The 50,864-nt window shown below is 31.9% G+C and carries 46 protein-coding genes and 2 other annotated features (1 of these 48 only partly in view); of the genes, 12 read left to right on the forward strand and 34 right to left on the reverse strand.

Going from position 1 to position 50,864, the window contains the following annotated elements:
- The 3 genes in view from B5X49_RS07030 to B5X49_RS07040 are tightly spaced (at most 47 nt apart) and all read right to left on the reverse strand, a layout consistent with a single transcriptional unit that may run on beyond the window.
- Nucleotides 1-330, reverse strand: the 5' portion of a protein-coding gene (locus B5X49_RS07030) for a ribonuclease M5 (protein WP_045749916.1). 213 nt of this gene lie to the left of the window's left edge; 330 of the gene's 543 nt are visible here — the first part of the coding sequence; its start codon is at nucleotides 328-330; its stop codon lies beyond the left edge, outside the window.
- Complete coding sequence (locus B5X49_RS07035; protein ID WP_045749917.1) at nucleotides 327-1,529, reverse strand: HD domain-containing protein; 1,203 nt, start codon at nucleotides 1,527-1,529, stop codon at nucleotides 327-329. The genes B5X49_RS07030 and B5X49_RS07035 overlap by 4 nt, the downstream gene beginning before the upstream one ends.
- Before the next feature lie 47 nt (nucleotides 1,530-1,576).
- Nucleotides 1,577-2,167 carry a phosphate propanoyltransferase gene (locus tag B5X49_RS07040; RefSeq protein ID WP_045749918.1) on the reverse strand — a complete coding sequence of 197 codons (591 nt, stop codon included), beginning with the start codon at nucleotides 2,165-2,167 and terminating at the stop codon, nucleotides 1,577-1,579.
- A gap of 173 nt (nucleotides 2,168-2,340) precedes the next feature.
- Here B5X49_RS07040 and B5X49_RS07045 point away from each other — a divergent pair, with 173 nt between their 5' ends.
- On the forward strand, nucleotides 2,341-2,757 hold the full coding sequence (locus B5X49_RS07045; RefSeq protein WP_045749919.1) for an HIT family protein: 417 nt from the start codon (nucleotides 2,341-2,343) through the stop codon (nucleotides 2,755-2,757).
- Here the strand turns inward: B5X49_RS07045 and B5X49_RS07050 are convergent.
- The 31 genes from B5X49_RS07050 to rpmH form a co-directional block, all read right to left on the reverse strand.
- Entirely contained in the window at nucleotides 2,738-4,054 is a 1,317-nt protein-coding gene (locus tag B5X49_RS07050; protein ID WP_045749920.1) for a sensor histidine kinase, read from the reverse strand. The genes B5X49_RS07045 and B5X49_RS07050 overlap by 20 nt on opposite strands.
- Complete coding sequence (locus tag B5X49_RS07055) at nucleotides 4,051-4,701, reverse strand: response regulator transcription factor (RefSeq protein ID WP_045749921.1); 651 nt, start codon at nucleotides 4,699-4,701, stop codon at nucleotides 4,051-4,053. The genes B5X49_RS07050 and B5X49_RS07055 overlap by 4 nt, the downstream gene beginning before the upstream one ends.
- A gap of 223 nt (nucleotides 4,702-4,924) precedes the next feature.
- The gene (gene serS / locus B5X49_RS07060; protein ID WP_045749922.1) at nucleotides 4,925-6,196 is read right to left on the reverse strand and encodes a serine--tRNA ligase; all 1,272 of its coding nucleotides are present in this window, start codon (nucleotides 6,194-6,196) and stop codon (nucleotides 4,925-4,927) included.
- Between the two features lie 47 nt (nucleotides 6,197-6,243).
- Nucleotides 6,244-6,444 (reverse strand) — a binding site (T-box leader).
- Nucleotides 6,445-6,491: 47 nt separating this feature from the next.
- Nucleotides 6,492-8,804 (reverse strand): ABC transporter ATP-binding protein/permease, encoded by a 2,313-nt coding sequence (locus tag B5X49_RS07065; RefSeq protein ID WP_045749923.1) that lies wholly within the window; start codon nucleotides 8,802-8,804, stop codon nucleotides 6,492-6,494.
- Between the two features lie 6 nt (nucleotides 8,805-8,810).
- The gene (locus tag B5X49_RS07070; protein ID WP_052670139.1) at nucleotides 8,811-9,437 is read right to left on the reverse strand and encodes a TetR/AcrR family transcriptional regulator; all 627 of its coding nucleotides are present in this window, start codon (nucleotides 9,435-9,437) and stop codon (nucleotides 8,811-8,813) included.
- A 167-nt stretch (nucleotides 9,438-9,604) separates the two neighbouring features.
- Nucleotides 9,605-10,156, reverse strand: a complete 552-nt coding sequence (locus B5X49_RS07075; RefSeq protein ID WP_045749924.1) for a hypothetical protein — start codon at nucleotides 10,154-10,156, stop codon at nucleotides 9,605-9,607.
- Between the two features lie 26 nt (nucleotides 10,157-10,182).
- Nucleotides 10,183-11,046 carry a class II fructose-1,6-bisphosphate aldolase gene (fba, locus tag B5X49_RS07080; protein WP_045749925.1) on the reverse strand — a complete coding sequence of 288 codons (864 nt, stop codon included), beginning with the start codon at nucleotides 11,044-11,046 and terminating at the stop codon, nucleotides 10,183-10,185.
- A gap of 67 nt (nucleotides 11,047-11,113) precedes the next feature.
- The gene (pyrG, locus tag B5X49_RS07085; protein WP_045749926.1) at nucleotides 11,114-12,730 is read right to left on the reverse strand and encodes a CTP synthase; all 1,617 of its coding nucleotides are present in this window, start codon (nucleotides 12,728-12,730) and stop codon (nucleotides 11,114-11,116) included.
- Between the two features lie 173 nt (nucleotides 12,731-12,903).
- Nucleotides 12,904-13,449 (reverse strand): DNA-directed RNA polymerase subunit delta, encoded by a 546-nt coding sequence (gene rpoE, locus B5X49_RS07090; RefSeq protein ID WP_045749927.1) that lies wholly within the window; start codon nucleotides 13,447-13,449, stop codon nucleotides 12,904-12,906.
- Nucleotides 13,450-13,530: 81 nt separating this feature from the next.
- The gene (gene recR / locus B5X49_RS07095) at nucleotides 13,531-14,118 is read right to left on the reverse strand and encodes a recombination mediator RecR (protein ID WP_045749928.1); all 588 of its coding nucleotides are present in this window, start codon (nucleotides 14,116-14,118) and stop codon (nucleotides 13,531-13,533) included.
- The gene (locus tag B5X49_RS07100; protein ID WP_045749929.1) at nucleotides 14,118-14,408 is read right to left on the reverse strand and encodes a YbaB/EbfC family nucleoid-associated protein; all 291 of its coding nucleotides are present in this window, start codon (nucleotides 14,406-14,408) and stop codon (nucleotides 14,118-14,120) included. Before B5X49_RS07100 ends, recR begins: the two co-directional genes overlap by 1 nt.
- A gap of 3 nt (nucleotides 14,409-14,411) precedes the next feature.
- Complete coding sequence (gene dnaX, locus B5X49_RS07105; protein WP_045749930.1) at nucleotides 14,412-16,097, reverse strand: DNA polymerase III subunit gamma/tau; 1,686 nt, start codon at nucleotides 16,095-16,097, stop codon at nucleotides 14,412-14,414.
- 61 nt (nucleotides 16,098-16,158) lie between these two features.
- Complete coding sequence (gene mnmE, locus B5X49_RS07110) at nucleotides 16,159-17,505, reverse strand: tRNA uridine-5-carboxymethylaminomethyl(34) synthesis GTPase MnmE (protein WP_045749931.1); 1,347 nt, start codon at nucleotides 17,503-17,505, stop codon at nucleotides 16,159-16,161.
- A gap of 14 nt (nucleotides 17,506-17,519) precedes the next feature.
- Nucleotides 17,520-18,065: an MgtC/SapB family protein gene (locus B5X49_RS07115; protein ID WP_052670140.1), complete on the reverse strand. Its 546-nt coding sequence runs from the start codon at nucleotides 18,063-18,065 to the stop codon at nucleotides 17,520-17,522.
- 21 nt (nucleotides 18,066-18,086) lie between these two features.
- Entirely contained in the window at nucleotides 18,087-19,028 is a 942-nt protein-coding gene (locus tag B5X49_RS07120; RefSeq protein WP_045749932.1) for a DHH family phosphoesterase, read from the reverse strand.
- Nucleotides 19,009-19,965, reverse strand: coding sequence for a DHH family phosphoesterase (locus B5X49_RS07125; protein ID WP_045749933.1), 957 nt, complete (start codon nucleotides 19,963-19,965; stop codon nucleotides 19,009-19,011). Before B5X49_RS07125 ends, B5X49_RS07120 begins: the two co-directional genes overlap by 20 nt.
- 160 nt (nucleotides 19,966-20,125) lie before the next feature.
- Nucleotides 20,126-21,349 (reverse strand): lamin tail domain-containing protein, encoded by a 1,224-nt coding sequence (locus B5X49_RS07130; RefSeq protein WP_045749934.1) that lies wholly within the window; start codon nucleotides 21,347-21,349, stop codon nucleotides 20,126-20,128.
- Nucleotides 21,346-22,299 (reverse strand): hypothetical protein, encoded by a 954-nt coding sequence (locus B5X49_RS07135; protein WP_045749935.1) that lies wholly within the window; start codon nucleotides 22,297-22,299, stop codon nucleotides 21,346-21,348. Before B5X49_RS07135 ends, B5X49_RS07130 begins: the two co-directional genes overlap by 4 nt.
- A 225-nt stretch (nucleotides 22,300-22,524) precedes the next feature.
- Nucleotides 22,525-25,287: an immunoglobulin-like domain-containing protein gene (locus tag B5X49_RS07140; RefSeq protein ID WP_045749936.1), complete on the reverse strand. Its 2,763-nt coding sequence runs from the start codon at nucleotides 25,285-25,287 to the stop codon at nucleotides 22,525-22,527.
- Nucleotides 25,288-25,332: 45 nt separating this feature from the next.
- Nucleotides 25,333-26,763: an extracellular solute-binding protein gene (locus B5X49_RS07145; protein WP_045749937.1), complete on the reverse strand. Its 1,431-nt coding sequence runs from the start codon at nucleotides 26,761-26,763 to the stop codon at nucleotides 25,333-25,335.
- Between the two features lie 38 nt (nucleotides 26,764-26,801).
- Entirely contained in the window at nucleotides 26,802-27,737 is a 936-nt protein-coding gene (locus B5X49_RS07150; RefSeq protein WP_045749938.1) for a carbohydrate ABC transporter permease, read from the reverse strand.
- Nucleotides 27,738-27,746: 9 nt separating this feature from the next.
- On the reverse strand, nucleotides 27,747-28,670 hold the full coding sequence (locus B5X49_RS07155) for a carbohydrate ABC transporter permease (protein ID WP_045749939.1): 924 nt from the start codon (nucleotides 28,668-28,670) through the stop codon (nucleotides 27,747-27,749).
- Nucleotides 28,670-30,283, reverse strand: coding sequence for an ABC transporter ATP-binding protein (locus tag B5X49_RS07160; protein ID WP_079560789.1), 1,614 nt, complete (start codon nucleotides 30,281-30,283; stop codon nucleotides 28,670-28,672). The genes B5X49_RS07155 and B5X49_RS07160 overlap by 1 nt, the downstream gene beginning before the upstream one ends.
- A 355-nt stretch (nucleotides 30,284-30,638) precedes the next feature.
- On the reverse strand, nucleotides 30,639-32,030 hold the full coding sequence (asnS, locus tag B5X49_RS07165) for an asparagine--tRNA ligase (protein ID WP_045749940.1): 1,392 nt from the start codon (nucleotides 32,028-32,030) through the stop codon (nucleotides 30,639-30,641).
- Between the two features lie 45 nt (nucleotides 32,031-32,075).
- Nucleotides 32,076-32,312 (reverse strand) — a binding site (T-box leader).
- A 51-nt stretch (nucleotides 32,313-32,363) separates the two neighbouring features.
- Nucleotides 32,364-33,506, reverse strand: a complete 1,143-nt coding sequence (locus B5X49_RS07170) for a DNA recombination protein RmuC (RefSeq protein ID WP_052670142.1) — start codon at nucleotides 33,504-33,506, stop codon at nucleotides 32,364-32,366.
- Nucleotides 33,507-33,521: 15 nt separating this feature from the next.
- Nucleotides 33,522-34,439, reverse strand: coding sequence for a hypothetical protein (locus tag B5X49_RS07175; RefSeq protein ID WP_045749941.1), 918 nt, complete (start codon nucleotides 34,437-34,439; stop codon nucleotides 33,522-33,524).
- Nucleotides 34,436-35,266 (reverse strand): hypothetical protein, encoded by an 831-nt coding sequence (locus B5X49_RS07180; protein WP_045749942.1) that lies wholly within the window; start codon nucleotides 35,264-35,266, stop codon nucleotides 34,436-34,438. The genes B5X49_RS07175 and B5X49_RS07180 overlap by 4 nt, the downstream gene beginning before the upstream one ends.
- A 79-nt stretch (nucleotides 35,267-35,345) precedes the next feature.
- The gene (gene jag / locus B5X49_RS07185) at nucleotides 35,346-35,966 is read right to left on the reverse strand and encodes an RNA-binding cell elongation regulator Jag/EloR (protein WP_052670143.1); all 621 of its coding nucleotides are present in this window, start codon (nucleotides 35,964-35,966) and stop codon (nucleotides 35,346-35,348) included.
- 14 nt (nucleotides 35,967-35,980) lie between these two features.
- Nucleotides 35,981-37,441: a YidC/Oxa1 family membrane protein insertase gene (locus tag B5X49_RS07190; RefSeq protein ID WP_052670144.1), complete on the reverse strand. Its 1,461-nt coding sequence runs from the start codon at nucleotides 37,439-37,441 to the stop codon at nucleotides 35,981-35,983.
- Nucleotides 37,434-37,787, reverse strand: a complete 354-nt coding sequence (gene rnpA / locus B5X49_RS07195; RefSeq protein WP_045749943.1) for a ribonuclease P protein component — start codon at nucleotides 37,785-37,787, stop codon at nucleotides 37,434-37,436. The genes B5X49_RS07190 and rnpA overlap by 8 nt, the downstream gene beginning before the upstream one ends.
- Nucleotides 37,788-37,890: 103 nt before the next feature.
- The gene (gene rpmH, locus B5X49_RS07200) at nucleotides 37,891-38,025 is read right to left on the reverse strand and encodes a 50S ribosomal protein L34 (protein WP_045749944.1); all 135 of its coding nucleotides are present in this window, start codon (nucleotides 38,023-38,025) and stop codon (nucleotides 37,891-37,893) included.
- A 362-nt stretch (nucleotides 38,026-38,387) separates the two neighbouring features.
- Between rpmH and dnaA the strand changes: the two genes are divergently transcribed.
- The 11 genes from dnaA to B5X49_RS07255 all read left to right on the forward strand — a co-directional run bounded on the left by dnaA (nucleotide 38,388) and on the right by B5X49_RS07255 (nucleotide 50,751).
- Nucleotides 38,388-39,752, forward strand: a complete 1,365-nt coding sequence (dnaA, locus tag B5X49_RS07205) for a chromosomal replication initiator protein DnaA (RefSeq protein ID WP_045748684.1) — start codon at nucleotides 38,388-38,390, stop codon at nucleotides 39,750-39,752.
- 126 nt (nucleotides 39,753-39,878) lie between these two features.
- Nucleotides 39,879-41,009, forward strand: a complete 1,131-nt coding sequence (gene dnaN, locus B5X49_RS07210) for a DNA polymerase III subunit beta (protein WP_045748685.1) — start codon at nucleotides 39,879-39,881, stop codon at nucleotides 41,007-41,009.
- Nucleotides 41,010-41,130: 121 nt separating this feature from the next.
- Nucleotides 41,131-41,475, forward strand: coding sequence for a hypothetical protein (locus B5X49_RS07215; protein ID WP_045748686.1), 345 nt, complete (start codon nucleotides 41,131-41,133; stop codon nucleotides 41,473-41,475).
- A gap of 243 nt (nucleotides 41,476-41,718) precedes the next feature.
- On the forward strand, nucleotides 41,719-41,925 hold the full coding sequence (locus B5X49_RS07220; RefSeq protein ID WP_045748687.1) for an RNA-binding S4 domain-containing protein: 207 nt from the start codon (nucleotides 41,719-41,721) through the stop codon (nucleotides 41,923-41,925).
- Nucleotides 41,922-42,968: a DNA replication/repair protein RecF gene (gene recF / locus B5X49_RS07225; RefSeq protein WP_052669839.1), complete on the forward strand. Its 1,047-nt coding sequence runs from the start codon at nucleotides 41,922-41,924 to the stop codon at nucleotides 42,966-42,968. The genes B5X49_RS07220 and recF overlap by 4 nt, the downstream gene beginning before the upstream one ends.
- Nucleotides 42,958-44,862, forward strand: coding sequence for a DNA topoisomerase (ATP-hydrolyzing) subunit B (gene gyrB / locus B5X49_RS07230; RefSeq protein ID WP_045748688.1), 1,905 nt, complete (start codon nucleotides 42,958-42,960; stop codon nucleotides 44,860-44,862). Before recF ends, gyrB begins: the two co-directional genes overlap by 11 nt.
- A gap of 14 nt (nucleotides 44,863-44,876) precedes the next feature.
- On the forward strand, nucleotides 44,877-47,480 hold the full coding sequence (gene gyrA, locus B5X49_RS07235) for a DNA gyrase subunit A (RefSeq protein WP_045748689.1): 2,604 nt from the start codon (nucleotides 44,877-44,879) through the stop codon (nucleotides 47,478-47,480).
- Nucleotides 47,481-47,566: 86 nt separating this feature from the next.
- A complete protein-coding gene (locus B5X49_RS07240) occupies nucleotides 47,567-48,622 on the forward strand; it encodes a Gfo/Idh/MocA family protein (RefSeq protein ID WP_045748690.1) in 1,056 nt (351 codons plus the stop codon).
- Nucleotides 48,615-49,061: a hypothetical protein gene (locus B5X49_RS07245; protein WP_045748691.1), complete on the forward strand. Its 447-nt coding sequence runs from the start codon at nucleotides 48,615-48,617 to the stop codon at nucleotides 49,059-49,061. The genes B5X49_RS07240 and B5X49_RS07245 overlap by 8 nt, the downstream gene beginning before the upstream one ends.
- Nucleotides 49,062-49,220: 159 nt before the next feature.
- Nucleotides 49,221-49,646: an IS200/IS605 family transposase gene (gene tnpA, locus B5X49_RS07250; protein ID WP_045748692.1), complete on the forward strand. Its 426-nt coding sequence runs from the start codon at nucleotides 49,221-49,223 to the stop codon at nucleotides 49,644-49,646.
- Nucleotides 49,630-50,751, forward strand: coding sequence for an RNA-guided endonuclease TnpB family protein (locus tag B5X49_RS07255; protein WP_045749946.1), 1,122 nt, complete (start codon nucleotides 49,630-49,632; stop codon nucleotides 50,749-50,751). Before tnpA ends, B5X49_RS07255 begins: the two co-directional genes overlap by 17 nt.
- The last annotated feature ends 113 nt before the right edge of the window (nucleotides 50,752-50,864 follow it).

Genomic DNA, 50,864 nt, shown 5'->3' on the forward strand with positions numbered 1-50,864 from the left:
GTCATTTAAAATCGCTTTTAACTCATCTAAAGACACATGTTCAACACCTATTTTTTTACCATTTTTCTGTCTTGCGCTTTGCCTTTCAACAAATAAATGAATAGGTTCTTTTAAAACAGCTGATACTTTTTTTCTAATACGTTCTCCAGCATAATCTGGGTCAAATATTAATATAAATTCAAACGTATCTTGGTAGTTTACTAGAAATTCAAGTACATCCTTCTTAATTTCAGAACCACCCACAGAAATGGTTTTAATGTTTGGCATCATGTGTCTTAGGTGTGCCTCATCATGTATACCTTCTACAACATAAAACTTTTCTTTATTCATTTTCTATAAAAAAACTTAGGATCAGACTTCATGCTAGATTTGACTAAAGCGTGTACAATGGATGAATAACTCGATAAAGTAACAACCTTACCAGATTCATTTAAGATATATATTTGATCACCTAAATTTGTTTCATTTTCTCTATAAGCACTTTGCTCAACGGATGTTTTTAATGTGAAATATTTTTGATCGATGGGTAGTTTGTTTTCTATTACTTGATGGATTTTTTCTTGATTTTCTAAATTGTCATCCATATATTCCCAAATATGACGATTTAAAAAATCATGTGCTAAGACACTTAAAATTTCATCTTCCGTTTTAAGGAAGTGAGCAATTAATCCATTCATATAATAATCATCAATCTCTAGATAAGCATACATATCATTTGGATTATCTAAAATGGTTTTTAAACTCGATACATCGTGTTTAAAATCATAGTCTAGATGAATCAGTTCTTTGATTCTTAAATATATCTTTTCAAGAATCACTTCATATGAACGTGCTTTTGGATGATAATATACTTGCCAGTACATATGATATCTTGCAACTAAATAGTTTTCAATCGCATGTATTCCGGATGCTTTAAATGCTAATTTTCCATTTTTAACTACTACTACACGCATCAAACGATCTAAATCAATATGACCATATGCTGCGCCTGTAAAATAAGCATCTCTTTCTAAGTAGTCTAGACGATCAATATCCAGTTGTGAGGAAATTAATTGTTCAATGAGTGGGTATTTTTTTTCTTTTAAAATAATACCTGCTACATCTTTTGCAAATTCACTATCCACTTTATCTAAGATACTTCTAATTTCTTGATGTGTGGTTATAATGGTTGCACCAATCGTTTCATGATTGACTTTAAATACATATTCAAATGCATGTGAATATGCACCATGTCCAATATCATGTAATAATGCACTTACTAAAAATAACAATTGTTCTCGTTCATTTAAATTGTTCTTAATTTCATCAATTGTTAAAAATCTATGTGCAAGTTCATAAACACCTAATGAATGAGAAAATCTAGAGTGCTCTGCAGTATGAAACACCATATGAACACCTGATAATTGTCTAATTCTTCTTAGACGCTGAAAAACAGAGGTATCAATAAGCTCTGTTATCAAATCATAATCAATATGGACATATCCATAGAGTGGATCTCTAAATACCTGTTGTCTAATTTTCTTTTCCATAAGTTCCTTTAATAAGTTGATAAAAGTGGCCTAAGCCACTTTTATTTTTACTCAACAATAACGTATTTTTTAACAAGTTCGACTAGGTCGCCGTTTTTAAGCATGAATGCTGCACCATCATCTGTATCTAAATGACAGTCTAATCTGAAGCTTGCATGCACTCTACATAATACATTGTCTAATATACCCGGTTTAGTTCCATTAATTTTAATAGATACCATTTCTCTATCAGAAACACCAAAAGCTGCTGCTTCTTCAAGTGAAAAATGGATATGACGATCTGCAATAATCACTCCATAAGGTAATGATACTTCACCCTTTGGTCCAACTAATTTACATGCACCACTTCCAGCTACATCACCACTAGAACGTACAGGAGCAACAAATTTATAACGAATTGCATCACTTTGAGAAATTTCTACTTGTGATTCTTTTCTGGTTGGTCCAAGAATTCTAACACCTTCTAAAACCTTACCTTCAGGAGATACTAAATCTACCTTTTCTTCAGCTGCATATTGGCCAGGTTGACTTAACATTTTGAATACTTTAAGTTCATGCCCTTCACCAAATAATATTTCTAAATGTTCTTTTGTTACGTGAACGTGACGTCCTGATATACCTACTGGTATTTGTTTCATTTGCTATTCCTACCCTTCTTGATAACTCATATAAATTATATCACTTAAAGTTATTACATACAAGTAAACTCTTGGCCTAAGCTCTGTGTTTCGTATCGAATATGTGAATATTTTAGTGCATTCCTTTGATATAATGAAGATATAATAAAAATCAGTCTTAGAAAGGATTTAAAATGAAAACTATATTTGAACAAATTATTGAAAGAACAATTCCTGCACATATTGTCTATGAAGATGAATTAGTGATTGCATTTCTGGATATTACACAAGCAACAGAAGGACATACACTTGTTGTAACCAAAGAACCCTATCCTTCTATATTTGAAGTACCTGAATCTGTAATATCACATCTGTTTATGATTGTTAAAAAATTAAGTCTAGGACTCAAGAAGGCATTTGATTTAAAGGGTTTAAATATCCTTAATAATAATGGTCCTGTTGCAGGACAAACTGTATTTCATTATCATGTACATTTAATTCCAAGATATCAAAAGGATGAAGTACAATTCAAACTTAATAACCATATGGCTAATCTAGATTCCGAAAGGTATAAAAAAAGAGCAGCAATGATTATTGCAGCTCTATCGTAAATAGGACACCATTTGCGTGATTCTGTACAGAAACCTTTAGTCCAAATCTGTCCATCGTTTCTTTAACGATTGCTAAACCTAAACCAAATTGTCCTTTACTACCCTTTTCATATGCTTTAAATATTTTAGGTAATACATTTTCTTCTATAGGCTCTCCATCATTAAAGATGGTGAGCTTTTTATTTTTTAATTGAATCATAATCTTAGTTTTTACATAACGAACTGCATTATCCACAATATTTGATATTGCAACATAACATGCATCTTTAACCATCACATGTTGCCAGTCCTCATCAATATCTAAAATTATTTTTTTATCTGTAATATATTTGTAGTGATTCACCACTTGATGAATAATTTCTTTAAATGAAGTAAGTTCAAATTGATCTTCAGCATCAATATATCCGATTTTACGATACTCAATAATTTGTCGGACCTTTTTAGTTAGAACATCCGATTGTTTAATAATTAAAGCTGCTGCTTCTTTATCTTCTATACCATCTAAAATAGCCTCTGCATAAGACTTGATGACTGCAATCGGAGTTTTTAAGTCATGTCCTAAGTTTTGAATCATTTCTTTCTTAGTTTCTTCATAACTTTTAATTTCTGCTCGCATATTATCAATCGTCTTAGATAGAGAAACAATTTCTTCAGCAGCATTTTCAATGCTTACTTCTGTTTGATAATCATCATAAACCATTTGATCCACTTTTTCTTGTAGTTCTTTTAGTTTACCAACGGTATGAGAACTCCAAAGCCATATAATGACATTACCTAACACCAATATATTTAAGAATGCAATGGTTGTATAAAAAGGAATATTACCTGTCATATCCGTGATGAATTGTTGTGTGTTTGACATGACAAAAATTCCATATTTAGGTTGACCTATTGGGTTAACAATTTGTCCCATATAACTAATATTATCCATACGTGTATAAGGAATATTTTTAATGTCAAATGGCTGACCTGGTTTAAAGTTTTCTTGCATCATTTTATTCATGAGTAAGTTAAGTTCTTGTTCTGGAATATTGTTGTAAGAATATGCAAATACTTCACCTTCTTTAATAACGAAATAATCATTATAAACTGTTTCATTATCAAAATTAAAGGTATTTGAATTGGGTTGGTAACTTCCCTTAACTTCTTCAAAATAGTTCGTTAAAAAGGCTCTATTTTGATTTTCGTAAGCTTTATCAAATGTTAAGTTGATGATAAAAAGAAAAACCACACAACCAAGTAATGTGACAAATGAAAATATGATATTGATTTGTGTGGTTAATTTCAATTGATTCATAATAGTCTATAGCCGTACCCATAAATTGTTTCTATTCTTAATAATGGCATTTTAGAACGAAGTCTTCTCAATAAGTCATCAACAACACGGTCAGAACCGACATAGTTTTTACCCCAAATGGTTTCTAGTAAGAGTGTACGTTCAATGGGTTGTTGCTTATTCTTAAGGAATACTAATAACATTTCAAATTCTTTATTGGTTAATTCTATTTGTTTATCTCCGTGTCTGATTTCTCTGGAGTCTAATTGAATAGAATAATCACTATAAGAAATAACACCTGGTCTAGAGTTCTTTCTCTTTAGAACTGCTTTAACTCTTAAAATGAGTTCTCTTGGTGAAAATGGTTTTGCAAGATAATCATCAGATCCTAATTCAAGACCTTTAATCTTATCTAATGCTTGGTCTCTTGCTGATGTGAATATAATTGCTGCATCTGGATTGGATTGGTTGATTGCTTTAATTAAATCAAACCCATCGACTTCACCTGTTAACATGATATCTAAAATCCATAAATCGACCGTATCTGCAGCATGTTTAATTGCTGTTTCACCATCATAAAATACTGTAACATCATAGTTTTCTCTTGTTAAGTATTTTCTTATAATCTCAGATAAATCTCTTTCATCTTCAACATAATAAATTTTCATATATTGTTTACTCCTCTTTACCCTATTTGATATATTAATTTTATCACATAATTTGAAACTGACAGTAAATAAAAGAATAGCCACCTAACTAAGAAAGCTTAATTAGATGGCTACTCGAGAGAGAAAAATGAAGTATCTATAGTATATAATGGTTTAATTTAATACTCAATCATTGCTGTAAATAATGTAAATTCTTGTAATAAATACCATGATTGTTTATAAATTACTTGATGAGGTTTGTTTTCATATATGGAACTAATACATCCGGAATGGTAATTGTTCCATCTGCATTTTGATAGTTTTCCATAATCGCAATCATCGTTCTACCCACTGCAAGTCCAGATCCATTTAATGTATGTACAAACTCTGTTCTAGCCTCTTTATTTCGTTTAAAGCGAATGTTTGCACGTCTTGCTTGAAAGTCTCCTGCGTTAGATATAGATCCAATTTCACGGTACATATTTTGTCCAGGTAACCATACTTCTATATCATATGTTTTAATCATACCAAATCCCATATCTCCTGTAGATAACGTGATCACACGGTAAGGAATGTTTAGGAGTTGTAATACTTTTTCTGAATTTAACAACATTTTTAAATGTTCTTCATTAGAATCCTCAGGCGTTGTAAACTTAATCAATTCTACTTTGTTGAATTGATGTTGTCTTAAAATCCCTTTCGTATCTCTACCAGCAGAACCCGCTTCACTTCTAAATGCACTTGTATATGCTACATATTTGATTGGTAATTCATTCATATCGATGATTTCATCACGATATAAATTAATCGTTGGTACTTCAGCTGTTGGGTTTAAATACCAATCAAATCCTTCTAATTTAAATGCATCTTCTTTAAACTTAGGAAATTGTCCTGTACCAAACATACTTTTTTCATTCACAATATATGGTGGAATAATTTCTTTATATCCATGCTCAAATGCATGTAAATCCATCATAAATTGGATTAAACTTCTTTCAAGTCTTGCACCTAAACCTTTATCCACAACAAATCTAGGTCCTGTGATTTTAGTTGCTCGTTCAAAATCAAGTATCCCTAGTGCTTCACCTAATGCCACGTGGTCTTTAATCTCAAAATCAAAAGAACGGATTGTTCCCCATTTTTTGATCTCAATATTAAATGTTTCATCTTTACCAACTGGTACATCATCGCTTGGAATATTGGGTGTGATGGATAAGAGTTCAAACATTCTAAACTCAAGTGTAGATAGTTTTTCTTCTAAACTTGGTATTAAAACCTTTGCATCCTCAACTTCTTTTAATAAATTCTCAATCGGTTTTTGTTCCCTTTTGTATTGTCCAATAAGCTTAGATAATTCATTACGTTTAGCTTTTAAGCCTTCAACCTCTTGAATCACTAATTTTCTTTCTTCTTGAAGTTTAGGAATTTCGTAAAGATATGAAAAGTCCCCACCTTTTTGGTTAAGTTTTTCAACTACTAAATCTATATTTTCTGTTACATATTTTAAATCCAACATCTTGTTTTCCTCCTTATATAAATAAAAGTCCTTAGACTAAAAATGAGTCTAAGGACGAAATAATTTTTCCGTGGTGCCACCCTAATTCTATGATTACATAGCGCTTTACTGTTTGATAACGGAAACAATCCCGGATGTTATTAGCATCACTCCAGAGTGGATTAATTTTAAAGCTTATGTTCTGTTTTCACCAACCACAGACTCTCTAATCATCTAGCATTTAAAATGAGCTCTTTCTTCGTGTTAAATCTATTATACAATATTTTAATTGTAGTTTCTATATAAAGTGAATGGATTATTCACTTCTAAGTGCAACAACAGGGTCTTTCTTAGCTGCAATTCTTGAAGGGATTAAACCTGCAATGAATGTTAATGTGATTGAAATGACAACCAATAGAATGGCGTGTAGATAGAATAGATTCGCAATATTTGAATTACCTGTTGGTTCTTCTAAAAATATATTAATAACAGGGATTATTGCATAAGTAATCATAACACCTAAGAGTCCTGCAACAAATCCAATGAGAATTGCTTCTGCATTAAATACGCGAGATATATCTTTCTTTCTTGCACCAATGGATCTTAATACACCAATTTCTTTGGTTCTTTCTAATACACTTGTATAAGTAATTATACCAATCATGACTGAGGATACAAATAATGAGATGGATGCAAATGCAACCAATACTGCAGAAACGGAATCCATTACTGTTTTAATCATACTTACAGCAACAGCAACATTATCTGTATAGTTGATTTGATCATCTTCATCTAAACCTTCATTATAGGCATCTAGAATTTCAACAATATTTGCTTTATCATCAAAACTATTTGGATAGATTAATATGGTGTTAGGAAGATCAATACCACCTAATTCATATAACACATCTTCTTTATCTTTTAAAGGATTAAAGACAACACCTTGAATAACGGATGTTTCGGATGCTCTTTGTGCAACTACTACATCAGAAACATTATTTTTAGCAAGTACATCGGTTGCAACTAATGGTGTGTAAATAATAGATTCATTCACTTGTACAAGGTTCGTATTTGTTTTTACAATACCCGCAATTCTAACTGTAATGACATCACTTGAATTTGAATTATAAATCGTTTTTAAATCTTCTAAATTGTTGGTTGTATTTTTAGGTACATACTGTGTTCCATTATAAGTATAGTATGCGTTGTTTGTATAGACTTTAAATTCTTTACCAACGATATCTTCAAATGGTACTACTTGATCTGTTGGAAGTCCTAAGAAGGTTAGAATTTCTTTTGGAAGTTTATGTTCTCTATTAACAACTAATAATGCTTCGTGTGCATCCACATTATAATATGTACCATGAACAACATCAAAGAAGTCGTTAACAAACTCATATGCATAAGCACTTTGAGTGACATAACTTCTACCACTTGACCCTAATGAGCCTTGTGATCTTGGGTTGGTATAGAGTGTGTCACCTGCCATATAATAATACTGTCCAGTAAAACCATATTGATAAACAATAGACCCATACTGATTTAAATCAGATGTTTCTAAATACTCAATATATTCTTCAGATATATCATTTGTAGATAAACCTCTAGATACCTCAGGTTCATATCCTAAGACACCACCCTCAATTGGAGGTAGTGGGTTTAACTGTTGACGATTGGACATCATAATATCACTGATATCAATATAAGATCTGCTAACCTGTAATGGAAGACCAGCGAAGGTTCCTCTTTCCATGTTATTTAAATAGTCTGTAAATCCGTATTGGAGTGACATAACTAAAGCAACACCAATAATACCAATAGAGCCTGCTAATGCGGTTATAAGCGTTCTAACCTTTTTAGTTAACATGTTTTTAAATGATAAACTTAAGGCAGTTAAGTAACTCATACTTGACTTACTTACTGTATTTTCTAATCGGTCTTTACGTTTGACTTCAAATGGATTGGAATCACTTGTGACTAAACCATCTTTTAATGTAACGATTCTATTTGCATATTTTTTAGCGAGTTCTCCATTATGTGTAACCATAATGATTAATTTATCTTCAGATATTTCAGTTAATAAATTCATAATATCTACAGATGTTTCAGAATCAAGTGCACCTGTTGGTTCATCTGCAAGAATAATTGATGGATTATTAATTAATGCTCTAGCAATTGATACTCTTTGTTGTTGTCCACCGGATAATTGATTCGGTTTTTTCTTCATGTGGTCTTTTAATCCCACACGTGTTAAGACTTCAATCGCACGTCTTTTTCTTTCTTCTTTAGAAACACCAGATAATGTTTGAGCAAGCTCAACATTCGATAATACGTCTAAATGTGCAATCAGGTTATAGTTTTGAAAGACAAATCCAATTCTATGGTTACGATATGCATCCCAGTCTTTATCTTTATAATTTTTAGTTGAGACATTATCAATAATAATATCCCCACTGGTGTATCGGTCTAGTCCACCTATTAAATTAAGTAATGTTGTTTTACCTGAACCGGATTGTCCAAGTATAGCAACAAACTCATGTTTTCTAAAATTTAAATTGATACTATTAAGTGCGGTAAATGTTTGTTCACCGATAATATAATGTTTCTTTAAATCTTTAATTTCTAGCATGTTGTTTTACTCCTTCCACGAGTTGATGAGTCTTTGAAATATTTTTTGTCTGTTTTTTTTATCGTCTAAGTATCCCATTTTATGATCAATCATTCTTGATAGAAAATGATTAACTAAAATGCTTTTTAACATATAACTTTCTAATTCAATATCAATAGAACCAATTTCGCCTTGATGAATTTTTTCTGTCAATAGTTTTGGAAACCAACCTAAGGATTCAAAGATGATTTCGTGCATATCACAATCTGTTAAATCTTTATGCTTCCATAGTTCAAAAATGAGTATTTTAAGTTCATTGAAGTGTGCTTCAATGACTTCAGTGACTTGTTTAAAAATGTCTTCTAGAATATCATTAAGTTGCATGGACGAATAACCTTTCTTTCTATCTTCCATTTCCTTAATAATCATCTCAAAGGATTCTTCACTAATGACTTTAAACAGTTCATCCTTACCGCCTGGAAAATAATGATATATTAATCCTTGTGCTGTATCAATGGATTGATTAATATCACGAATGGACGTTCCATGAAAGCCATATTTAGAAAAGTTTTTGATAGCTGCTTGAATAATTTTACTTCTAGTTTCTAATGCTTGTTGTTCTCGTTGTGGTTTTTTGTCTTTAAACTGATCCATGAATTGACCTCCTTTGAACGTTTGTTCAATGAATTTTAACATGTTCATAGATATCTCTACAATGTTTTTGCATGATTATGTGTAAAATCATAGTTTTAACTTCAATTTATAGACTCTATAAAAAAAGGTATGTTACAGCAATCGCCATAACATACCTTTAATTATTTTTATAATATACCTAACTCATCTGCAATCTCAAGATATAAACTATCAATTGGATAATATTCTAGGTTGTGTTTTTTAAATATCTTAGCAGACTCTAAATCTAGCTTTTGATACATCGTATCATCGATAACTTCTTTCTTAGCAATTTTATCGAGTAACTCTGCTTCAAAATTTAAGAAAAACTCCATCGCTTCTTGATCATAGGTATCTAAATCAAGTAATTCGTGTTGGAAATCAATCGTATTTAAAAGTAAATTGATTTTTTTAGCATCTAAATTGAGTGCTAAATAATCATTTTGATAATACTTATTAAGGATTGCTTTTATCTCTTCAATTTGTTGATGAACATATTGAAAACCAAAGACAAAGTTCACATGGTCGTCATCAGAATAATTAGGATCATCAATGAGTCTATCATATAAATGATCAATCACATTTAATACATTTTCAAATCTAAAAATAAGTAGTGAATCTAGTTTTTTTAGGTTTGAAATGAAATCATCGTGTTCTAACTTCCAACCTGCATACTCGCTATAGATTAATTCATCACGCATGGATATTCCTCAATTCTTGATATCATTTAAGCTTTGTTGACAGATCCAAACATTGTTAATTTATTTTTAACAACTTCTTTCATAGCTTTATAGCCTGGGTCAAGAAGTTTTCTTGGGTCAAATCCTTTAGCTTCTAAGTCTTTACCTGCTTCAATGTATTTACGAGTTGCATCAGCAAATGCTAATTGTAATTCAGTGTTTACATTGATTTTCGCAATACCTAATGAGATTGCTTTTTTGATTTGATCTTCAGGAATACCTGTTCCACCATGTAATACTAATGGAACGCCTGCTGTCACTTCATTAACAGTTTTTAATACATCAAATCTTAATCCTGGCCAGTTTGCAGGATATTTACCATGGATATTACCAATACCTGCTGCAAATAAATCTACACCAGTTTCAGCAATAATACGGCATTCTTCTGGATCAGCAACTTCACCTAATCCAACAACTCCGTCTTCTTCTCCACCAATAGAACCTACTTCAGCTTCTACAGATACGCCAACTGCATGTGCAACTGCAACAACTTCTTTAGTTTTTTGAAGATTTTCTTCAAATGGATAATGAGAACCATCAAACATAACAGATGTAAATCCAGCACGAATAGCACGGAATGCACCTTCATATGTACCATGGTCTAAATGAACTGCAACAGGAACAGTGATCTTCATAGCTTTATCTAATGTAGATACCATTGCCATAACGTTTTCATATCCACCCATGTATTTAGCAGCACCTTCAGATACCCCTAAAATTACAGGTGATTTTAATTCTTGTACAGTTGTTAAAACTGCTTTAATCCATTCTAAGTTATTGATGTTGATTTGTGCAACAGCATAACCTTCGGCTTTCGCCTTTTGTAACATTTCTTTTGCGGAAACTAACATTTTTGAATCCTCCTTATCGTTTTAGCCAATAGATATTATATATCTAATTGTCTTTTATTACAAACATTTAGGTAATCTTTGGCTCAATTTTGGTATTTTTTAGAGACATTTCTATAAAATCTATAAATAACGGGTGTGGTCTTAAAGGTCTTGATAAAAATTCTGGATGAAACTGTACAGCAACAAACCAAGGGTGATTTTTAACCTCAATAATTTCTACTAAGTTTTTCTCCGGATTGATACCACTTACAACAAAATCAGAGCTTTTAAAAAGATCTAAATATGCGTTATTAAATTCATAACGATGACGATGTCTTTCATAGATAGATGTTTTTTGATATGCACGTTTAGCAAGTGTACCTTCTTTTAAATCACATTTAAATAATCCAAGTCTAAGTGTACCACCTAAATCATCATTGTTTTCTTTTTGTATCGTTATTAAAGGCATTTTAGTTTCAGGGTCTATTTCTGTTGTTTCAGCCTCTTTATACCCTAACACATTTCTTGCATATTCGATACTTGCAAGTTGCATACCATAACATATTCCAAAGAATGGAATGTTGTGGGTTCTAGCATATTCTATAGATAGTATTTTTCCTTCGGTCGCTCTTTTCCCAAAACCACCAGGAACTAAAATACCATCACAATTTTTAAGTGCATCTGCAACGTTATCTGCATGAATCTTTTCAGCATTTAACCATTTAATCTTAACTTCCGTATCATGATAAAACCCTGCATGTTTTAAAGATTCTGAAACAGATAAGTATGCATCTTGAAGTGAAACATATTTACCAACTAAACCAATTGTTACTTTATGTTTTAAGTTTTTAATCTTATGAATTAAATCTTCCCATGGTTGCATGTTAGATTCATTTTCATTAGATAAATTAAAATGTTTTAAAACATAATCATCAATTTTTTGTTGTTTGAAATTTAGAATAATCTCATAGATTACATCCACATCTAAAGACTCAAATACGGCTTCTTTATCCACATCACAAAATAATGCAATCTTTTCTTTAACTTCTTTAATAATCTTAACCTCACTACGAAGAATAATCATATCCGGTTGAATCCCTAAGGATCTTAATTCTTTAACGGAGTGTTGTGTTGGCTTGGTTTTAATTTCATTAGAGGCTTTTAAGAAAGGCACTAATGTATTATGGATGTAAAGTGTATTTTGATATCCAAAATCTCTTCTTGCTTGACGAATAGCTTCTAAATAAGGAAGAGATTCTATATCTCCTACCGTACCACCAATTTCAGTAATAATAATATCAGCCTTAGATGTTTTAGCGGCTTCTTTTAATTTTAACTTAATTTCATCGGTGATATGTGGAATAACTTGAACAGTTGCACCTAAATAATCACCTCTTCTTTCTTTTTGTAACACAGATTGATAAATCTTACCTGTTGTTACAGAGGATTCTTTAGAAAGATTGACATCAATAAAACGCTCATAATGTCCTAAATCAAGATCCGTTTCAGCACCATCATCTGTAACAAACACTTCTCCGTGTTGATAAGGACTCATCGTTCCAGGGTCCACATTAATATAAGGATCAAATTTTTGAATGAATACCTTATAACCTCTTGATTTTAATAATTGGCCGATTGCTGATGCACTAATGCCTTTACCTAAAGATGATACAACGCCACCTGTAACAAAAATGAACTTTGTCATTACGTACTCCTTTTCTTTAAAAATATAAAAGTCTCCTAAAAATAGGAGACTTCGCTTTCTTTGGTTTTATGTGTGCCCTTCTTTATTGTATCAAAGCAAGCACATAGTTTCAACTATAAACTTATAAAATCATAATTATTTATTTTCTAAAAAGAAAAAGAGGTTTTACCCTCTTATTCATCATACATATCTTCGTAGTCATCCATGATGTCGTTATAATCGTCTTCATCATAATCGTCATCAAGATCTAAGTCAATATCATCAAGACCTTCATCTTCATCTGTTGTTTCAAGGTCAAGACCTACATCAACATATGCTTTTTCTTCCTTGATTTCTTCATCTAAATCTTCTAGATCTTCATCTTCAAGTTCTTCTTCAACTTCTTCAACATCAGCTAAATTGAACTCAGAGAAGTCAATTTCATCCTCATCAATTTCTTCAACTTCTTCAGGTTGAATAAATGCATATCCATCCTTATCCCAAAATTCTAAGTGTCCATCTTTTAATGCCCACTTATCATCCCCTACAAAGACAAATTTGCCTGACATTGTAATATCTATGTATAATTGAGTCATTTGATCTACATCTTGAGTATCTAAACCCTTTAATGTAGCTGCTTTTTCAATTAAGTCATAAATGGAGATTGGCTCTTTGTTTTCTTTAAGAATATTTTCGATGATGTCTAACAAAGACAATTCATTTATTTTTTCGCTAGCCATTTTTACACCCTCCTAAAAACCGTCTATATTGTATATTAAAGTTACAAATAATGCAACAACTTTTTGAAATTAAAATAGATTTTAATACTTTTGACGGTTTTCAACAGCTTTTATGAGCGTTAATTGGTCCGCATATTTCAAATCTGCACCTACTGGAAGTCCATAACCCAATCTTGAGATGGTTAATCCTTCACGGGATAATAGTGTTTTAATATACTGTGCGGTGAGTTCACCTTCAACAGTAGAGTTGGTTGCTATAATGATTTCTTTAGTGTCTTTAATTCTTATTGCTAATGCATCAATGTTTAAATCTTTAGGTTCAATTCCTCTAGAAAAGTCGATTAAACCATTTAAAACATGATATTTTCCAAAAAAGGTTTGTGTTTTTTCAATAGCAAACACATCTTTAGAATCGGATAAAACCATAATGGTTTCATCACTTCGATTGTGATTTTTACAAATATCACATGTTTCATCATCTGTTAATAAACCACATGTTTTACAGTACTTAATCGATGTTTTTAAGTCTTTTAAGTGACTGCCAAATAGCTCGAGTTCATCTTGTTCTAATTGTGTTAAATAAAGTGCCAGGCGTTCGGCACTTTTTTCACCAATACCTGGAAGTTTTTTTAAATCCAGGATGAGATCAAGAATAATCTTAGGATACATTAGAAACCAAATCCGCCCATGCCGCCAGTAAATTGACCCATGGTTGACTCTTGTTCTTTATCAATTTGATGAAGTGCATCATTTACTGCAAGTAATACTGCATCTTGTAGTAATTCAACTTCATCTAAAAGTTCTGGATTGATTTTAACATCAATCACTTGGCGTGTACCTTGCATAATGACTTCAACACCAGATGCTTTACCAATAAATTCACGAGATTGTAACGCTTCTTGTGCCTCTTCCATTTGCTTTTGTAATTTTTTAATCTTATTAATCATTGCTGGATTCATATATTATTCCTCTACTTTCACGATTTCTTTTCCAAAATATGTTTCTGCAAAATCCACAAGTGGATCTTTTTCTAGAACTACATTTTTTTCTTCTACTAACTTTTCATATAAATGTAAATCAATAGGTTTCAGTTTAGGTTTAGATGTACCTGAGTTATATTGATTTGCATAATCTGATTTTAAAATGAGCCAGTCTGGTTTGATAATAGCAACATAATCTTTAACCAACTCTGTTTTTTGATTCAGTATTTGTAATACCTTTTCTTTAGTATCTTTTCTAAGCATTGTTTCTGCTGAGAAAAGATCATCATAGACAAGTAACATGGTATCTTGGCTACATGCCTCAAGTGAACCTTCATATAATAAACTTGCAATACCTCTTAAACTTGGATCATCATAGTTTGCTAATTGATCCCACCCTTTTTTAAGGAGTGCTCTTTTTTCTCTATTACCGTTGTTTAAGATGTTTTCAACATCACTAACTGTAACAAGTGGTTTTAAATCGAGTGCTTTATTTTCTTGACGTTCTATTTTGGATTGTTTAATCTGTTCTTTAACTTGAATACTAATCTTTTCTTCAAGCTTTTGAATATGAGATTCTAGTTGTGTTAATTTTTGTTCAAAATCAACCATCAATACAGATTCATGATTGATCATTTTAATGAGTGCTAACTCTAAGTATGCACGTTTGGATGTTGTAAATTTAAGTTCTTGTTGTAAACCATTTAAAATATCTAAGTATGCATAAACTAAAGGTGTTGGTATAAGTTTTAAATCCGGATATTTAATATTGGTTCTAATCTTATCTAATAAAACATCTCTTAGTGCCAGAATAATATCTGAGACCATACGTGATATATCTTTTCCATCACTTATGATTTGATTCATAAATTCTAGTACTTTTTGAGGTTGTCTTTGGAAGATTAATTTAATCAAATCATTAATAAATCTTCTCGATAATCCACCTGATACTTGATAAACATCTTCTTCAGTAATTTTTTCGTTTGTAAATGATACAACTTGATCTAGTAAACTGAGTGCATCTCTCATCCCACCTTCAGATGTGATTGCGATTGCTTTTAAAGCGTCCTCATCAATAGATAAGCCTTCTTCTAAAACAATTTTTCTTAAGTTATCTTCAATATCTTTTTCTTCAATATTTTTGAAATCAAATCGTTGACATCTAGAAAGAATGGTTGCTGGTACTTTATGTGGTTCAGTTGTTGCTAAAATGAAGACAACATACTTAGGTGGTTCTTCGAGTGTTTTTAATAATGCATTAAATGCTTGTTGCGTCAGCATATGGACTTCATCGATAATATAGACTTTATATTTACCTACAGAAGGTGCATATTTAACCTTATCTCTTAAGTCTCTAATCTCATCGACACCATTATTGGATGCAGCATCAATTTCAATGACATCTGAAACATCGTTTTTATCAATACCTTGACAAATATCACAAACGCCACAAGGTTCACTGGTTGGATATGTTCTACAGTTTAATGCTTTAGCAACAATTTTTGCTATAGAGGTTTTACCTGTTCCTCTAGGACCTGAGAAAATATATGCATGTGCAAATTTCTCATGAAGGAGTGCGTTTTGTAAGGTTTGTACAATCACTTTTTGTCCATAAACATCCGAAAAACGTTTCGGTCTGTATGTTCTATATAGTGCAACATAACTCATAAATTGTTACCCCCTTTGGCATTTTGTTACATCATTATATCATATATAATGAGATTTATTTCTATTTTCCAAGACAGAACTTTGTAAATAATTCTGTCAGTAAATCACCATATTGGTGGTTACCTAAAATTTCACCTAAAGTATTCCATGCTCTGGTTAAATCAATCAAATATAAATCCACAGGCATCTCTTTAGCGATGGCGTCTATAACGCTTTCTAGGGCATTTTTAGCCTCTTTTAGTTTTTGGATGTGTCTCATGTTCGATAAGTAGTTAAAGTCTTTATCTAAAAGGTTATCGAGTTTAAGTGTTTTTAAGATTTCTTTTTCTAAAGTCTCTATACCTTCTTTTTTTAAGACAGATATATCGATTGCTTGTTGGATCTTTAATTTTCTAGGTAAGTCGCTTTTATTACCTATAATAATTCTTGTTTTATGTTGAGTGAGTTCTAATAATTCTAAATCCTCAGGTGTAAGTTCAACTGAAGTATCTAAGACGAGTAAAATAAGTTCTGCATCTTTAATCGCTTTTTTACTTCTATCGATTCCAATACTTTCAATAAAATCATTTGAGGTTCTAATACCTGCTGTATCTACTAAATGTAGTGTTACACCTTGTAGATTAATATATGCATCAATGGTATCTCTTGTTGTACCTTCTATGTCTGAAACAATGGCTCTTTCTTCGTTTAAAAGTGCATTTAACAAACTAGATTTACCGACATTAGGTCGACCAATAATAACTGTTTTAACGCCATCTCTAATTAATTGAGTTTTCTTTGAGTGTATGAGAATATGATTAATTTCTTCAAGTAAATCGACCACTCTAGGATAAATGATTTCATGACTCATAACGATTGCATCGTCATATTCAGGATAATCAATATTCACCTCAATTTGAGCAATCATCGTCAATACTTTTGATTTAAGTGAATCTATTAAAGCACTGGTTTCTTTATGGAGTGCTTTATTAGCAACTTTAATCGCATTCTCATTAGTTGCATGAATGATATCCATGATTGCTTCTGCTTGAACCAAATCAATACGTCCATTTAAAAATGCACGTTTAGAAAACTCACCAGGTTCAGCAAGTTTAATACCTGTTTCTAATATACGTTCTAATACAAGTTGTGTAATTAATATGCCACCATGTGTAGATATTTCAACAACATTTTCTTTAGTAAATGATCTAGGTGCAATAAAAACAGAGACCATGACTTCATCTAAAATGGACAAATCTTTATTTAAGATATGTCCATAATGAATGGTATGACTTTGAACATGGTTTAAGTTTTTACCTTTAAATATGGAATTAACTTTTGAAATTGCCTCATCACCTGATACACGAATAACTGAGATTCCGGCTGTACCAAGTGGTGTTGCGATTGCAGCAATTGTATCAAATTGCATAGGACACCTAACTTCTATTTTTTATCTATATGTAACTTTTCAAACTTCTCATCATCGGTAGGTTTAAATGGGTTGACGCCACGTTTTAAGTCTCTTAAGAATATAAATAATACGACAAATACACCAAAGAGTGTACCTTCATATAAATATCCCATACCCAGAACAATACCTAGAAGCGCACTAAACCAAATGGTTGCAGCTGTTGTAATACCGTGTATGATGTTTCTGGAGTCTTTCATAATAACACCAGCCCCAATAAACCCAATACCTGTTACAACTTGTGCAATAATTCTTTGACCTTCAGGGTCTCCAATACCATTAGCTACTTCACTTAAATAACTTGCTCTTTGTACAAAAGAAATCATTAATGCAGATAATCCTACTAAAATATGTGCAGATATACCTGCAGCTTTACCAACGTTTTGTCGTTCCATTCCAATGAAAAATTTAACAATCACAACGACAAACCCAGGTATTAAAATCATGTATAACCATTGTTCCCAAGTAAGAAATGATTGAATCATATCATAGCCATCTGGCATTTGAAATAATGTATGCATCTTATAAATCCCCCTTAAATATTATAACACTTGGTGTACAGTTTCTATAAATTGTGGTAATTCGTCCCAATGATTTAATACTGCACCACTCGCCTTGGCGTGACCCCCGCCACCAAATTGATTTGCAACTTTATCAATATCTGGACCATTTGAACGTAAACGAATACGTACTACATCGCCATCTTCAATAAATATTGCCCATACTTGATATCCTTCGATACCACCTAACATATTAACAACACTACTTGCTTCTTCGTAAGATAAGTTAAACTGGTTTCTAATTGCATCTGTGATCTTTAAATAAATAAATCCTTTATCGGTTGTTATAAAGTTTTGGTAAACAAAACCTTTAAAACGAATCATATCGAGTGTTTCATTAGAAAGAGAACGGTCAATTTCTTCTACATCCGCACCTTTAGTTAATAATAATCCTGCCATTTGGTGCGTTAATTCTGATACCCCACGATATTTAAATCTACCTGTATCTGTAAGTATCCCTGTGTACATTGCAACAGCACCAGGTTTTGTGATTTCAAATGATTTAATCTTTGTAGACATGTAAGCCATCATTTGCGCACATGAAGGGAATGATGTATCGACCCACATCAAATCTCCAAAGTCATCGACTGGAATGTGATGATCAATTTTGATTAATTCTTTACCTAAACTATATTTTTGATTTGAAATACGTTTTGTGTTTGCCGTATCTACAACAATAGATAGTGCCTCTTGGTAAAATGTATCCGGGTATTCATCAACACCAACAACAATATCGGGTCTACCTACAAATGAGACATACTCACTAATTTCTCCTGTAACAAATACTTCTTTTTCAGGAAAAGCATTTTGAATCATATTCTTTAAACCAAACTGAGCACCATAACAGTCCCCATCCGGTCTTACGTGACCAAAGATAATAATTCTTTGGTATTTTTTAATTTTATTATATATTTTTCTTAGCATAAAATTCTTTCATCCTTTCATTAAACGCCTCAATAACTTCATGTGCTTGATCAAAACTCTTAAGTGTTGCTCCACATGCTTGAGCATGTCCACCACCACCAAAGCGTTTTGCTATATCCACAATGGATACTTGTCTACTTCTAAATTCACCAATAATTTCACCATTTTCTTTTTCAGTGAAGTTAGCCCATATATAAACCTCTTCGATACCAGCCATTAAATTGATTGTACCTCGTGAAACACTTGCAAAATCAAGTCCTGACTTTTTGATGATATCTAAATCATTCATTCTGTATGCGACAAATTCTTTTGTTAATTTAAAATCTGCAAACATTTGTTTAATTCTGCGTTTTTCTAATGTTTCTAAATATAAAAAATCATAGATGGTTAAAATATCTACATCATATTTCATCAATTCTGCAGTCATATCAAAAACATGTTTCGCATTTCGGTTTGTGACATATTGGAATCTTCCACTATCACCAATAATGCCTGCATAAAGATGATTTGCAGCCTTTTGGTTCAACTTCAATCCCCATTTTAAAGCAAGATCCACAATGATTTCGCTACATGAAATATATTGATTCCAAGAAATAAATATATCGGGATTTGTATTGGTGTCGTTTAAATGGTGGTCAATAACAACAAGTTTATGTGCTTGTTTGTAACGCTCATCGGAAACTAATGTTTTTTCTGCTGTATCTAAAATAAAAACCAAAGCATTTAAATAGTCTTTATCCTCTATCATATCCATAGTTGCATCAAATGGATATCTATTTTGATCGCCTACAACATAAACTTTTTTATCCGGGAAATTTTCTTTTAAAATTTCTCTAAAACCTAACTGTGAACCGTATGCATCTAAGTCTGGTTGCTTATGCCTGTGGATAATGATTGTCTCATGTCCTTCTATTAATTCTAATATATTTTCTACCATATAAACTCCAATCTCAATAGAGTAGTATAGTATAACACAAATTATGGTTTCTTTCTATAAAAAGCGTTACTATTATTGAAATAAAAACCACCTTTATCTATCTATAAATAGATAGTTTAGATGGTTTTTTATCAAAATCGTAGGATTTGCGTCTAAATTATTACTTCCAAGGAATTGGAAGTTTTGGTTCCCAGTTTGGAGTTGTTGTTGCAAGTGCACCAACGCCACCATTTGCAGAATAATTCCAGTCTGGTGATTTTTCACCATTTGGATTGGAAGGATACCCCTTCGTTGCCCAACCATTCACTTTTGCTCTGTTTTCAGCAAATCTCATAAATGTTAAATAAGGTACGTTTTTGTATGATAATAATAAATCATATTCTTGGTACGTTAAGGATACATCTTCAGATAATCCTTCTGCAACAATCATGAATTGTGATAAATGACCATTCACCCAAACTAAACCTAAGTTTCTTCCATAACCTTCAGTCAGTGAATAACCAGGAATAGATTGAACATGAATCACTTTACCTGCTTCTTCGTTTAGTAAGTATTGCTTGTTATATTTACTTGCAACATATCCCCAAGGTTCAGCAGAAACATTTGAACCATTAACTTCAGGTGTATTTAAATAGAAGTATCGAACAGATCCACCTGCAAATCCACCTTGTGATCTAAAGAATGCTGTATCACCATCAGCAACACTTTGTACAGTTGTTTCAACTGCACCACCACCACCTGTTGTTGAGTTGGTTGTACTTACATAAGGTAGTTCTTCTAAGTATCTGGACTCAAGTCTTGGACCACTATAAAGTTGTTCTAATGTTTTGATTTCATGTGTATCATTTTTTAAGTATTGATATTGATCTGGAAGATATGCGATAAAATTAAATGCATTATATGTTTGTGTATTTTCATAGCTATCTTTTTCACCTAAACGAATAAGTGTGACGTTATAAGAATACATAAAATCTAGTCCAATATCTCCAACTAAATCAACGGCATTATTGGATACTGCTAATTCCATTGCATCATTACCATTATAAGGTAGTGGACCTGTCTCATATACATAGTCAAATAATGCCTTTACAGAGGCGTTATCGTGGTCTTTACTACCAATGACATAATATGCATTGGCATCAATCGTCCCAGTTAAAGAAATGCTTTGAGAAACCTCTCTTGAACCGTTTGTGTAAAAGCGAATTGTATGTGTACTTAAATCCACAGATGCATCACTTGGATTATATAGTTCAATGACGTTGTTTTCTTGATCTGATGATGTATAGATTTTGGATATAACAACGGGTGAATCTGTTACTGTTTGACATGCAACAATTAGGCCTGCAATCAGTATTGTAATTGCTAAAACTAATACTTTTTTCATAAGGACTCCTTATCATCTTTCTTCATTTTTGTTTTTGCTTCAGATACTTTTTCTAAGTGTTCTTTTCGTTTTGTTTCTTTTCTTAGTTTATAGGATTCATACACATACTTATGGAAGAATATAAAGTATGTTGCAATTGCAACCAATCCAATGAATATCCCCATATTTTTAATATATATATAATAGTAACTATCGAGTTTTGCTATATAGGAGTCATCTGCATAATATGCATTATTATTTTGATAGTTATCTAAAATACCTTTGGATATTAAATCGATGTTTTCTTTTGATAAGGTTTCAATATTTCTATTGTATGTTTCACTGAACTTATCACCTTGTTGGGTACTGACTTCCTCATTATTTAAAATGAGTAGGTTTTCTCTTAAATCATCAAATCTCTTATATTTAAATTGAATATATTTAAATATAACTTCATCTGTTTCTAATCTGTCATAATTCATTAACATTAATTTAGATTCATCATTATAAAGTGTAATAAATGTTTCTGTAAATGTTACTTTTTCTGTTGCGCCAATCTTTACAGGTGCATTAAAGATGATGTCTGCCTCAATGACACTATATTGATCTTCATCTTTAAATAGGTTCTCATCATCAATTCTTAAATCATCAATTAGAATTGCTAATGCATTATTGGTTTGATTCGGATGATATTCTATGAGTGTAAATATAGAAACTTTTAATGCGTGATCCTCTGCTGTATAAACTTCTTCAAATAAAGGTTCAATTTGTATAATTGCAAACTTTTTATCCAATCTGTTATTTGCAACTACGGTTGCATTTAAGAGTTTATATGGGTCGTCTTGTACTTCATATTCAACTTCTCTTAAAAAGGTTATAACGCGCTCCGCTTCTGTATATGTTGCAACTAAAGATGCTGCAAACCCTATAAAAGCAATATAGAGTATAACGAGTGGCCAGTTCTTTTTCATAAGGCTCCTTAACTAAACAAATATGTGCTTAATTATTATAACCCAAAATATATGTTTTAATCAAATGAAGGAAGGTTTTTATGCTTATAGGTTCTGCAATTATGAACAAATTCACTTAAAAGACTTGAAATATGTTTTTTTTAAGTTGAATGTGGTTTGATAAAAAATAAAAAAAGGGATGCTTGTTTAAGGCATTCCTTCTTCATTTTATCAAATTAATTGATATTATAAAACGTAAACTTTAAGGTCATCTACACCAATTGCATAAGCAGTGTTGCTTGTAGATGCAGCAGCAGGAGCTTCATAGACAAGTCTATAAGTTCCAGCACCAGTGATGTTAATAGATACTGTAGTTAAAGCGTCTTTAGTTAATTGACTAAATACGTTATCACCAACAGTAACCCAGTTTTCACCCTCAAGTTTTTCCATTCTTACAGATGAACCAGCAAGTGCAACAGTTGCATCAAAGTTATTTTGATTCCATGCAGCAAAACTAAATTCAACTTTTGTAGCACCAGTGTATTGAGCACCAGTGAAGTCAAATACTACATAGGATAACTTAAATGTAGAAATTGGAGCAAGTACTAAGAATGCACCATTATCTGTCCAAGGGGCAAATGTTGATGTATTGATTTGTACTCTATCTTTAGCTAATGTAAATGGATCTTCATTAACATTTGAGAATACTAAGTCGCCAGCACTATAACCTGTTTTTGGAGCTGTACCAAAGTCAAATGTGTAAGCTACAGTTTCAACTGCGCCAAATGCTTTAACGTTTAATACAAATACTTTAGTGTCTGTTTCTTCACCGTTAGTTAATGTAGCAGTTAATGTGACTTCAGTATCTACAGTTGGTTCGCCGTAAACACCATCATTACCTAAAACTTCAGGTAATGAGGATGTCCAAACGACTGTTGTACCGTTTGCTAATGTTAATGGTAATTCAAGAGATGCTGTAACTGTTGTAGCAACATCTAATGAAGCTTTATCTAGAGCTAATTCTTCAGCATCTGTTAAGACTGGTGATTCACCTTCTACAGCTTGAGCTGCATCGTCAATAGCAAGAACTGGATTATTAGATCTCCATGTTAATAATGCATTTTCAAATGAAACATAATCACCAACAGCTAATCCTTTAATGAAATCAGATGAACCAACAAGTGGTTGTCTTGAATCCCAGAAGAATTTAATTGTTTTTAATGTAACTTCATCTTCTAATGTTAAATCAACGTTACCGAAGTCGTTTGTACCAACTGCAGTAACTTTAAGGTTTGTTACAGATACTTTACCAGCTTGGTAAGGAAGTAAGGATGCAGCATCCCATAATTCTACAGTTCTTAAGTCAATAGCAGCAGGAACAACACCATCTGCTTCAAGGTCTAAGACAACTGGGTTTGTTAATTGGATTAATCCATTAAATACTGCTCTTAACCCGATCACTTGAACTTGTTTACCAACAAGTAATCTTAACTCTGCAGCAGCATCAACGGATGGCATATAAAGTGTTACAGCACCTGTTGCATCAGCGATAGAGATTTGTCTGTGACCGTTATAACCTAATACAGTACCAGACACTCTAAATTTAAGTGTGTTGCTGGTTGCAGCGTTTACTTCTGCGATTGTTGATAGAGGAATTTCCCCTACTTTAACTGTGATTTCTTTTGTATCTGTTACAGCGCCACTTGTGATGGTTGCAACTAAGACAACATCTTGACGAGGACCTGATGCAGGTAATGTAACAGCACCAGTTGTAAGGTTAACTAATGCGTTATTTGGATCATTCGCATCTTTAAATGCCCATGAAACGTTAACATCGTTTAATCCCTTAGAAACTAAGTTTAAAGTCTTACCTTCTTCATATACTTCAGGAGCTAATACTAATGCAGTTTTAGCTAAATCAACTTTTTGTTGATCATTTAATGTAGCAACGATACCAGTAGGTCCGCCTACATAGTAGATAGCATATGCTAAGTTATTGGATCTATAAGTATAGATAACAACATCCATTGTTACTTCAAATCCATTGAATGAACGAATGTATTGGAAATCACGCGTGTTGTAATAAACCATTAATCCGCTTGCAGGTACTGTTGATGTACCTAATGTTAATTCTGATTTAGATGAGTCAATAATATAAGTATTATAGTTACCATTATCGCCAGGGATCATGTAAACTTTACCAGTAATTGTTGCATAAACTGGTTCAAAGTTTCCATCAGCCACGTTAGCGTATAGATGTTCACCATTTGTTACTAAACTATTAATTTTAGCATCAATACTTGTAACAACTTCTTTTGTTGGATATTGAGGAGTTGCAGTTGTTTTTTCAACACCTGTAGATTTAACTAATTCCCAAATACCGAAGTACCATTCTAAACTACCTGTAATATCATATACCTTACCAACTTCAAATTCAGTTTGGCTTTGGAATAATTGGATAATACCAGTTCCATCATAAGCAAAGAATACATCGCCTCTTGCAAAGACAGTAACATTTGGTATTTCAACTTGATATGTACCACCATCATAAGATGCATCCGTAATTGCTAAAATGTCTGCAATTGTTTCAATTGTAATTTCTTCAACTGTATTTTCTTTAACTGTAATATTTAGATTCCATTCTCTTGTAAGAATTTCATCAGATAATTCAGATTTTAAAGATAAAGTTGCAGTAATTTTAACTGTTGCATCACCTTGTCCTTTAGCTGGACGGTTAACAGTTGCAGTACTTTGATCTGCAGCTGGTGCACCAAATGCAACAACACCAGGTTCATCAGATGACCATGCTGCTGTTACGCCTCCTGCTAATTTTGTTGGAACAACAAAGTTTGCAGTAATATTAGATGGGTCAGCAATTAATACAGACATACTTTGATATGCTGTTTCTAATTTTGCAACTGAACCATCAACTGGTTGTACTTCAGGCCCACATGCGACAAGCACTAGTGCTAAAAGTAATCCCGTTAATACGCTTAAAACTTTTTTCATGTAATTTCTCCTTCTAAGAATTTTTTTATTAATCAACATGAATAATTAGTTAGTGATAAAGTTGTAACTCTTTTGATATTCAGAATCTATAAACGCATCGAGTGCAGCTTCATTTGCCGCATCAAATGCGAAAATCTTAACAATTAAAGCACCTACTTCAGTTCTGGATTTAGAACTTTGTCCAAAGACTGCAGATGTGAAGAAGATTTCTCCGTTGTTTCTAAACATATCGATAGCTTCTTTAACAAGTTTATCTTGCGCTTGTTGCATATTGGTTGGATTCGCACTAATGCCTGAAACATAGTTATTCCAAATGGTTGTTTCATAGGCTGAGTAACGAATTGGAGCATATCCTGAAGGAATCGCAAATTCTGCTGTTTTTTCAGGGGAAATCATGTATTTAGCAAATAACCATGCAGCGATCATACGTTGTTCGCTGTCTTTTCTATAAAGGTTAATGTTTGGACCTTGTTGGATTTGAGCACGTTCACCAGCATTTTTACTTGGAAGTGGAGCAACCCCAACACGTACACCTTTATCAAATGCTTCTTGGTTATAAGCATAACGTGTACCACCAGTTGAACCCACATACATATAAAGTCTTTCACCAGTCTTGAAGATATCGGATGTATATGCTTGTCCGTTTAATTCACGAGTTAACATTAAACCCTTATCTACTTTATCTTTGAAGTATTTAACCATTGTTTTAGAATCTGCATTGTTGAATTGAACTTCACCGCGACCAGTTTCTGCATTATATCCTGTATAAGGAGCATTCCATTGTTTAGAACCTGTGATAAATAAATTATCTTCAGAGTCATAACCAAATGGAATTGCATCTGGTTCTCTTAATTTGATATCTGCAGCGATTGCAAACACTTCATCCCAAGTTTCTGGAACATCATATCCATGAGTTTCAAAATAAGTCTTGTTATAGAAGAAACCTTCACTTGATTTTGTAAATGGTAATGAAAGAATGGTTCCTTCAGTATCATAAGATGCACCTTCTGCCCATAATGATGGTAAGAAATCATCTAATTCAGCTTGGCTAAATCCAAGTGTTGGATGGCTAATAAAGTTATTTAAAGCAAGTGGTGTGTTTGCTGTTGCATATCTTGCGATATGGTCAGGATAACTTTCAGAAATATCCGGTGTTGTGCCTGCAGGAATGGATAATGCAATCTTATTGGATAAGGCTACATAATCATCGGCTGCTTTACTTTCATTTACCGTAATATTTGGATAAATTAATTTGAATTCTTGAATCCATTGTTGGACGATTGCTTGGTTAGCTCCTCCCATTCTGTGCCAGAATTCAATTGTCACAGGTGTTTCTGTGTCAAACTGTGCATCAGCTGCTAACTCATACCATTCAACAAGTTTACCGCCGCCTGTCTGACCACGTGTACCATCAGAACATGCAGCTAATGTAAAGATGAATGTTAGCATAAATAAACTAATAAATATTTTTTTCATGTCTTTCTCCTTCAAAAAATTTTTTAAGTCTTTGGCTATTAACCCTTAACTCCCGATCTAGATACACCACTCATAATATATTTTCTAAAGAATATAAAGAGTAGTAATAATGGAACTGTAACCATCACTGTTGCAGCCATTTGATAGTTTAATAATGGACGGCCTACACCAGATTCTGCTTGGTCAATGAAGGATCCTCTTAACCAAGTGGTTACTAAACGATATTCTTCATGAGCAACTAGGTTTGGCCATATATAGGCATTCCAAGTTCCCATAAGTTTTAAGATAACGATTGTTACGATGGATGATTTTGCCATTGGCATCATCACTTTGTATAAATATTTAAAGTCTCCGCATCCATCCACTTTCGCTGCATAATATAATTCATTAGGAATTTGTTTGAATGTTTGTCTTAATAAATAAATATGGAATATTGAAACCATAAATGGAACAATCATTGCTAGGTAAGAGCCAGTTCCTGGATCATCAACCCATCCAAGTCTTGCAACTGTTACGAAGTTTGAGATAACCATCATCTCACCTGGAATCATCATCGTTGCAAGTAAGATGGTAAAGATAAGTTCTTTACCTTTAAAGTTTAATCTTGCAAGTGCGAATGCTACAAGGATTGAAAATATTGTTCCACCCACAGTTGAGAATATTGCAACAATACCAGTATTTAGTAAATATCTAGGAAAGTTGATGCTGGTTGAACTTGATGTATAAAAGAATACGTTAATATAGTTTCTTGGTGAAAATACTTTAGGGAATAAACTCACATTTAAAGAGTTTAAGACTTCATCTGTACTTTGGAAAGATACGTTTAACATCCAGTAAAACGGAATGATCACGATCAATGCCATAATGACTAAGAATAAGTAGATTCCGAATTTACCAAAGAATGTAGCCGTTTTTTGGGCTCTCAGTTTTTGGTTTTCTCTATAATTAACTTTTAAATTTAAATTTGTTGTCATATTGGCCTCCTAGTAATGAACACGTTTCTTACTGACATAAAGGTTAATGACAGTGAATACTAATATGATTAAGAATAAGATGACAGCACCTGCAGCACCTCTTGAATAATAAGAGATTCCGTTACCGTCTAATCCAAATTGGTTAATCTTATCATATACATACGCAACAGCAGTCCAACGATCTGGTTCTAATCTGCTACCTGTTCCAACGACCGCTAATACAGATTCATAAGCTTTAAATGCTCCGATAAATGATGTAATTAAAATATAACTAATCAGTGGAGATAATAAAGGAATTGTAATGCGTGTTAATACTCTTCTTGGTGGTGTTGAATCAATTTTAGCTGCATCGTAGTATTGTTTAGAAATGTTTTGAAGTCCACCAATGAAGACTAAAATCTTAAATGGTAATGCACTCCAAATCGTATAAATCAATACCACAAACATCCAGTTTTCATAAGTTGCAGTGATACCAACCCAGTCAATACTTGTTTCAAACAATGTATTGATTAAACCTTCTGCCACAACACCTTGTGTCAGTGGGTGAGAAAACATGACTGAAAAGACCATACCAATTGCCAAAGTGTTTGTAACATATGGCAAGAAGAATATTGTTTGGAATAATTTTTGAAGTGGCTTAATGGAATTTAGCCCAACAGCAATCAATAATGCAAGCACAGTAGACACTGGTACTGAAATAAATACCAATAACATTGTGTTGCCAAGTGCACCAATGTAATATTGGTCACTAAATAAAGATTGATAGGCTGCAAGGTCAAAATATCCACCAAAGTTATCGGATATTGAGTTGTAGCCAGAAAAGAATGAGATTAATACTGTTTTTACGAGTGGATAAAACGTAAATACCACTAATAAGAATAATGGTAAGGCAATATATAACCATGCTTTTCTATCATTTTTATTTTCTAACATTATGCCAATCTCCTACCGCTTTCTTGATCAAAGACGAAAGTTTTATTAGCTTTTAAGTTGAACTTAACATGTTTCTTACCAGAAATGTTTAAATTGTCATTGTTAATGATAATTCTCATAGATTGAGAAATTGCATCTTTATGTGCAGATACTAAAGATAAATCACGTCCAATGGTTTCAATAAATAAGGATTCTACGGTTAATTTACCATTTTCATTTAATTCATAACCTTCAGGACGCACACCTAGAACAACTTCACCTTCTAATTTCTTATCAAGTTTGTTGGATTCAAATACAACAGTTCCATCAATGGATACTTTTTGATCTTTAACTTTAGCTTTATATAGGTTAATTGGTGGCGTACCTAAGAATTTCGCACTAAATAAGTTTGCAGGTTGGTCATAAACTTCTTGAGGTACACCTTTTTGTTGTTCCTCACCAAAGTTCATTAAAATAATTTCATCTGAAATAGACATTGCTTCTTCTTGGTCATGCGTAACAAACACTGTTGTAATACCAGTTTCTTTTTGAATACGCTTGATTTCTTCACGTGTTTGTAAACGAAGTCTTGCATCTAAGTTTGAAAGTGGTTCATCCAGTAATAAAACACGAGGTTTCTTAACAAGTGCACGTGCAATTGCAACACGTTGTTGTTGTCCACCTGAAAGTTGTGCTGGAGTTTTGTCTAGTTGATCTTCAATACCAACAAGTTTAGCCATTTCAACAGCATCATCATTCATTTGTTTACGGTAGTTAACTGCTTTTGCAGCAACAACTAATGCAACTGATTTAGGCATATGTTTTTCGATTTCAAGTTGTAGTGCAGCATCATATGCTACTGGATCAAAATTCATTGCTTTTAAATCTGCTTTGATTTTTTGTAATTTTTGTAAAGCTTCTTTTTCAATTGAAAGATAAGTGTATTCAATTTTTGTTTTGAGTTCTTTTAGATTTGGAGGTGTGATTTTGCCTAATTCTTCAATATAAGCTTGGTCAAATCCTTTAATCTTTTCATTTAACTCAAGTTTGAGTTGAGCTTTTTGTTCTTTTAATTTACCCTTTAGGCTTGGTAAATCTTCATGTTTTGCATTCTTTTGGTCTAAAAATTCTTTATCTAATGCAAGTTCAGCACTCTTAAATTGTGCTTTTGCCTCAGATTCACTACGTCTGAACTTGTTTTTTAAAGATTCAGATTTCTCAAGATATGAGTAATATAATTGAGCTTCTTTAGGTGTCTCGATTAAATGCGCTTCTCTATAGGCTTTTTCAATCGCGTTCTTACGAACATTCATGTTTTCTAAAGGAAATAAAATGTTCTTACGAACAGTCATATGAGGATATAGAGCATAGTTTTGGAAAACTAAACCAATACCTCTTTTTTCTGGTGATAATTCTGTTACATCTTCATCACCAAAGAAGATTCTTCCTTCTGTTGGATATAATAGACCTGAAATCATGTAGAGTGTTGTAGATTTTCCACATCCTGATGGTCCTAAGAGACCAACTAATTTCCCAGATGGTATAACAATATCTAAATCAGAAACAGCACGTGTTTCTTTTTTCGATTTTAAATCTGAGAATACTTTAGTTAATCCTTCGAGTTTTATTTGCATTTTGCTTTACGCTCCCTTGTTTTTTTTGTTTCAGTTAGGCACAGTAAAAAAATGTCCACTTGATGGACATTGATTTAAGGGTGCACTAAAAGAAACGAACGCCTCGTTGGTTTTGTTTTGTTGAACTATTGTGAAACTTAAGCCTATAAATTTCATCTAATCCAGTTTCCTCCAACTTCATAGTATCATTATATGATAAAGGGCTCTTAAAAACAACATTTTAAGTTTGTATTTACCACGATTTTATAAACCGTTTACACGAAATCGATTGAATTTGCTTGTTTTTGATATAATCATTCTCTTTTTTATATAAAAACCGCATATAAACAAAAAAGTGCATATTTGCACTTTATGTTTAAAATAATATATTCTTAGGTGTTCTTGGAAATGGTATAACATCTCTAATGTTTTCAACACCTGTTAGATAGATTAAGAATCTTTCAAACCCTAATCCAAATCCTGCATGTTTTGCTCCACCATAACGTCTTAAATCTACATACCAATCTAAATCATGAAGTGGTACATGCATTTCTTCCATACGTTTTAGAAGTAAGTCAATACGTTCTTCTCTTTGTGATCCACCCACCAATTCACCAGAACCAGGTACTAAGAGATCAACTGCAGCAACTGTTTTACCATCATCATTTAATCTCATGTAGAACGCTTTAATATCTTTAGGCCAGTCTGTTACAAAGACCGGAGATTTGAAATGTTTTTCTGTTAGGAATTTTTCGTGTTCTTTTGCTAAATCTCTACCTTGAGCTGGTTTATTCTCAAATTTAACATTTGCATTTAATAAAATGTTGATTGCATCTTCATGCGTTACTCTATTGAATTTAGAATGTAGCAGATCATTTAATTTTTGAAGTAATCCTTTTTCAACAAATTTATCAAAGAATTCCATTTCTTCTTTTGCTTCTTTTAATACATATGCCACAACATACTTTACCATATCTTCGATAAGAGCCATATTATCAAATATATCGGCAAACGCGATTTCTGGTTCAATCATCCAAAACTCAGATGCGTGTGTCATTGTATTTGAATTTTCTGCTCTAAATGTTGGTCCAAAGGTGTAAATATTTCTAAAAGCCATTGCGTAGGCTTCACCTTCTAATTGTCCTGTAACTGTAAGATTTGCTTCTTTACCAAAAAAGTCTTTAGAATAATCAATAGTTCCATCTTCTTTTCTAGGTAATTTATCCATGTTTAAGGTTGTAACCTTAAACATCTCACCTGCACCTTCTCCATCGTTAGCTGTAATAATTGGTGTATGCACGTATACGAAGTGTTGTTCTTGAAAGAATTTATGAATTGCATAGGCTGCAATACTTCGCACTCTAAAAACAGCACTAAATAGATTGGTTCTTGGTCTTAAGTGTGCAACCTCTCTTAAAAACTCTCTTGTATGTCTTTTAGGTTGTATTGGGTATGTTTCATCTGCTCCACCAATTAAAGTAACTTTCTTTGCTTTAATTTCAAATGGTTGGCTACGTTCAGGTGTTAATTCTAAACGACCTACTACTTCGATTGAAGAACCTACAGTGAGTTTCGTAATTGCTTCAAAATCATCGGTATTTTCTCTTTCATAAACGACTTGAATCGTTTCAAAAAATGTACCATCATTTAAATTGATAAATCCAAAATCCTTTTGATCTCTATGGTTTCTGATCCAACCTTGTAAAATGATTTCTTGATCTTTATATAGTTTTGGATCCTCATATATTTTTCTAATAGTGAGTTGCATGTTTTTTCTTCCTTTCTTAAATAAAAGTCCTTAGACTAAAAATAGTCTAAGGACGAATGAATTATTTTTATAAATCCGCGGTACCACCTTAATTCTAGATAGTTTATCTAGCACTTTAAGAACTTTATAACGTTAGTCAAACGTACAGTTCTACTCATCCAGATTGGATTTTCTTCTGTCTCTTAGAAGGGTTTATTTCAATTTCAATCATGTTAATTTTCACCAGCCATTAACTCTCTTTTTAATGATTTAAAATCTACTTTGCTTCTTTAACGATTTATCTATTGGGTTGTTACTTCATTATTGTATCATGATTCAAATTATTAATAAAGATTATGTCGTCTCTTTCTTTTCATCTTCTAGCGTATCAAACTCTGAATTTTCAATCATATAGACTTTTCGATTAATTTTACCCACGGTTATATCTAATGTGGATGTCGCTTCATTTAACCTTGTAAGTATTTTTTGAAGTTCACTAAAACGGTCAAAAAATCGTTTAAAATCATCATAAATTGCTTGTAGTTCTTGTAACATTCTTAATGCATTTTTTTCTCTAGATGCATTTGAATTTAAGACCATCATTAATGACAACATATAAACTAATGTGGTCGGTGAAGTAATCCAAACATGCTTTTTTTGAGCATATTCTATTAAATCTAAATGTTTGGATTGTACCTCAGAAAATACAGCTTCACTGGGTATAAACATGATTGCTTGATTGGCAGTTTCTGGTGTGATGATATATTTATTTGAAATATCATCAATATGTTTTTTAATATTGATTTTAAAATCTCTGGCTGCTTGATTTTGTTCATCCTTAGATGCTTCTGGATTATTCATTAAAACGTAGTTTTCAAGTGAGAACTTTGAGTCTATGGGTATATGACCTAAACCATCAGGTCCATAAATCAGTGCATCTACAATGGTTTGATTAGATAATTTTTTTTGTTTCTCATATAAATCTTTATTGTTTTCACCAAATACATTATCTAAGATATGATAGAGTTGAACTTCCCCGTACATACCTCTTAGTTTTTTATCTGATAAAAGTTTTGATAAATCATCGACATGTCCGGATAGTTTTTCTATATTTTTTTGTGTGTGATCAATTGCTACCAAGCGGTTTGATATCACATCAAAGAGTTCAGATGTCGATTTAAACCCTTCTTTTAAGCGGTTTTCCACCCTATCATTGATACTGGATATATCGGTTTGAACTTTTGTTGAAATCGTTTCTTTAAAGGTATTTAATTGATCCTTTATTTCACCTTTAGTTTGACTATTTAGTATCTCTAATTCTTTAGCAACCTCTACTTTTAAACTCTCTAATTTAGAAAGTAATTCTTGCTGGTTTCTGGCTCTATATTCTAAATCAGATTGTGCTTTTGGTTTTAAAATAATAACCATTAAAATGATTACTGCAATAAATAATAATATAGAAATGATTGCTAATATCCAAATTACGGGTTCTGTCATTTTAATTTCCCTCTCTTAGCTAATGTCTTCTAAATAATAAATGTGAATTCCATCAGCTTTAGTTTCTTTATATATTGTCATGTAGGTATCGTTTGATATTAACATGTCTTGAATCGATGGAATGAATCCATCTTCATCTAATGAATAGTTTGTTTGATTCACATCATTAACTGCAAGATAGGACCTTGTTACTAAATCTGAACAATAGAATTTATCTTGTGTATCGAAGATAAATAGATAGTTATATAATCCTCTGTTCACCTTGTCTTTCGCAAAATTAACAGCAATATCAACCTCTTCTTGAATTCGACTTGCATCTTCAAATTTCACACGTGTTGCAAGAATTTCATCTCGGTAATAAGCTCCATAATATGGGTATTCACCATGTGACTGCGTCCTGTGTGGTATCATCCAATAATTCGATACTTGTTGTACAGATACACCGTACACATTTTCTTCATCATACCCACGGTGTAAAATCACATTTAACATGGTCGATATATCTAAAAACCCATTCGCTGTCATCCCTGTGGATTGTAAGATTTGATTATTATCGCTAACTAATGCAGCGTGTCCGCCCAACCAAAAAGAAATGACCGGATCTAATACAGGAATATATGGAAATGGAGATTTAAAGGTTAGTAGTACATCACCTTTAACACCTGGATACATTTTAGATTCATCATAAAATACATTTCTTGTGTCGTTGAGTTCATAATCATAAATTCTTTTTATTGGATAATAGTGATATGTTGTATCATATTTTTCTTCTGTGTATACTTCATCTGCTCTAGCTTTAAATGCTTGAATAATTTCATCTTTTTTAATATTTTCATAGGTGGATTCACCAATGAAAAAAGCAATAACCCCTAAAAGGAAGAGTAAAGAAAGTTGTGTCAGTCGTTTGATTAATTTAAATATTTTAAACTTCATAACTGAATTACCTGATGATGATATGTAACATCATTAAAATATATGTCTAAGAAATCTTCTGAGTGGTTTTCATCTACCAACACCCTAAAAACAAGTTGTTGATGCTTAATGATATACCCAACATAACCCTGTTCTACCTCAATTAATGATGTTTGATTTTCATATATTCTTGCAGCATCTAAGGCGTTATATGTTTCTATAACAATCCAGTTGGCATCTATTGATTCTAAAGATTTAATACTTTTCATTGGTAAATTAATTGTATTAAATTGTTCATGATCTAAGGTGATTTCGGCTTCTGTATATTGATGTTTTAAAGTGGCTTTTAAATTATAGAGTCTTGTGATAAAAGGATGTAGTGTTTTCGTGTTTGTATAATATAGCTGATATTGATAATTATATTCAAATTTATAGGTTGAAATTAACCCTGGAAATATAGAGTTTGTGAAGTGATATACTTCTAAGACATAATAGTCAACTAAATAGACAAATACGATTTGATCAACCTTATAACTATCTTGTTTCTTCTCTTCAAAGAATTTTTCTCGTTGCGTTTTATCGCCGATCTCATAAATGTATCCTTTGACTTGAAGATCTTTATGTTCAAATGTATGTAAGTTGTTGAAATGAATTTCTTTATCTAAATAGGTTTCATTGTATTCAACAAGTTGTTCCCCGTATTGAGATTGTTCCACATCAATACCAAAAGAGACTGAATACTCAGCTAATTCTAAATCAAATAATAATTCAGAAATAATAACTCCATCTACACAAGCAGAAAGAAAAATCGTTAAAAATAAGCTTAAGAACATAAATATTTTTTTCATAACATCATTCCTTTAAAATATCTTATTTACATTATACTATTGAATTAATAAAAAACTGCCAATAATGGCAGTTTTTAAGTTAATTTTTCTTCGGTTTAATAATAATGGCTCTTTCTTCGCCTTCACCTTCTGAATGTGTTTCAACGTCACGCCATTCTGATAACTTAGAATGTATAATACGACGGTCAAATGCGTTCATAGGGTCTAGTTTTACGGCAATTCTTGTTCTTGCGACATCTTTTGCTGTTTTTGTTGCGAGTATTTCAAGTTGTCTTTTTCTAGATTCATGATAATTGCCAATATCTAATGTAACTAAGACATTGTCTTCTGTAAATGTAGATAAATGGTTTCTTAATAATGTTTGGAAAGCAAGTAAGGTTTTACCTTCTTTACCAATTAATAGTGCATTCTCATCTGTTTGTACACGGTAATAGATTTCAAGTGGGGTAGTATGTCTAATTTCCATTTTTACATCAATATTGAGTGCAGTAATAATACCTTCTAGGTATTGTTTTCCTTCGGTTGTAAGATCAATTGCAGGTGTTACTTCAAAGATTGTGTAGGATCCCACACCTAAGAAACCTCTTTTTTCTTTAACAATTGTTGCAGAAAGTTTGTTTTCTGAAATTTTTAATATTTCTGAAGCTTTTCTTAAAGCTTCTTGGCTAGTTTTAGCCTCTACTTCAATTTTCTTTAGCATGCTAAATTCCCCCTTTAAACAATGCTTTGAGCTGACTTAGTTTTTTCGTACTTTCTTTCGGATAATTTACGGTTAATATATGATTGACCAAGAGAGTACAAGTTACCAATAACCCAGTAGAATCCTAATGCATTAACAGATGTAAGTGTTGTTAATACCATCATACCAATCATAACAGTAGATACTGTTTTCATTGTTTTTTCTTGTTGTAATGCTTGTTCGGTTTTCACTTGTGTTCCAGTATTTTTAGCGTAACTTGGTTTCTTACTGGATAATTTTTGTAGTAACCACATCGTTACACCAACGATGATTGCTAATACATAACTCCATACATCACTAAATCCGCCAGCAGTTAAATCAATAAGACCAAATAAAATTGTTTTATTGCTGATGTGGTTTACATACATACCGCCAGGTACTGTAATACGGTAAACGGTTTGGAACATTGCAAGGAAGATTGGCATTTGTAAGATAGGTGTTAAACATCCTAATACAGAAATTTTATGTTTCTTATATATAGCCATCATTTCTATTTGCATCTTTTGTTGTGATACTGGATCTTTCTTTAATGCATATTTATTTTGTAGTTTTGTCATTTCAGGTTGTGCTAATGCCATTTTCATTGACATATCATTTGCACGCGCATAGATAGGCCATGCAAGTGTTCTAACGATGATTGTTGCAAATAAAATACCTAACCCGAAACTATTTAAACCAAATAAACCAGCAAAGAATTGCATTACAAATGAAATTGGAATAATGAACACCCAGTCCCATACATAACCTAACCAAGTATTTTCCATTTCTGTGTTAATTGGTAATTGATTATCAATCGGTTTAACTGTTTTGTTTTTAACTGTAAATACAGATTCATTAACGTCATTAAGTTCAAATCTTAAATTATTTTCAGCGTTAATTTTTAAAATATTTTGTTCATAACCTTCCGGAGTAACTAAATATAAAGATGCATTTTCACTTGTTACATCCGCTTGGCTTTCTGCACCAAATGTCGCAGAAATTACTTGGATATCTTTTAAATCTACTGGATTTGTGATTGTAGTAAAGAACAAAGTACTTACATTTTTGATTTTAACTTGATCATCTGTAACACCATATGTAGCAGATAATGCAGAAACTGCTTTTAACTCAAAATCTGCTGCGTTTTCATCATAAACATAAACCTTATATTCTAACCCTCTAACTCTTACATTAAAGATGCTGTCATCTAATTCTGTAATTGTAACTTCAGTCGTTGCAACATTTACTAATGCTGCTGATTGGTTTGCGGTAATACTGAAGAAATCAAAATCGTCTAAAGATATGTTTGGAAAACCTGTGTTTGTATCAATCTCTGATTGAGTATAAACAATTTTATTTGGTGATAAATAAGTTCCTATTTCACTTGTGTCCGGTGAACAAGCAACAAGTACAAAGGATAATACTAACACCATTAGTATTGCTAAATATTTACGCATTTGCGTGATCCTCTTTTTCTAATAATTTGGCTCTATTAAGCAACTTTTCAAGTTGACTTAACATGTCATTGTAATCTAATTCACGAACTGAAGGTTTTACAACAATGACAAACATCATATGTTTTAGTTGGTTTTTATATAATGAAACGATATATCGAATGCGTCGTTTAGCTAGGTTTCTTTCTACCGCATTTCCATATTTTCGTCCGATTGAAATGGCAAATTTAAAGTAACTCAGATCATGTTTTTTGTAATATACACCAAAATAACCGTTACCCACAGAATTTTTTTCTTTGAAAATTAAATCCATTTCATCTTTACTTTTAATAGAGTATAATCTTTTCATTATAGAACCTTCATATAAAAAATAAAGGACTACCTCAAAAACAACATTGCTGTTTTGTTAATGATCGGGTAGTCCAGGTATTTATTAACTATTATTTAATTGATTAAACAGTTAAAACGTGACGGCCTCTAGCTCTTCTTCTTGCTAATACTTTACGTCCATTAGCAGTAGCCATACGAGCTCTAAAACCATGCGTTCTTTGATGTTTGATTTTACTTGGTTGATATGTTCTTTTCATAATCAAAAACCACCTTTCTTATGAAACCTTGCCTTACTTATTATAAATAATCAACCCTCAAAAGTCAACTTAAATTTATATATAAAATAAAATGATATTTTTTACACTATCTTCCCACATAATCTTAAACATCAATTGTGGATTATTTACCCCCTAGTTACCCACATTGTGGATAAGTTGATTAAACGGATTAAACCTTATAATAAGGCTGTGAAGTGCTAAAAAGTTATCCACAATGACTCACAATGATTATTTCAAATTGGAAAAGTTATCCACAAAAAATGTGGGAAACTTTTTATTTAAAATCTAATTTCATATGCTATCATATAATACGATAACAATAAATAGAACTGGAGAAAACTATGAATCCTAATGACAATTTATGGCAGACAATCTTAAAGGATTTAGAAAGACTCTACAATGAAGAAACTTATAATGAGTTATTTTCACCTGTAACGTCTACCTTTAAAGAACAAAACGGTTTAATCACTATGGTGGTTGAAAACGATTTTTTAAAGAATAGAATTAATAAATTGTATATCGGTAAAATTAATGAGTTAGCTACAAAATACTCAAAAACACCGGTTCGTTTTAAGTTTATCTCTCAGTCTGAGGTTGAACCTGAACCCACTTTAACAGATAGAAAATTAACCATTGATTATCGACAAGGTAATTTAAACTCCACATATACATTCGACTCTTTTGTTGTTGGAAAATCAAATATGTTTGCTTTTAGAATGGCGATGAAGGTAGCTGATCAACCTGGAGCGGTAGCCAATCCTTTCTATATTTTTGGCGATGTAGGTTTAGGAAAAACCCACCTCATGCAAGCAATTGGTAACTATATATTAGATACAAACGTTGAAAAACGCATTCTTTATGTTAAAGCAGATAACTTTATTGAAGATTTCGTATCCTTACTTTCAAGAAATAATAATAAAACAGAAGAATTTAATGCAAAATACAAAGATATTGATGTTATTTTAGTGGATGATATCCAAATTATGGCAAATGCTACTAAAACTCAAATGGAATTCTTTAAATTATTTGATTATCTTTATTTAAATAGTAAACAAATTGTTATTACTTCAGATAAACCTGCATCACAGTTAACGAATATTATGCCTCGTTTAACAACACGATTTGAAGCAGGATTATCCGTAGATATCCAAGTTCCTGATTTAGAACATCGTGTCAATATTTTAAAGCGTAAAATTGCAACAATTGATGCAAATGCAGAAGTATCTGATTCCATCCTTGAATTTATTGCAACACAGTTTGCAGCAAACATTAGAGAGATGGAAGGTGCACTTATTCGTCTGATTAGTTATGCTCAAACCTTTAACCTTGATATAACTATGGAATTAGTTAACGATGCATTAGGTGCCCTCTTAAAAACTAGAAAGAAATCAGATGCCTTAAGTGATAATAACTATGACAAAATCCAAAGTGTCGTCTCTGATTACTTCCAAATTTCTCTACAAGACCTCATAGGGAAAAAAAGACATACCAAATTCACTATTCCGCGTCACATAGCGATGTATCTTATAAAATTAAAATATAATATTCCTTATAAAACGATTGGTCAGTTATTTAGTGACCGTGATCATTCAACTGTTTTAGCAGCTTGTGAAAGAATAGAAAAAGACATTCAATTAGATTCAAACTTAAAATTCGCTTTGGATTCTATAATTAAGAAAATTGATTCCACATTATCAAAGTCTTGATGTTTATAATTTATTAAAAATGTGGTAAAATAAATACTATACAAGGCGCTTAACTCGACTTATCCACTTTCCCACACAGCCTAATAACAATAATAAAGAAATAATAATTAATAAAAGGGGTACGCTATGAATTTTACAATTGATAGAGACATATTATTAAATAACTTGATCCATGTACAAAAAGGATTACCTAATAAAACTCCATTACCAATCCTTTATGCTATTAAATTTGAAGTATTCTCAGACTACATACAATTAACTGCATCAAACTCTGATGTAGCTATTCAAGTCTTAGTAGATGATTCTTCTTTAAAAGTGCATAAAACTGGAAAGATTGCACTACCTGGTAGATATTTTATTGATATTATTCGTAAAGTGGCTGCAAGTCGTATTGAAATTGTTTTACAAGAAGAAAGATTATTAGTTATAAAAGCTGACCGTTCTGAATTTAAACTGAAACTCATGGATGTTGAGGATTATCCAGATGTTGATTTCCTTGATTTAGCAGAACCTGTGATTTTATCTTCAGATATGATTAAAGAAATCATTAAAGCAACTAATTTTGCTACTGCTGATAATGAAAAAAGACCTATTTTAACAGGTGTTAATTTTAAATATCAAGATAACCACTTATATGCGGTTGCAACAGACTCATATCGTCTATCTCAAAAGAATTTAAGTCTAAGAACACACTCTAAAACATTTAATATTGTAATTCCTAATAAATCACTAGATGAACTTTCAAAAATTTTAGATCATATTCAAGAAGAGATTGAAGTTTATATCAATCCGAATAAAGTATTATTTAAAATGAATAAAATTTGGTTCCAAACAAGACTATTAGAAGGAACATATCCAGATACATTTAAAATTATTCCAACAACATTTCCAACAGTTATTTCATTTAACAAAGAAGAACTATTAAGTGCTGTAGACCGTGTGTCTTTATTATCTCCAAGGGATAAAGAATCCAACTACAATATTATTAAATTAACACTCAGACAAGATCAAGTTGTTGAAATTTCTTCTACAAACACAGAAATCGGTGATGCAAAAGAAGAAATTATACCAACAAGTGATGTTGTTGGAGGATTAATTTCAATTGCTTTTAGTTCTAAATATTTAAATGAAGCTTTAAAAGCATTTAATTCAACTGAAGTCACACTAAACTTTGCTGGAGAAATCAAACCCTTTGTTATAAAAGGAAATATGGATAGCGACTTACTTCATTTAATCCTTCCAGTTAGAATCGATTAAACATTTCAATGATTTGTAAAACTAACCTAGAGTAAAATCTAGGTTTTATTTTTTTATGAGCAAAACATTTGCTATGTAGCTTCAATATTTATAAGATTTCCCTATAAAGGAGGGCACTTTTATGCAAACGTCTCAAAGTGAAACAAAATTGATTAATAGGGTTTCAAAATACAAGGAACCATTCAGATCTATAGGGTTAAAATTACATGAAACCATCATGAAAACCAGACCAGAGTTACAACCTTCTTCTATGTATGGTATGCCAGCATATAGAGACCCAAACACTAAAAAACTTGTGTGTTTTTTTAGACATGATGAATACGTTACCTTTGGTTTACTTGAAGATGCAGTATTTGAATTTGATGATCAAAATCAGATGATACCAACATCATGGTTTATCAAAGTATTCAATGACACTGTGAAAAAAAATATTGTCAGTATTTTAGAAAAACATATCCAAAAATAACTACTTAAAAAGATTCCTACTTTGGGAATCTTTTTTTATAAAAAATGCATGAAATTTTACATCAGGTTTATATTTTATAAAAATTATAAATAAGAATACATACAACGAAAACGTTCATATTTCCATTTTTCAAGTATTTTACACCAAAAGACTTGTTACACATTTACTTAAAAAAAAGCGCTAAAATCGGCGTATTTTTCCTTATATTATGATATAATATAAATAGCGAATGAGGATAAATGAATGAATGAATTTAAAATTAACGGGGACCACATTACAATTTCACAACTTTTAAAGGTATTAGACTACGTCGTTTCAGGTGGTGAAACGAAGTATTTTTTATTAGAGAATGAATGCTTGTTAAATGAATCTCCAATTTATGAAAAGAATAAAAAGATACGTGTTGGGGACATCGTTACCATCAACGGTAAAAGATTTTTAATGATATGATTGAACAAATTGAATTAAAAAACTTTAGGAATCTTGAGAACTATTCAATAAAACTTCAAAAACCCTTGGTGATTATTGAGGGTTTAAATGGTGTGGGTAAAACAAGTATTCTAGAAGCAATTTATTTCACAGCAACGACCAAATCACATAGAACTTCCCAAGAAAAAGATATCATTCAATATCAAAAAGAGTTTGCTTTTGTGAAGTTAAAACAAAATCAACAGATTCACGAGATTGTTTTAACACCAAATGGAAAAAGAACTTGGATTAATAAACATGAAATTAGAAAAATATCAGATTATATTGGTAAATTTCATGTAGTGATGTTCTCACCTGAGGATTTAATGCTCATCAAAGGTGGACCATCTGAAAGAAGATATTTTATGGATATGGAATTAATGCAGGTTTCAAAAGAATATTTACGTGCATTAAATACATACAAAAGAATTCTTAAACAAAGAAATTTGTTGCTTAAAAAAATAAGCATAGATGATGATTATACGTTTTTAAATATTATAAGCGAACAGCTCTATCAAGTAGGATGCATTATTTATGATGAAAGAGAAAAATTTATACAACAATTAAATTTAAAACTCAGTCATCTAAAAACTACATATCAACTAGATATTAGTCTTCATTATGAACCCCATATGAATAAAGATCAGTGGTTAAAGTATTTAAAAACTAAGCAAAAACAAGATATCTTACATCAAACAAGCTATGCTGGCATACATAAAGATGATTTTAAAGTACTATATAACGGTTTGAATGCCAAAGACAATGCATCACAGGGGACAATACGATTAATCGTTATAGAACTCAAATTAGCACTCTTAGAATGGATTAAAGAACATACCCAACAAGACGCAGTGCTCTTATTGGATGATGTATTATCAGAATTAGATTTAGAAAGACAAAAAATATTTTTAGAAAAATTAAGTAAAAAACATCAAATTATTATATCTAGCGCACTTCATATTGAATCGAGTGCAGATTTACAAAAAATAGTTTTAACGAAGGAGAAAGATGTATATGCAAAATAAAGATAGTCACTATACAGCGGATAATATTCAAATTTTAGAAGGTTTAGAAGCAGTTAAGAAAAGACCGGGTATGTATATTGGGTCAACTGGAGAAAGAGGTCTTCACCATTTAGTATGGGAAATCGTTGATAATTCCATTGATGAAGCATTAGCTGGTTATGCATCTGAAATTACAATTGAAGTGCAAAAAGGTAATATCATTCAAGTTACAGATAATGGACGTGGTATTCCTGTAGATATTCACCCTAAAACAAAAAGACCAGCTGTTGAAACTATTTTAACAACTCTTCACGCAGGTGGTAAGTTTGATAAAGGTTCTTATAAAGTATCTGGAGGACTTCATGGTGTTGGAGCTTCAGTTGTTAATGGTTTATCACTTTGGTATTTAGTTGAAATTCATAAAGATGGAAAAATCTATGAACAAAAATATGAACGTGGTATTCCAGCATATGATCTAAGAGAACTAGGATCTACAGAAGAAACAGGTACAAGAACTACCTTTTTAGCGGATCCACTTATTTTTACTGAAACAACAGTTTATAATTTAGAAACTTTAAAAAATAGAATTCAACAACTTGCATTCTTAAATAAGGGATTAAAACTTACATTAATTGATTCAAGATTAGAAACACCTTATCAAGAAACATTCCACTATGAAGGTGGAATTGTTGAGTATGTTCAATTCTTAAATCAATCTAAAACAAAGATTCATCAAGATGTAATTTACACAGAAAAAGAACAAGATGGTGTAACTGTTGAGATTGCGATGCAGTTTGTCGATAGTTATTCTCCAAATATCCATTCATTTACAAATAACATTAGTACCACAGAAGGTGGTATGCATGAAGATGGATTTAAGATGGCGCTGACTCGTGTTATTTCTAAATACGCAGATGATTTAAAAATGAAAAAAGATGATGTCATTTTAGGAGAAGATGCAAGAGAAGGTTTAACAGCAATTATATCTGTTAAACACCCTGAGCCTCAATTTGAAGGACAAACGAAAACAAAACTGGGTAACCCAGAAGTGCGTGCAATCACTTCACAAATCTTAGGTGAATCTCTTGAAAGATTCTTACTTGAAAATCCACAACAAGCAAAACTTATTGTGGATAAGGTATTACTTGCAACTAGAGCAAGAGTTGCTGCTAGAAAAGCAAAAGAGTTAACTAGAAGAAAATCTCCATTAGATGCTTTAGGATTTGCATCTAAATTAGCAGACTGCAGAAGTAAAGACCCAATGAAGTCTGAAATTTATATCGTCGAGGGTGATTCTGCGGGTGGTTCTGCAAAACAAGGAAGAGATTCTGAGTTTCAAGCAATCATGCCTTTAAGAGGTAAAGTTTTAAACGTTGAAAAAGCACGCTTAGATAAAATGTTAAGCAACAAAGAAATTGTTAACCTCATTCAAGCAATGGGTACAGGTATTTCTGATGAGTTTGATATTACAAAACTACGTTATCATAAAATCGTTATTATGACCGATGCTGACGTCGATGGTGCACATATTCGTACACTACTATTAACATTCTTATTTAGACATATGAGACCTTTAATTGATGCAGGATATGTATATGCTGCACAACCGCCTTTATATAAAGTCACTTGGGGTAAGAATTTAAAATATGTTTATAGTGAAGATGAATTAAACGAAACATTAAAATCAATTGAAACAAAACCAGGTATTCAACGTTATAAAGGTTTAGGTGAAATGAACGCTGAACAGTTATGGGATACAACCATGGACCCTGCAACAAGAACACTTCTACAAATTAAGTTAGAAGATGCAATCGAAGCAGACCAAGTGTTTTCAATGCTGATGGGTGAAGAAGTTGAACCTAGAAAAGAATTTATTCAAAAGAATGCACAATATGCAACGGATATTGATATTTAAGAAGGGGTAATAAAATGAGTGATCAAAAAGATAAATTATACGATAAGATTAAAGAAATAAACATCGCATCAGAAATGAAAACATCCTTCTTAAACTATGCAATGAGCGTTATTGTATCTCGTGCGCTTCCAAATGCTAAAGATGGATTAAAACCAGTTCAAAGACGTATTTTATATGCAATGCATGAAAATAACATGTATGCAAATACTGCACATAAAAAATCAGCTAGAATCGTTGGGGACGTTATGGGGAAATATCACCCACATGGTGACTCATCAATCTATGATGCGATGGTTCGTATGGCACAACCATTTAGCTATAGAAAAACACTAGTTGATGGACACGGTAACTTTGGTTCTGTAGACGGAGACGGCGCAGCTGCAATGCGTTATACAGAAGCAAGATTATCAAAAATTGCAGGAGAAATGGTTCGTGATTTAGATAAGAATACAGTTCCATTTGTTGACAACTATGATGCATCCGAAAAAGAACCTGCAGTTTTACCTTCTAGATACCCAAACCTATTGGTTAATGGTTCTACAGGGATTGCTGTTGGTATGGCAACAAACATTCCACCACATAATTTAGGTGAAGTTATTGACGGGTTATTTGCATATATCGATAATCCAGATATTTCAGTACTTGAATTAATGCAATACATCAAAGGACCTGACTTTCCAACAGGGGGTCAAATCCTTGGAATTAATGGTTTAAGACAAGCATATGAAACCGGTAAAGGAATAATTGCTGTTCGTGCAAAACATGAATTTGTTGAAACTAAAAACAGAACGGAATTGATCATTACTGAAATTCCATACATGGTCAATAAAACAACACTGATTGAAAGAATTGCAGAAGTTGTTAAAAATAAGATTATTGAAGGTATTTCAGATTTAAGAGATGAATCCTCTCGTAAGGGTATGAGAATTGTGATTGAGCTTAAAAAAGACGTCAATCCAATGGTTACTTTGAATAATTTATACAAACATACACAACTTCAAACATCCTTTGGGATTAACATGATTGCTTTAGTGGATGGACAACCAAAGCTTTTAAGTATTAAAGATGCTTTAATTCATTATCTTGCACACCAAGTGGATATTATTACAAGAAGAACAGAATTTGACTTAGAAAAAGCTGAAGCTAGAATGCACATCTTAGATGCCTTAGTGAAGGCATTATCAGATGTTGATAGAGTCATTCAAATCATTCGTGATGCGAAAACTCCAGATGTTGCAAGACAAGGTTTAATTGATACATATGCATTCACAGATATTCAAGCAAGATCCATTCTCACGATGCAACTCCAACGTTTAACATCACTCGAAATTGATAAGATTTATGATGAAACGAATGCATTAAAATTAAAGATTAGTGAGTATAAAGATATTCTTGCTAATGAAGATTTAAAAATCGAAATTATTAAGAATGAATTATTAGAAATCAAACAAAAATATGATGATCCGCGTCAATCAGAGATTAATCTTTATGAAGATTTAGATATTGATAATGAAGATTTAATCCCAGTTGAAGATATTGTTGTAACAGTTACAAATAACGGCTATATTAAACGCATGAATGTTGATGAATATAAACTTCAAAACAGAGGCGGCGTTGGTATGTCTGGTGTGAAGTTACATGAAGATGATTATGTGGAACACATCTTAATGACAAGTACACATGACTTCCACTTATTCTTTACGAATAAAGGCCGTGTATTTAAATTAAAAGGTTATAAATTACCAAGTGGAAGCAGACAATCTAAAGGTGTTCCAATTGTAAACTTCCTAACCTTCCAACCAGGTGAAAAACTAGCAAGCTTTACATCGATTAGAAACTTTGATGAAGAGAATCATTATTTATTCTTTGTTACTAAGAACGGTATTGTTAAGCGTACACATATTTCTAATTATCAAAACATTAGACAAAACGGTATTATTGCTTTAAACCTTAAAGAGGATGATGAGTTATTGGTTGTTAAATCAACAGATGGTAACAAGCATATTTTACTTGGAGCATCTAATGGTAAAGCAATCCATTTCCATGAAGAAGATGTAAGAGAAATCGGACGTACAGCAACAGGTGTTCGTGGAATGAGTTTAGATAATAACGATAAGATTGTTGGATTCGCAGTTATTGATGCAATCGAAGATGACATCTTAATTATCACTGAAAAGGGCTATGGTAAGCGAACTTCAATTCAAGAATACCGTCTACAAAATAGAGGTGGTAAAGGTGTTAAAACACTGAATGTAACTGAGAAAAACGGTAAACTCTCCACCCTTAGAAAAGTTACAAATGATGAAGATTTAATTGTTGTAAGTGATAAAGGTATTACAATTCGTATGCCAATTAATCAAATCTCACAAACCAAACGTGCAACACAAGGTGTCAGAATTATTTCACTTAAAGGTGATCAAAAGGTTGCAACCATTGCAATTGTTCCACACCAAGAAGAAATAAAAGAAGAAATTGAGTCTGCTCATATTACGCAAGAACAAATGGCACTTAATCCTCAAAAGCCTCAAGTTCAAGTGGTTGAACTAGAAGCCCTAGCATCAGATAATGAAACAGATACAGATGAAACGCTAGAACAAATCAAACTCGATTTAGAATAATATTTAAACCACAAAAGACATATAAGCATAGAAACACTTATATGTCTTTTTTCATCAATCAGCAAATTTCTTGTTATAATTAAATTATGAAAAAATATAATGTAGGAATTATTGGTATTGGCCAAATTGCATATGTACATATTGAGGCTTTAAAGGAACTTTATAACGTTTCTATTGTTTCTCTTTGTAGTCGCTCAAATGTTGAGGAAAAAGCCTTAAAATTGGGTATATCAAAGTATACAAATGATTATAAAGAGATGATTGATCACCATGGAGTCGATGCTGTACATATTTGTACCCCAAACGATACCCATTTAGAAATTGCAAGATACGCCATGGAAAGAGGAGTCCATGTCATCTTAGAAAAACCAATGACTAAAGATTTTAAAGAAGCATATGAACTTTACCAATTAAGTTTAAAATATAAAGTGATTTGTAAAATACACTTTCATAATCGATTTTACCCAATACACCAATATGTTAAAGCACATATGGATTCCATTGGAGATATCTTCTTAATTTCCGGTAGATATGTTCAAGACTGGATGGGAGACCCTAATAAAACCAATTGGAGAGCTAATCAAAAATCGAGTGGTTTAACTAGAGCAATCAGTGATATTGGAACGCACTTCTTCGACTTAATTGAGTTTGTTACAAACCATCAAGTTGTTTCTGTTTTAGCATCATTTAAAAGAGTTTACGATGAAAGAGCAGGGGAAGCAATTGACACAGAAGATTTAGGTGTTGTTCTCTTTAAAACAGATAAAGGCGCGATTGGTTCTTGTATCATTTCTCAAGTCTCAATTGGTCATGGAAATCAACTAGACTATGAAATAAATGGAAAAAAAGGTACGATCATTCATGATTGCAAAAGTATTTTTGAAGCATCAATTTCTAAGTTAAATCAAGAAAAAGAAAGTATCAAAGTGGATTCAATTAAACAATTAAAAAATGAACCTCCATTTAAAGTTTTAGGTTTTAAGGATGCATTTAGAGAAGCATTTAGAACGTTTTATCATGAAATAGAAACGAATGAACCTAATGATTATGCAACATTTAAAGAAGGCCTTCATTCCATGCGTATAGTAGATGCTATTTATCAATCAAGTATAAAAGAAAGTTGGATAAATATAAATGATTAAGAGTCAATTATTAGAATTAAAATTAAAATCAAGATTTAGATATACATTACTGATTGGATTGGCGGGGCTTGTTATTAGCACGTTTTATTTGATTGATATTTTAGTGAACGAAGCAGACCCATCCATGGTCATATTTAATTATATATTGATGTTTTTAACAGCAATTTTTGGTCTCCTCATGCTTTATTTTAGTTTAGAATGCGTGATGGATTTAAACGAGTTAAAAAAAGGTAAAAGTCCAGTCGTTACGGTTAAATTTATATCATTTGGTAAAAAGTATGTGAATTCAAAGACTCAAGAAGTGACCTATTCTAATCAAGTATTTTTAAATACTGAAAGTAATCAAGAATTGGTTTTAGTGGTTGGTTCTATAGAACCTCAACGTGTATATAAAGTAATGTATGGTACAAAAACTAAAATTGGAATTGCATTATCCTAAAGCAATTTCTATATCATATCCTTTTTAACAACATCATCAAGAAGTCCCCTTCCTCTATAGGTGGGGAATGAATTGATTTTTTATAGTGTTTTATGATGAAATTCATGGTATAATATATTAAATAAACCATTCAGTATAAAAGTTAAGGGGCGCTCTAATATGAAGAATTTCGATAACAATAACCATTCAGTATTCAAATTAAACTTTCACCTTATTTTGGTTATAAATTATCGAAGAGAAGTCCTTGATGAGAAGATATCGAATCGACTTAAAGAAATTTATATAAATATAGCAAAGACATATAACATCTCCTTACAAACTTGGAATCATGATGTGGACCATGTTCACATACTTTTTACGGCACACCCTAATAGTGAGATTTCAAAATTTATTAATGCCTATAAATCAGCATCTTCAAGGTTAATTAAAAAGGAATTTCCAAGTATTAAGAAATTTTTATGGAAAGAAGCTTTTTGGAGTAAAAGTTTTTTATTACTAACAACTGGTGGTGCACCTACTGAAGTTTTAAAACAGTACATTGAAACGCAGGGGGAAGACTGTGAAAAAAATGCATATAGCATATAAATTTAGGATATATCCAAACCCTGAACAACAAATCTTAATAACTAAAACACTAGGTGCTTGTCGTTTTATTTGGAATCAGATGTTATCAGATAAAATCGCTCACTATGAATCAACTAAAGAGATGTTATATAATACGCCAGCTCGTTATAAAGAGGCTTTTAGTTTCTTAAATGAAGTGGACTCATTGGCACTAGCTAATCGTCAACTTCATCTAGAACGTGCATTCAAGTCCTTCTTTTCAAAACAAACCAGTTTTCCTAACTTTCAAGCAAGAAAGAAAGATTATGGTTATACTACAAATATAGTGAATGGAAATATCAAAGTTTTAGATGGATTTATAAAATTACCTAAACTAGGCTTAGTTAAGTTAAAGAAACATCGACACATACCAGAAGACTATAAACTACGATCAGTGACGGTATCTAAAAGTAAAACAGGTAAATATTACATTTCAATCTTATTGGATTATGAAACAGTCATATCACCATGTGAAGTAAAAACTACTATAGGTCTTGATTTTGATATGACAAACTTTTATGTAGACAGTGAAGGTAATCGATATGCTTATCCGGAAAGTATCTTGTTGGACCAACAAAAACTTAGAAGGCTTCAGTCAAGCCTATCTAGAAGATACCAACCGAATAAGAAACAAAAAGATCAAAGTAAGAACTATTTTAAACAACAACATAAAGTAGCAATACTTCATGAGCGTATAACAAACAAACGTCTAGATTTTTTACATAAACTATCAGATTCGATAGCCAAGACATCAGATAGTGTAAGTATAGAAACGCTAGACCTTAAGCAGATGGCAACCAGTAACAAACATTACGCTAAACAGATTTCAAGATTTGGTTGGTATAAATTTATCACCTTACTTGAATACAAGTTAAACAGATTAGGTAAAACACTAGTTAAAATAGATAAGTGGTATCCATCGAGTAAAATGTGTAGTAGATGTGGTCACTTAAAAACAGAGTTAAAACTAAGTGAACGTATATATAGTTGTGAGCATTGTAGACAAAATATGGACCGAGACTATAATGCAGCAGTCAATATAAGAAATAAGGGTTTAGAACTACTTAAAGTTGAAAACTTAGCATAAGTTATTAGAACCGTAGGAACTACGGGGATAGCCTACTGAGACACTAAAGAATACTTTAGTTTGGGTAGGAAGCCCCCACTTCAACATAAAATGTTAAGTGGTGGGTAGTTCAC

It is taken from the genome of Acholeplasma oculi, from assembly GCF_900166985.1.
Classification (GTDB): Bacteria; Bacillota_I; Bacilli_A; order Acholeplasmatales; family Acholeplasmataceae; genus Acholeplasma; species Acholeplasma oculi.

Excerpts from the sequence above, each read along its gene's own strand:
- rpoE (WP_045749927.1), bottom strand. The coding sequence starts at position 13,449 with ATGGCTAGCGAAAAAATAAATGAATTGTCTTTGTTAGACATCATCGAA.
- jag (WP_052670143.1), bottom strand. The coding sequence starts at position 35,966 with ATGCTAAAGAAAATTGAAGTAGAGGCTAAAACTAGCCAAGAAGCTTTA.
- B5X49_RS07135 (WP_045749935.1), bottom strand. The coding sequence starts at position 22,299 with ATGAAAAAGAACTGGCCACTCGTTATACTCTATATTGCTTTTATAGGG.
- B5X49_RS07155 (WP_045749939.1), bottom strand. The coding sequence starts at position 28,670 with ATGTTAGAAAATAAAAATGATAGAAAAGCATGGTTATATATTGCCTTA.
- B5X49_RS07075 (WP_045749924.1), bottom strand. The coding sequence starts at position 10,156 with ATGCGTGATGAATTAATCTATAGCGAGTATGCAGGTTGGAAGTTAGAA.
- recR (WP_045749928.1), bottom strand. The coding sequence starts at position 14,118 with ATGTATCCTAAGATTATTCTTGATCTCATCCTGGATTTAAAAAAACTT.
- rpmH (WP_045749944.1), bottom strand. The coding sequence starts at position 38,025 with ATGAAAAGAACATATCAACCAAGTAAAATCAAACATCAAAGAACGCAT.
- B5X49_RS07040 (WP_045749918.1), bottom strand. The coding sequence starts at position 2,167 with ATGAAACAAATACCAGTAGGTATATCAGGACGTCACGTTCACGTAACA.
- asnS (WP_045749940.1), bottom strand. The coding sequence starts at position 32,030 with ATGCAACTCACTATTAGAAAAATATATGAGGATCCAAAACTATATAAA.
- fba (WP_045749925.1), bottom strand. The coding sequence starts at position 11,046 with ATGTTAGTTTCCGCAAAAGAAATGTTACAAAAGGCGAAAGCCGAAGGT.
- B5X49_RS07065 (WP_045749923.1), bottom strand. The coding sequence starts at position 8,804 with ATGCTAGAAATTAAAGATTTAAAGAAACATTATATTATCGGTGAACAA.
- dnaN (WP_045748685.1), top strand. The coding sequence starts at position 39,879 with ATGAATTTTACAATTGATAGAGACATATTATTAAATAACTTGATCCAT.
- B5X49_RS07245 (WP_045748691.1), top strand. The coding sequence starts at position 48,615 with ATGATTAAGAGTCAATTATTAGAATTAAAATTAAAATCAAGATTTAGA.
- B5X49_RS07215 (WP_045748686.1), top strand. The coding sequence starts at position 41,131 with ATGCAAACGTCTCAAAGTGAAACAAAATTGATTAATAGGGTTTCAAAA.
- B5X49_RS07145 (WP_045749937.1), bottom strand. The coding sequence starts at position 26,763 with ATGAAAAAAATATTTATTAGTTTATTTATGCTAACATTCATCTTTACA.
- B5X49_RS07125 (WP_045749933.1), bottom strand. The coding sequence starts at position 19,965 with ATGGTAGAAAATATATTAGAATTAATAGAAGGACATGAGACAATCATT.
- dnaX (WP_045749930.1), bottom strand. The coding sequence starts at position 16,097 with ATGAGTTATGTTGCACTATATAGAACATACAGACCGAAACGTTTTTCG.
- B5X49_RS07035 (WP_045749917.1), bottom strand. The coding sequence starts at position 1,529 with ATGGAAAAGAAAATTAGACAACAGGTATTTAGAGATCCACTCTATGGA.
- pyrG (WP_045749926.1), bottom strand. The coding sequence starts at position 12,730 with ATGACAAAGTTCATTTTTGTTACAGGTGGCGTTGTATCATCTTTAGGT.
- B5X49_RS07120 (WP_045749932.1), bottom strand. The coding sequence starts at position 19,028 with ATGCTAAGAAAAATATATAATAAAATTAAAAAATACCAAAGAATTATT.
- gyrA (WP_045748689.1), top strand. The coding sequence starts at position 44,877 with ATGAGTGATCAAAAAGATAAATTATACGATAAGATTAAAGAAATAAAC.
- B5X49_RS07050 (WP_045749920.1), bottom strand. The coding sequence starts at position 4,054 with ATGAATCAATTGAAATTAACCACACAAATCAATATCATATTTTCATTT.
- B5X49_RS07130 (WP_045749934.1), bottom strand. The coding sequence starts at position 21,349 with ATGAAAAAAGTATTAGTTTTAGCAATTACAATACTGATTGCAGGCCTA.
- B5X49_RS07070 (WP_052670139.1), bottom strand. The coding sequence starts at position 9,437 with ATGGATCAGTTTAAAGACAAAAAACCACAACGAGAACAACAAGCATTA.
- tnpA (WP_045748692.1), top strand. The coding sequence starts at position 49,221 with ATGAAGAATTTCGATAACAATAACCATTCAGTATTCAAATTAAACTTT.
- dnaA (WP_045748684.1), top strand. The coding sequence starts at position 38,388 with ATGAATCCTAATGACAATTTATGGCAGACAATCTTAAAGGATTTAGAA.
- B5X49_RS07150 (WP_045749938.1), bottom strand. The coding sequence starts at position 27,737 with ATGACAACAAATTTAAATTTAAAAGTTAATTATAGAGAAAACCAAAAA.
- B5X49_RS07190 (WP_052670144.1), bottom strand. The coding sequence starts at position 37,441 with ATGCGTAAATATTTAGCAATACTAATGGTGTTAGTATTATCCTTTGTA.
- B5X49_RS07045 (WP_045749919.1), top strand. The coding sequence starts at position 2,341 with ATGAAAACTATATTTGAACAAATTATTGAAAGAACAATTCCTGCACAT.
- B5X49_RS07220 (WP_045748687.1), top strand. The coding sequence starts at position 41,719 with ATGAATGAATTTAAAATTAACGGGGACCACATTACAATTTCACAACTT.
- B5X49_RS07175 (WP_045749941.1), bottom strand. The coding sequence starts at position 34,439 with ATGAAGTTTAAAATATTTAAATTAATCAAACGACTGACACAACTTTCT.
- B5X49_RS07140 (WP_045749936.1), bottom strand. The coding sequence starts at position 25,287 with ATGAAAAAAGTTTTAAGCGTATTAACGGGATTACTTTTAGCACTAGTG.
- recF (WP_052669839.1), top strand. The coding sequence starts at position 41,922 with ATGATTGAACAAATTGAATTAAAAAACTTTAGGAATCTTGAGAACTAT.
- B5X49_RS07160 (WP_079560789.1), bottom strand. The coding sequence starts at position 30,283 with ATGCAAATAAAACTCGAAGGATTAACTAAAGTATTCTCAGATTTAAAA.
- B5X49_RS07115 (WP_052670140.1), bottom strand. The coding sequence starts at position 18,065 with ATGCATACATTATTTCAAATGCCAGATGGCTATGATATGATTCAATCA.
- serS (WP_045749922.1), bottom strand. The coding sequence starts at position 6,196 with ATGTTGGATTTAAAATATGTAACAGAAAATATAGATTTAGTAGTTGAA.
- B5X49_RS07170 (WP_052670142.1), bottom strand. The coding sequence starts at position 33,506 with ATGACAGAACCCGTAATTTGGATATTAGCAATCATTTCTATATTATTA.
- gyrB (WP_045748688.1), top strand. The coding sequence starts at position 42,958 with ATGCAAAATAAAGATAGTCACTATACAGCGGATAATATTCAAATTTTA.
- B5X49_RS07100 (WP_045749929.1), bottom strand. The coding sequence starts at position 14,408 with ATGAATCCAGCAATGATTAATAAGATTAAAAAATTACAAAAGCAAATG.
- rnpA (WP_045749943.1), bottom strand. The coding sequence starts at position 37,787 with ATGAAAAGATTATACTCTATTAAAAGTAAAGATGAAATGGATTTAATT.
- B5X49_RS07180 (WP_045749942.1), bottom strand. The coding sequence starts at position 35,266 with ATGAAAAAAATATTTATGTTCTTAAGCTTATTTTTAACGATTTTTCTT.
- mnmE (WP_045749931.1), bottom strand. The coding sequence starts at position 17,505 with ATGCAATTTGATACAATTGCTGCAATCGCAACACCACTTGGTACAGCC.
- B5X49_RS07255 (WP_045749946.1), top strand. The coding sequence starts at position 49,630 with ATGCATATAGCATATAAATTTAGGATATATCCAAACCCTGAACAACAA.
- B5X49_RS07240 (WP_045748690.1), top strand. The coding sequence starts at position 47,567 with ATGAAAAAATATAATGTAGGAATTATTGGTATTGGCCAAATTGCATAT.
- B5X49_RS07055 (WP_045749921.1), bottom strand. The coding sequence starts at position 4,701 with ATGAAAATTTATTATGTTGAAGATGAAAGAGATTTATCTGAGATTATA.